Source organism: Parapedobacter sp. 2B3, assembly GCF_041925275.1.
Classification (GTDB): domain Bacteria; phylum Bacteroidota; class Bacteroidia; order Sphingobacteriales; family Sphingobacteriaceae; genus Parapedobacter; species Parapedobacter pyrenivorans_A.
This window is the reverse complement of record NZ_JBHEUZ010000011.1, coordinates 1-57,671: the sequence shown is the minus strand read 5'-3', so window position 1 is coordinate 57,671 and position 57,671 is coordinate 1. Positions and strand designations below refer to the sequence as shown.

Sequence of the window (57,671 nt, the reverse complement as noted above, 5' to 3'; positions counted from 1 at the left end):
CGGATACGGAAGTCGGGGCGGGGACTTGTGCAATAGGAAACAAGTTGTGCTGTTCACTGTTAACTAAAACGTACGCATTCATCAACTATAAAAATTGTGCATCATGAAATGGATACCTTTATTTCTTGTAAGTGTGACACTGCTGGCAGCATGCAATAGCAGCCAAAACCAAGACGAAACGGAAGCGGCCGATATACCGATGGAACAGGTGGGTAAACAACCTGTTGGCCAAACGATCATTCCCGGTGCTGATTCGAGCGGCGCGGTGCTCGAAGTGACAGATGACGCTTACGATTTCGGTATAGTGAAAGAGGGTGAGAAAGTGGAACACGAATTTCGGTTTACCAATACCGGTAGCTCGCCGTTGATCGTCTCGAATGTGCAGGCTTCATGCGGGTGTACAACCCCCGAATATTCGAAAAACCCGATTGCTCCCGGAGAGGAAGGTCTTGTAAAGGTAGTGTTCAACAGCACCGGGCAACTGGGCAAGCAACATAAAGTAATAACCGTTACATCCAACGCAGCTACTACCCATACCTCGTTGCATCTGAGGGGCGAGGTGGAGAAGTGAACGGTTGGTAGTGGATAACTGACAGTTGATAATTGATGGATAATCGATAGTGGGCTGTAAGCAAAGAGCAAAAAGCAAATAACAAAGAGCAAATAACAAACAAATGATTACATCAACAATTTTATTGCAAGCTGGCGGTGCCGGCGGAGCGGGCGGGATCATGGGGTTCTTGCCGATGATCCTTATCATCGTGGTTTTTTATTTCTTTATGATCAGGCCACAGATGAAAAAAGCAAAAGACCACAAGAAGTATATCGAAGAACTGAAGGAAAATGACCGCGTGGTCACATCGGCAGGTATCCACGGCCGCATCGTTGAGATATCCGAAACTTCCTTCCTGCTGGATGTGGGTGGCGGTGTGAAGATCCGTTTCGACAAGTCGGCCATTGCCCTGGATGCTTCCAAGGCTCAGAATGCCGCACCTAAGGCTTAAACAAAACAACAAAACGAGGGGTGTCTTAAAAGGTCGTTTTCCGTCCCATACGAAGACACCCCTGCCTATTTGAAATCTGCCCCGACCTGTTCCGTTTATTCCTACGTGCTCGTGCTGCACCCGTATGCCGATGCCGGCTTGCCCGCAATTTTTCGGCTTGGGTATAGGCGTTCTCGAAAAACTGTATAACTTTACTGCCTACGGGAGTATAAACCTATTGGTATTGTTATGAAGTTATATAAACTTTTACGGGGTGTATTATTAGATGTAGATGAAACTTATTACCTGCTGGCCGATGATTGGGACAGCGTAATCAACCGCGATGACCTTTACAGGCATCTCCGCGAAGCGGTACCCGCCATGCAGCGGATTAGCGAATCCGAGGCACAATCTTGGATAACGCAAGAATTGCTCCCACCCATTGGTAGCCAAGAGGTGTGGGCTGCCGGCGTGACGTATTTCAGGAGTATGGAGGCACGCATGGAGGAGTCAAGTAGCTCCGGCGGCGCCGACCTATACGACCGCGTTTACCGTGCCGAACGGCCTGAATTATTCTTCAAGGCGCTACCCCACCGGGTATCGGGTCATGGGCAACCGGTGAGTATCCGGAAAGACTCAGCATGGGATGTCCCTGAACCCGAATTGACGCTCTTTATCAATACGTATGGCAGCATCCAGGGCTATACCGTGGGTAACGACATGAGCTCCCGTAGCATTGAGGGGGAAAATGCGCTGTACCTGCCCCAAGCAAAGGTATATGATCGCAGTGCCGCATTGGGCCCGTGCTTGTATGTTCCGCAGTTTCCTCTCGACGCAGAAACACGGATTGAGATGGATATTGTGCGTGACGGACAGGTGGTGTTCCACGATGCTGTGAAAATCAACCGTATCAAACGCCCTTTGGAAGAGTTGGCAGGTTATTTATACCGGGAATGTAGCTTTGCAAACGGTTGTTTCTTGATGACAGGCACCTGTCTAGTGCCTCCGAGCGCGTTTACCTTGCAACCGGAAGATCGCGTAGACATCCGCATCGATCCCATCGGCACGCTGAGCAATACCGTAGGGTATAACTGAATTAAACCATGTAGTGTCTTATCGACAACTATTTGAGGATAAAAAACAGGTAGGATAAGATAGCAGATGCGTAGTTTCCGCTGGTTTTAGGGGGTACATTTGCTCTAGTTGGTTTTATTATATCCTAACGTATACCAAAGATGAACTATATATATGCTTCCAAGGCACTTACGGTCGCGTTGCTTTGTCTTTCGATGGCATGTGCACAGCCGGGCGAAAAGGACGGTCAGCTCCATCAGCCTGTGGTGCTGTTCGATGGGGAAACATTAACCGGGTGGCAAGCCGTCGATCCGGCGGATGCTCATTACTGGTCGGTTATCGATAGCTTACTGACGGGTGGCGACGGAATGAGCAATGTGCCCAAAAACACGTATTTGCAGACCATCAAGGAATACGGCGATTTTGAGTTCAGGTGCCTGTTCCGCCTGTCGGGCGACCAAACAACAGGCTTTATCAACAGTGGTATCCAGTACCGATCGCACGTCGTAAACGATGACATGGTAGGCTATCAAGCCGATATCGGCGACGGACATTGGGGCGATATTTACGATGAGCACCGCCGGGCGCTGTTGGTGGCCGGCGATCTGCGTACCCTGCAGCATTTTATCAATAAAGGTGGCTGGAATAGCTACATCGTGCGGGTTCGGGGCAACCACCATGAGCTTTACATCAATGGGGTGAAAACCTGCGATTATATCGAAACCGACCCCGATATCCCGTCGAAAGGCGTGATTGCGATACAGCTCCATAGCGGTGGCGCGGCAAAGATTCAACTCCGTGATGTGACGATTACCGAGTTTTGATGAAGAACAAATTATACAACAATATAACGATTTAACCATGCGATTTCGCTTATCTATTCCTCTTTTCTGCTCCTGTTTGATAGGGGCTTTTATTGTCCTTTCATGTGCGGGAGATTCCGATTCGGATACCGGTCAGATTGACCGTGAATACGTGTTGAACGCCAAGATGATTGGCTATACAGGTGTTGGCGGCGACATCGATGGCCAAAGGAACCCGGTGCTCCGTGCGAAGAAAGGCGAGCGTGTGAAAATCTCGTTGGTCAACGGTGAGCTGATGGCACACGACATCTTTTTGGAAGCGTACGATGTAAAAAGCGAGACCATGCTCGAAGAGGGTGACACAACCAGTGTGGTGTTCATTGCCGAGGGTGATGATGAGTATTATTGTACACTCCCGGGCCACGAGCAGGTGATGCGCGGACACTTTAAAATCGTTGAAAATTTTGAAGCGCCGGTTAGCGACAACTGGGGCGTATCTCCCCGTAAAGATGGTCGTCCGCTCAATTTCGGCTTCGAGCGCGGTAACCTGGCCGATTGGAAAGCCAGTGGCAATGCGTTCGGTCCGCGGGCGGTAACGTTCGATCCGGCGCCGTGGTATCCGGATAGTGTGGTGCTGAAGCAATCGGGCGACTATTACGTCAGCAGCGGCGGTACATTGAATTACCAGGCTACGGGCACCCTGACTTCTGCCACGTTCGAAGTTACCCATCCGTGGGCCTCGTTTAAAGTAACGGGTGGTGCTTTGGCCGGCCTCCGCGTAGAGCTGGTGGATGCCGCTACCGATTCGGTGTTTTTCAAGATATCGGGCCATATCAACGAAGATAACGCAAGCGATCCCGCCCACGTGGCATTCCGACCCGTCGTGGTCGACCTCGGCAGCCAGCAGGGCAAGGACATCTTCATCCGGTTGGTGGATGAGGAAAGTGGAACGGTACCGGAAATAGCTTATATCGGCGATAACCATTGGGCGCATATCTCTTTCGATGATTTCCGCTTCCATGAGGAACGGCCCACCTACACCAATGAATTACGGCCGGATGATGTCGTTATCCTTCCACCGCGCGATTTCGTGCCCAACGCGGGCCTATCGGGCGAAGAGGCTGCTAAGGTGATGGAGGCTCCCGAAGGGTTTACCGTGACACTGGCGGCCGCCGAACCCGATATCGTCCGTCCGATTGCCTTTACCCAGGACGACCGCGGACGGTTGTGGGTGGTGGAAGCACATACCTATCCCGTGCGCGCCCCCGAAGGGGAAGGAAAAGACCGTATCCTGATTTTTGAAGATACCGACGGTAATGGTACGCTCGACAGCCGGAAGGTGTTTATCGAAGGGCTCAATATGGTGAGTGGTATCGAAATCGGATTTGGGGGCTTATGGGTCGGCGCGGCACCATACCTGTTGTTTATCCCGATAGACGCAGCAACGGATAAACCGGCAGGCGAACCCAAGATTTTGCTCGACGGGTGGGGCTATGAAGACACGCACGAAACGCTCAACACGTTTAAATGGGGTCCGGATGGCTGGCTTTATGGTAACCATGGAGTGTTTACGCACTCCAATGTAGGGAAGCCCGGCGCTTCAGAAAATGAACGTACGCCCATCAATGCGGGGGTATGGCGCTATCACCCCACGCGCCATGAGTTTGAAGTCTTTGCCCATGGAACGAGTAACCCTTGGGGCGTCGATTTCAACGACTATGGGCATGCCTTTTCCACGGTATGCGTCATCCCGCACCTGTTCCACATGATTCAGGGTGCGCGCTACCACCGCCAAGGCGGCCAACATTTCAACCCCTACACGTACGATGATATAAAGACAATCGCCGACCACGTACATTGGCTGGGCGACCAGGGCCCGCATGCCGGTAACTTCCGGTCAGCGGCCGCGGGTGGCGGACATGCCCATGCCGGCGCGATGTTCTATCTGGGCAATAAACATTGGGGCATCGACCGGAACGCGATTTTCATGAACAACATCAACGGTTTCCGCGTCAATATGGATATCACCAAACGCGCTGGATCGGGATACACGGCGAGCCACGGTAAGGATTTCATCAATACCAATGATTTCTGGTCGCAGTGGATTAATTTCAGGATTACGCCGAGTGGGTCGGTATTTGTGCACGACTGGTACGATAAGAACCAGTGCCATAGCCCAAACCCCGATGTGCACGACAAAACCCTGGGCCGTATATTCAAGATTACGCATGAAAAAGACAAATGGGTAACGGTCGATCTGTCGAAGCAGACGGATATGGAGCTGGTGGCCAACCAGCTGAACGAAAATGAGTTTTATGTGGTGCACAGCCGCCGCTTATTGCAAGAAAGGGGCGGCAACAGCGAAGTGCATGCCGGCTTGTGGAAAATCTTTAACGAGAACCCCGACGTGACCCGTAAGTTGCGTGCCCTGTGGGCGCTGCACGTCACCGATGGGATTTCGGATCAACAAGCGCTGGATTTACTGAATCACGACGATGAGTATGTGCGTAGCTGGGCAATCCAGCTGATTGCGGAAGGCAAGAATGTATCGGACGATGCGCGCGGCCGCTTTGAAGCGCTCGCCAAGCGCGATACCTCGGCGCTTGTGCGGCTGTATCTCGCTTCTGCGGTACAACGTATGGCACCGGAACAGCGGTGGGATATCGTAAAGAATCTCAGTGTGCATGAAGAAGATGCGGCCGACCAAAACATCCCGCTGATGGTGTGGTACGCACTGGAGCCGCTGGTAGGCATCGATGCGAACCGGGCGACCGAATTGGCAAAGAATGCTAAATTACCGGGACTGGTAGACTTCGTTTCCAGACGTATAGCAGATGACAAAAAATAATTGGATGATGATGAACCGTATTGGATTTTCGTTTTTGGCGGTTGGTTTTTCGGTAATGAGTGCCACGGCCTGTACCGGAGAAGCAGGTAAAAAAGAACAGGGGACACCCATCGACTTTAAGAAGCATACGCTAACCACCGAATTCATCTCGGAAGGGGTGGCGGTGGCCGATGTGAACAAAGATGGCCATATCGACATCATTGCAGGGGCGAAATGGTTTGAAGGGCCCGAGTGGGAAACCGTACACGACATCTACCCAGAAGACCAGGTGTTTGATGGTACCACGGGGTATAGCAATTCGATGTTGAATTTTACGATCGACGTCGATCAGGATGGATGGGTGGATTACATCCGCGTGGATTTTCCCGGCACGGAGGTGTGGTGGTACCGGAATCCCGGTACGCAGGGGGGGTATTGGGAGCAACAGCTGATCGTTAAAACGGCAAGCAACGAATCTCCGGCGTTCGTAGATATCGATGGCGACGGCCGTGAGGATATCTTGTGTGGTGATCCGACAACCGGCGAAATGGTGTGGTTCCGTTGCCCCACGGAAAAAGGCAACACCACATGGACGCGGTATGCCATCAGTGGCAGGAATATGCCGGGGACGGCCCAATTTTCGCACGGACTTGGTTTCGGCGATATCAACGGTGATGGCCGTGGTGACGTGGTCATCAAGCAGGGTTGGTGGGAAGCACCGGCAGATCCCACCCAGCCCGACTGGGTGTTCCACCCGGCTGAACTTGGATTGGATTGCGCACAGATGTATGTGATGGATGTGAACGGTGATGGTTATGCCGACGTCATCAGTTCGTCGGCCCACAAGTATGGCATGTGGTGGTTTGAACAGGGGCGCGACCCCGCAGGGAGGACCACCTGGAAACTCCGTGAAATCAACAGCGATTATTCACAAACCCATGCATTGTCGATGGTCGACTTCGATGGCGATGGTGACCTTGATTTAGTGAGTGGCATGCGTTACTTCGCCCATCAAGGCCACGATCCGGGCGAGTCTTTTCCGCCGACGCTTTTCTGGCTGGAGTTTATCGCCGGCGAATCGGGTGAGCGGCCCGAGTGGGTGATGCACATTATCGATGAAGATTCTGGTGTTGGTTTAAATAACGTGGTTGACGATGTGAATGGTGATGGCCTTTTAGATGTTGTCATAGCCAATAAGAAAGGCGTATTCTACTTTGAACGGGTACCTGCTGCGAATTAGTAACCTGCTTTGCTTCTTATGCCTGGGACATTTGCTGGCTTTCGGTGCCGGTCGGCCGGTGGGAGCTCATCCAAGCGATACGACCCACTTGCCTGGGCCGCAATCGCCGTTTGCCTCCATGCAACTCGCACAGGTTCCAGCGGGATTCAGGCTGGAACTGTTCGCGCAAGAGCCGGATATCGGTAAACCCATTGCGATGAACTGGGATGAGCAGGGGCGGCTCTGGATCATTGAGACGGTGGCCTATCCCAACTCCATACGCGGCCAAGCGGATGGTGGCGATGATCGGATACTCATCTGTGCGGATACCGACGGCGATGGAAAAGCGGATGAATTCACCGTCTTTGCTGATGGCTTGACGATTCCTACATCGTTTACGTTTACACACGGCGGCGTGCTCGTTGCGCAGGCACCCCATTTTTTATTCCTGAAAGATCTTGACGGCGATGACGTGGCGGACACCAGGGAGGTGGTGATGACGGGGTGGGGCGTGTTTGATACGCATGCGGGCCCTTCAAACCTCCAGTATGGTATCGATAATAAACTATGGGGAACGGTCGGGTACTCCGGTTTTGAAGGTGATATCGAGGGAGAGGCGGTTTCTTTTGGGCAGGGCATTTTCCGTTTCGATACCGATGTCGCCGAGGGGGTACGTGATTTCGAGTATCTCGCGCCGATGTCGAACAATACGTGGGGACTGGGCTTTTCAGAAGAGTTCGATGTTTTCGCATCCTGTACGAATAACGAACATAGCGTATTTTTAGGTATTCCCGACCGATACTTCCGTGCGGCGGGCTTGCCCGGCCGCGGTACGGAGAACATCGCCGCACATTATCAGATCCACCCCATCGTTGACGACCTCCACCAGCTGGACGTGAAGGGCGGATTCACTGCGGCCACGGGGCATCATTTATATACCGCGCGGTCATTCCCTTCGGAATATTGGAACACGACGGCATTTATCTGTGAGCCGACCGGCCGGTTGATCCACCGGCATATCCTGCAGCAGGACGGCTCGGGGTTTGTTGAGTTGGGCGATGGGAAAAACATATTGGCCAGCAGCGATAACTGGTTTACCCCTGTAGAAGCCAAGGTGGGCCCCGATGGGGCACTTTGGGTGTTGGATTGGTATAACCTGTTGGTTCAGCACACGCCGGAAGGACAGGATGCAACCCAGTCCGCTGGGCGCGATTTGTTCAGGGGTAGGATCTATCGTTTGGTCCACGAGCAAGGTAAAGCAACTGCGATGCTTGACGTCAGTGCCGATGATACGGCATCGCTCCTGCAGGCTCTGCAGAGCGACAATATGTTTTGGCGCCTCACGGCACAGCGCCTGATTGTACAGCATCAGCTCGATGGGTTAGCTGATGAGTTGGTTAACCTTATACAGCAAGATACGGTGGATGCCATCAACACGAATGGTCCGGCGCTTCATGCCATTTGGACCCTGGCTGGTCTGGGATTGTTGGACGGAAATTACCCGCAATACCTCGATGCCGTAACCGGGGCGCTGAACCACAAGGCCGCCGGGGTGCGTAAAGCCGCCATTCAGGCATTGCCCGTATCGAAACCAGCTGTTGCGGAAGCGTTATTGGCTTCCGGAGTGTTAGAAGACCCGGATAAACGGGTGCGATTGGCCGCCTGCCTGGCTTTGATGGAGGCTGAAGGCACGGTGGAAATAGGGGCAGCTATTTTTCGTGCGGCAGATCAAAGCGAAAATGCAAACGACAAGTGGATGGCGAAGGCCCTTGCATTAGCGACTCGGGTTCATCATCGCGTGTTTTCCGCAGCATACGCTTCCCATTTCGATTCGGTGGCCGGCCCGGCATCCGACGAAAAAGAAGTCGGCACCGTCGATCAGGTCATCCAGGTACGTGCGCAATTGGGCAAGTTGTTGTATGATAAGCCGTCCTTCGTGGTGAAAGCGGGTTCGACGGTGACGATCGTTTTCAGCAATCCAAACTATATGCAGCATAACCTGGTTATCGTAAAACCAGGCACATTGGATCGGGTCAGGGATGCTGCCGAGCGGTTGGCGCGCGAACGGCAGGCTCCCGAACACCAGTATATCCCCGATACGGAAGATGTGTTATTCGCGACCGCATTGGTAGACCCTAACCGTCGTGCCGAACTGACATTCGTTGTGCCGTCGTCGCCGGGCAGCTATCCGTTTTTATGCACGTTCCCAGGACAGGGTGAAACGATGTACGGAACGATGGAAGTGGTTGCGGAATAGGAGAGAAGCCCGTTTTATCGCTGTGGCCGGCTTGGCGTTACCCGGATTTTCCGTTGGCGCAAGGTAAGGGTCAATTTCCGGTAATTGATGATGCCGCCGTAGCTGGTTAAGATATCGCCCCCGATAACACCGATGACCGGGTCTATAGCCAGTTGTTCGTAAGCGAAGTTGATCGTGGAGAGATCCAACACGGCCACTTCATGGTTCTTAAGGTGGAAGCCGCCGATTTGCAGGTCGGGCACACCGAGGATAAAACTCTGCATGGACGTCGTCCCCAATCCGGTTGATACCATGTCCGTGTGCCTTAATACCACGTCTTCAGGGAGGTGGCCTTCAACGGTCGTTTTATCGAATACCGTTTTCGATGCCCCGGTGTCTAGGACGGCCTTGAACGGTCGCCCAAAAACAATGACTTCCAACAAAAGGTGGAAGCCATCGTCCTGCAGATTCAATAAAGTTAGTGGAACGGTTACCATGTGGCTAAAGCGCCCCGATTTCTTTCAATACATTATTCATGGTACGTACCGCGTCGGCACTTTTCGCGAATGCTGCCTTTTCCGCCACGCTGAGCGGGAGGTCGAGGATACGCTCCCAACCGCCCTTGCCAAGCACGACCGGTACGCCGAGGTTGATGTCTTCCTGGCCGTACTCGCCTTCGAGGAAAACAGAGGCGGTAAAGAGTTTCTTTTGGTCGCGTACGATGCTCTCCACTACCGCCGCCGTGGCGGCACCGGGCGCATACCAGGCAGACGTACCGATGAGCTTGGTCAATGTGGCACCACCCACCATGGTGTCCGCAACAATCTGGTCCTGCTCTTCTTCCGATAAAAATTGGGTGACGGGTAAGCTGTTCCAGGTCGCGTGGTTGATCAACGGGATCATCGTGGTATCGCCGTGGCCACCAACAACAATCGCGTTGAGGTCGGCCGGTGAAGCGCCCAGCCGTAAACTCAACTGGTAACGGAATCGCGACGAGTCAAGCGTACCGCCCATGCCGATGATGCGGTTTTTGGGTAGTCCTGTGGCTTTGAGTGCCAGGTAGGTCATCGTATCCATGGGGTTGGAAACCACCACCAAGATGATGTCCGGCGAGTATTTCAGCAGGTTTTCTGCCACATCCCGGACGATGTTCGCATTGGTACCGATCAGTTCTTCGCGTGTCATTCCCGGTTTCCGGGGAATGCCCGAGGTGATGACGGCAACGGTCGATCCCGCGGTCTTGCTGTAATCGTTGGTCACGCCGGTAATCTTCGTGTCGAATCCCAACAGCGCGGCGGTCTGAGCCATATCCTGCGTCTTCCCTTCGGCCAGTCCTTCTTTGATATCCAATAATACCACTTCTTCTGCGAGTTCCCTGCGGACAATATTGTCTGCGGTGGTGGCACCTACTGCTCCGGCACCTACAACGGTTATCTTCATAAAACTTTATGTTACTTGGTTTCTACTTGTTTCCATCGAATGGTAGCGAATATAGCGAATATTTTATTAATCAGCTGGCGGGGTGCTCAAGACGCGCCTGAATATTTTCAACAAACATAGGTTTTCAATAAAGGATGTAAAACTCTTTTATTACATTTGCGTTACCATATTAAGGTGACCCCCGATTGCTTGCTTTGCCAGTTATGACAGCTATTTCCATATGGGGGTCTCCGATCTTGTCGCCCAACTCGCCAAGTGGATTTGACCATTTCCCCGTTTCGCGTCTAGACGATGGCAATTATTTAAAACACATTTAGGTATTATGGAGACACACGTTCATGCCGGATCGCAGTCTTTTATTGCGAAGTACATTTTCAGCCAAGACCATAAGGTTATCGCGAAGCAATTCCTTATCACCGCCATTTTCATGGCCTTCTTCGCCTTGTTGTTGTCTATTCTGTTTCGACTGCAGTTGGGGTGGCCAGATAAGTCGTTCCCGATTCTGGAGGTTTTTTTTGGTAAATGGGCTGAGGGCGGGCGGAGAAACCCCGAGTTTTACCTGGCATTGGTCACCATCCACGGCACCATCATGGTGTTTTTTGTGCTGACGGCCGGGCTGAGTGGCACGTTCAGCAACCTGCTGATACCGTTGCAGATCGGTGCGCGCGACATGGCATCGCCTTTTCTGAATATGCTGTCGTATTGGTTTTTCTTCTGTTCGTGCATCGTGTTGATGGCCTCGTTTTTCGTGGAGAGTGGCCCGGCAAGTGCGGGCTGGACCGTATATCCACCGCTATCGGCTGTGCCGAAAGCCATCTCCGGCTCGGGAATGGGGATGAACCTCTGGCTACTTAGCGTCATCTTATTTGTTATGTCGTCGCTCATGGGGTCACTCAATTACATCAGTACGGTGCTCAATCTGCGGACAAAGGGCATGGACCTGTGGCGGATGCCCCTCACGGTTTGGGGATTGTTCCTTACGGCGGTGGTAGGGCTCCTATCGTTCCCGGTGCTGGTTGCCGGATTGGTCTTGCTGATTTTCGATCGCAGCTTCGGTACGAGCTTCTACCTCGGCGATTTGGTTATCCAAGGGCAAATCTTGCCCAATGAGGGTGGGAGTGTGATTCTTTGGGAACACCTGTTTTGGTTTTTGGGGCATCCCGAAGTGTATATTGCCATATTGCCGGCGTTTGGTATCGTATCGGAGGTGATTTCGACCAATGCCCGCAAGCCGATTTTCGGATACCATGCGATGGTTTATTCGTTGATCGGTATCCTCACGCTCTCCTTTTTGGTTTGGGGCCACCACATGTTCGTATCGGGTATGAATCCATTCCTCGGTAGTGTTTTCATGATGACCACGTTAATTATTGCCGTGCCTTCTGCTATTAAGGTGTTTAACTATACGGCCACGCTTTGGCGGGGTAATCTCCATTTTACGCCTGCGATGCTATTTGCCATCGGGTTTGTTTCGTTTTTGATATCGGGGGGCCTCACGGGGCTTTATGTCGGTAATGCACCGATCGACATCCACCTGCACGACACCTATTTCGTGGTGGCCCATTTCCATTTGGTGATGGGGTGTGCGGCTATTTTCGGCATGTTGGCCGGGACCTATCACTGGTTCCCGAAACTTTTCGGCCGGATGATGGATGAAAAATCAGGCTATCTCCATTTCTGGGTAACCTTTGTCTGTGCGTATTTTGTATTCTTCCCGATGCACTTCATGGGAATCGATGGGGTACCGCGGCGGTACTATGCGTTTACGGAATTTGAATTCATGGAACATTGGTTGCCGGTCAATATTTTCATCACGTGGTCCGCTATTGTGGCGGGAGTGGCCCAGATTGCCTTCCTCTGGAATTTCGTACATTCGATGTTTTACGGAAAGAAAAGCGTGCAGAATCCGTGGCGCGCGAATACATTGGAGTGGACTGCGCCTGTGGAACACCTCCATGGCAATTGGCCCGGTGAATTGCCTACCGTGTACCGGTGGCCTTATGATTACAGCAAACCGGGGCATGAAGAAGATTTCATTCTGCAAACGACACCATTTTCGGAAACCATGACGTCGAACATCCCGCGGGACTTCGCGGATGACCCCAAGGCAGCGCATATCCAAGAGGAATGGTTGCGTGAACAAGCAACGTAAGCCGATTTAGGTAGCTAGCAGGTTGAGGTACTTGAGGATATAATCCGCTTTCTCGCGCGATTTGTATTGCTGGATAAACCGGGGATGTTCGAGTACGACCAATTCACCGAATAGGTGTTCCTCGGCATTGATTTTAGCGAGGAAAGCCGCATTCTTTTTCCCCAGCACATATACCTTGGAAGCATCGATGGGTAAAGTGAGGTGGTTTTTTAACGTGGTTACCATAAAAGGTTTTAATGCTTCGAACAGCGCTTTGTCATCGTAATAATTCGCGTTTATCCAGCTGTTTCGCTCGTTGTGGCGGGTAATGGCCAATGGAAACGGCGAGTTGATGTAGAAATCGTTGTAAAAGGCACGTGCACCCCCGTACTGGTCGATGACGTCATACAGATACACGGACGACGGCTCATGCGAGTACGCCGTTTTCATTTCGATACCGCATACGCTTTTGAGCCGCTTGGTATCGGTGAAGGGAACGCCGGTTATCCCCGCGCCATGGCGGCTCGGATTGATGCCGATGATGAATTTCCGCTTTTTATGATCATTGTAGAATTTATGGTAAAAACGTTCCATGGTGGGGATCGTTTCGGCATTTTCGATAAACGGGTTGATGACAGCGAAGCCGTCGGGGAGGTTGCCCGTATATTCGAGCTGTTTGTTGAAAGCGACGACCTGGTGTCCAAAAGAAAGGGTGTTGTTCATGTTACTAAAACGGATATCCGATAGCCAGATTAAACACGAGGTTCCGCCGCCGCCAGTCGGGGCTCCGGAAATTGATTTCATCCATCACCCAGCGCTCGCCTTTGGGGCGGTACGGGATTCGCAACGGCATGGCCAGGTCGGTACGGAGAATGAGGAATGTAAAGTCGAACCGCAACCCCAATCCGGCGCCCACGGCCATCTCATTAACGAAGTTCTTCCCGAATGCCGCACCGGGCTTTTCGGGGTCGGTATGCTGGAGCCAGATGTTCCCCGCATCAATGAATGCTGCCCAGTGTACGACGCTGGCCAGCTTGGCGCGGTACTCGGTATTGAGTTCGATTTTTATGTCGCCCGTTTGGTCGGCGAAAAAGTTGTCTTCCCCATAAAATTCGGGGGTATAGGAACCGGGACCCACGGTACGCGCCCGGAAGGCCCGCAAGCCGTTGGGACCGCCCGAAAAAAATTGTTTTACATAAGGCAGCATGCGGGAGTTCCCGTAGGAGTACCCGAAGCCCGCCATGGCTCGCGAAGCGAGCTTGGCATTGGCTCCTAATCTCAGGTAGTGCCTTACATCGGCTTCTATTTTGATGTATTGCGAGAAGTTGGCATTGAAAATCTGGTACTGCCGACCCTCATTCACATTGGCCCCCCTGATGAGACCGTATAAATTGGCCGAAAGGTCTAGCCCCCCCCGGAAATACATGCCATGTTTCGGGTCGGTTTTCATGGAATTGGTATACGTAAAGTAATAAACCGGACCGAAAGTAAACTGCGGCTCGATAGCGTGCCGCAGTGGCGGGACGGTATCCAACATGGCCTGGTACGACTCGGTGATATTTCGGGGCTGTACGTAACCCACTTCAAGTACCTTCAAATCGTGTTCTTTTTCTATGTTCTCCTTCCACAGATACCCGAAAGAAAAGCGCATGGAGTTCAGGCTGTACGCCGTCCGTCTATTCAGGTATTCATACCCCGTACGGAAGACCGTGTGCGGCACATAACGCCGGGTCGGCTGCCAGTTGAAGGGGGCAATCATCCGCGGGAACGACAGACTGGCTTCGATACCGTATCGGTAGAAACTCGAATTGAGGTTGACATTGCCCCCGGTTTGGGTCTCGAATCCGCCATACACGGTAAACGTGAGCAGCTCTGCGCTTCTGAATGCATTGCGGTGCTGCCAGTTGACGTTGATTTCCGAACCGTCATATACGGCTGCGGTTTTGCCGAGTAATTCCAGCCGGAGCCCTTTTTTGGGCATCGGGGTGAGGTAATAATAAACGTCGAGCTGGTTCGGCTCGTCCTCCACATCCACAAATTCGTTTCGCACAAACCGAAATGCTCCCATTCCTACGAGTTGGCTGATGGTACTGTTATGGTCACGACGCGTATACCGGTCGCCGGGTTTGAAAAACATGGCCCTTGCTATCGAAAACTTACGGAACGTGGCTTCTGGATCGATGAAGTAGTAACTGTTTTTATAATGTTCCGCATTGCGTTGGTCTGCACGTCGGTATCCACGCTCGGTGAGCGTATAGTTCGGGTAGATGTAGATGTCATTGATGTAGTATGGGCGCTTGGCCTTTTCGGGCGTTTCGTCCTTGAGCATCACGTACAGGTCAACATGATGATCGCCGCCCATACTATCCACTTCGATAACCAGGTAGTCTGGATTGAAGTAATAGTATCCTTTGTTTTTCAGCTCGTTGTCTATCCGCTCCCGCTCTGCAATGATATTGTCTAGGTTATAGGGCCGGCCCACCTGCAACAGGGATGCAGGCTGGGTAGCTTTGATGGCTTTCCCCAACTCGCTGCTATCCACGTCGAAGGTCACCGAATCAATCCGGTAGATGATATGTGGAGTAGCGGTATAAGTAACCGTGGCCTTCCTGTTTTTTATCGTAGTGTCTGAGGCGACCTCAGCTTGGAAAAAACCGAGGTTTTCCAACCGGTTGCGCAGCAGGTTTTCGTTGTATTCCCTGTTTACATCACTCAGTAACACGGGCGGTTGTCCGACTTTGTTTTTTAACCAGTTGCGGAATCCGCGGTCGGTTTTCGGTTCGCCTGCGATATTGTACAGGTACAATTGCGGGCGCATGCCCAAGATTGTTGTGTTGGGCTTAGGCCGGAGCAGTTCCTCGAGGTTATCGCTCAATGGCTCGATATACCGTTGGGGTATGGTGTCGGTCTCGATGGCTACTTCACCTTTTACGTAGAGCTGTTCACCTTCTGGAAGGTATTTGAGGTTACTGCAGCTGGAGATGCATCCAGCGAGGGCAACCAGGCCGCCTAGCCGTATCAGTTTATTGGCCATCCGCCCCCCTTTCGTCCCTTGCAAGGTATTCTTCCTGTTCATTCGTCCGTATCGCCGTTTGCTTTGGCGTTGTTTCTGATTCGTTGGACGGCGTATTTCCCCGTTCCCGTTGCTGTCGCCGTTCGCGCATCCGCTCCATAAATTCGGGGTCATGGCGTTGCAGGCTGTCAATGATTACTTTCCTTACACTATCGCGGTATGCGGTGTCCGTTTCCATGCGCTCTACATCCCACCGCCTGCGGAACTGGCGGCTTTCCGTATTGAATTCATTTGCCTCACGGTTTTGCCGGTTGAAGATTTCCTTGAATTCATTATAATCTATATTGACAATGAAGCCGATTCCGGTCTCAACAAATTGACCCTGGAGCGTTATCTGATACTGGTTTTTACGGTACGCTCTAACCAAGTAGCGGCCATCTTCGGTAAGTTGGTAGTCTACTGCAATGTCGCCGGCAATGTTGGTGGTTTGCTCGCCAGGTCGCGCATTACCTTCCAGCTCGAAATTGGAGCCGACGGTTACCTTCATCCGGTCATTGAAGAGCATTTTCGAAACACCCACGTTCAGGTCGGTGCGGTTTTGCCCTGTGCCCATGCTGTAATCCTGCTGGGATTGCAAGTCGAAATCAAATTCCAGTCCTTGGATGAGGCTGCCAGCCAGTCGGTTAAGCTGACCGCTTAAGAATGAGCTGACGGTATTGCGGGCAATGGCCTCGGCGCCACCGCCGCCGGAGAGGCTTTCAAACGGATTTGAGGCCATGAAGCGGCCCAACACAATCAGTGAGAAGACCTGCTTGTTCATCTCCGATTCGTTTTCCCGTAGTTGGGCAAGCCCGGTGTTGACTTTGCCGGCTACATCCTGCGAAACCATGGCGTTGTCTTCGTCGAGGTCGATATCGAAGCTTAGTTGCGGCTGGAAGAGCTGTTCGGTGATATGCAGGTTCACATTGAAGGGTACTCGTTGTTTGTAGAGATTGGGTTGTTCGGAGCCGATTTGCGCCTGTACCAATTCCAATGTGGGTGCTTTGATGTTGTAAACGGCGGTGATGTTCATGCGCGCATCCAACGGGTCGCCTGCCCAAGTGATTGTGCTGCCTTGTTGGAATTGGAACAAACGCTTGACGGGGCCGAACGAGAAGGAGTAGTTACCCGTCTCTACGGTATAGTTGCCATTGAGTGTGATTTCGCCGCTGGGGTCGATACCGGCGTTCAGTTCCGCTTCGCCCTGGATAGCTAGCGCATCCTGGCTACCCGGGTCAATGACGATGGTGAACTTGGCGTCTTTATCCGTAACGATGTTTACCGATAAATTCAATCCACTCAATTCTGTTTGGGTGAGTGAATCTACCCTGGCAAATACGTTGACACTTGAAGTATCGCTCCGATCTACGAAACGAACAATGCCCTGGCGATCGACCATTCCTGGGTCATCGTTGGGAAGGACGAAAGTGACATCCGTATCGTCGTTTACCTGCAACGTGCCGTTGACGGTCGGATTGTCCATGTCGCCTTGGATGCGAAGGTTGCTCGATACGTAGAGCTGCCCGTAGTACATGTCATTATCCTGTTGTGTTGAATTCAGTACTTGAAAATCATCAGCCGTGAGCGTCAGGCCAAACGCATAGTCCATATAGGTCTTCGTATTCACCGTGCCGTTTAGCATTGCGGTGTTGCCCTTGCTATCTTTCAGTTGGAAGCGGTTGAATCGTAGACCGTTGTCATTGAAACTGATCCGCTGGCCATCGATGTTGAAGGTGGCATTGAGCATGGCTACGTTGAGGCTGGCCTTGTCGAAGTTGAGCGCCCCATTTATCCGGGGTTGGTCGGGCGTTCCGGTAATACGGAGATCACCGTTGATATTGCCGGACGTGTTCCGGAGGTATCCGAGGCTGAACGCTTCGAGGGTATGCATGGTCAGTGGGGTAACGTTCAGCTGGAAGTCGAGCTGGGCTGTTTGTCCCGGTGGACTGATAAAATCGCCTGTAAGTTTAACGTTATTGCCATTCCCCGTGATGCTGACATCGGCGGCAAAGATGTTTTCACGCTCATTGTTTACCTTGACATTAATGTCGCCAACGGTGTCATTTCCGAAATAAAAACGATCAATGGTGATGTCCGAGACGAATACGGGTGATGATTCCAGCCGCGAAACAGTAGCGGTGCCGTTAATGCCTCCACCCATGTCAAACAACTCGCTTTCGAGCATCTCGCTAAAGGTCTCTATCCTGAAATTTTTGAAAACCAAATCAATAGGGGCATTCAGAGCAGAGTCTTGCGATGTGATAGCCATCTCCTGCCCCTCATGGCTCAATACAAACTGGTGGGTACGCAATCCGTCTTTACCGAATGAAATGGCGTTTTCGGGGTTTACTTCCCATTGGTCGTAATTGAGCATCAATCCATCGTCCAGCAGGCTAAAGAGGAAATTGCCTGCATCCACCTGCAGGCCCATACCTAGGTGGTAACGCTCCTTGTCTTCCTGGTCTTTAATCCATAATCCGAAATCCAATTTGTTTTGCTGTACGGTGCCACTGAGGAGCGTATTGACCAATTCGATGTTCCCAACGCCGATGCGATTGATGAGCGCGGAGTAGTACATCGTGCTGTCGAACGTATTGAGATCAAAGCTGACATTGTCGACCGTAGTTCCGGCATAGACGATGCGGGGCGCAACGGCTTTCACAAGCAGCATCTTGTCGTCACTGTTGAACGAACCATCGAGCGTGACGTCTTTCATTTCGGTAAGATCCGGAACCAGTCCCCGGATAAAGCGGGATCTCGTGAACTGCGCACTGAAGTCAAATCGTTGTGGCGAATAGTCGAATACCGGGGGTACGGAGTCCGGTTGGTAGTACATTGCTACGATATCCTGTACAGACGCACTAAGCTCGCTGAGCTTGTAATTGCCTACCATGTGTGCGTTCAGGAACTCGGATTGCAGTTGCATCATGGTGGAACTATCTTGAGATACCGCACGTAACCTCACAGTATCAAGCATGTAGCGATCTTCGTTGTACGCAATGGAGGAGCTGACAATGTCGACCGTGCCGTTCAGGTGGTCGATGTCTGCCGTTTCCAGATCGGCCACCAACCGCCCATGATAGCGGAACTCGTCGGCGAGTAGCCCGAGGTTCTTCAGGTTTACGCTGTCTACCATCAGGCTGAGATTGATTTTGGGATATTGGCCCCGCATATCGGCATGTGCATCGAGGTCAAAGTCGATGTTGGGGTCTTTACTGGCCGCTACCGCCGTAATGTCCCCGCTTTTCGCCGCAACATCAATGCTGATGTCCGTGTATTCATAATCCATGGCCTCCAACCTGATCAACTTGCCTTGGATGTCGGCCACGGCGGTAGCGGGATTGAGGCCGGTCCCTTTTGCATGTACCGCAAATGATATTTTGCCCAAGACGGAGTCCATTTTCAGCAATTGCCCGATATCGATGTCGCTGATGCCTACATGGGCATCGTATACGGTATCACGGTCGTTTACTTGGTAGTCGGCCTCCACCGCCGCACTCCCCATGCTTGTTTGCAATCGCATATCGGTCAGGAATCCGTTAAGGCCACCATGGAAGGTCCCTTCCAGTCTGATATCGGCGGGGAAGTTGATGCTGTCGGGCAGGAGACTCGCGGCGATCAGTCGATCGAGGTCAGCTTTTCCAGTAACCAGCTCGCGCAGATTGAGGTCGACATCCAGTTTGTCCACGTCGGGCAGCCCGCGGATGTGGGCATCTGCTACAACACGGGTTTTATCCAACGCTTGCAATTCCAGGCTTGGGATTTGTAGATCATCTAAGCGGCCACTGATTTCGGTATTGATGAAAAACGTGTGGGCCCAAAGGGGTTGCATCACCTCCATCGTATCCAGGTCGGGCACGAAGTATAGCACATCTTCCATTCCGAGATGGCTTTCTTTGATGTCAGCCGCTAATTGGATGGTGCCCAATTGCTCCATGGCTATTTCGAGCGAAGGGTAAGAGACCTTGATGAAGTCGCGTATGAGCGTATGCGGTGTTTCGGCATACAGGTCGCTCAATTCAGCCCCCTGGTCGGTGTAGTTGAACGCCGCCTGCAAGCGATTCAGGGTAAAGCCACTATGGTCATTTGCCGCCAAATCATCCAATCGGCCGCGGATGGTATCTGCGGAGTAGTAGAGACCGGTCAATTCACCTTTCAGTCCGGTTATCCCGATGTTGCCGTAATCGAACCCTTTTTCCATACGTGGTTGATTGGCATCGCGGAAAGCGAAATCCGTATTGGCGATGCGTACGGATGCTGCCCGTACCCGCCAATTGACCGGTTCGCCTGCCGCGGTGTCTGCTGGGGTATTCGCGGGCGCTTCGGTTTGTCCGAAAAAGACGTGGGAATCCGATCCATCTAGGTCTATTTCTCGGATGTCGACCCATTCCTTGTTGAGATCCAAGGTGTTCAGTCGGGCCAATAGCTTATCTACCTTAAACCGGGTATCCATCGCACCCGCCTCATCGGTGTAGGCAAAGTCGACAGCGGTGAGGTTGATAGTTCCAAATTCCAAGTCGGGCAATAGCGAGGTTTCAGCCGTGTCCGTGATACCGAAATCCCCAGCATCGGGGGTCTCGTGTGCTTCTGCAACGGCCCACTGCCGTACCGTACCCTGTAAGCCATCGATCGTGACTTGAGGGATGCCGAAGCGCATATTTCCTTCGAGATCAAACGTTTCGATGCGCGTGTTGAGCTTTCCCAAGTTGATTTCAGCAGCCATGCCGATAACGTCGTCGCGGTACTGGAATCGGATGCGGTCCAGGTTTACCTTGTCGATGTCGAATTTCATCGGCGCACTGCTGTCGGGTGGGGCCGTTTCCTGCTGTTCGCCCACGAATGCCTGTAGAATGTAGTCGAAATTAAATGTGCTGTCGGGTAACGTTCGATTTATTTTGGCGGTGATTCCCTGCAGGTCGATCCGGCCGATTTCCACGGTGTTGTTTAGCAATTTCAGCATGCTGATATCTACCCGCAGTTTCTCGCCCGCTAGGAGCGTATCGCGCGATTGGTCTTCGAAATAGACTCCTTCAAGCACTAGCATTTTCGGTAAGTCGAGGCTTACACGGGCTATGCGAACGGGAGTTTTGATTTTATTTTCAATATAGGACGTGACTTTCTGGACCACATATTGTTGAACAGCTGGGATGCGTATCAGTACGAACACAAGTAAAACCAATCCGATAATGCTCCCGATTATCCAAAGGAGTGTCTTAACTGCTATTCTGCCAAATCGATTCAATGTCAATACGTAATTTTAGCTGTTCCTTGTACGATAAACATACTCACCTGCCAAAGGTTTAGCGAAGATGCTTAAAACTTTTCAGAAAGAGAACAAGCAAAAACCAAACCATGAATACAATATTTTCAACGTTTCACCTCCTATCAATATCTTTTGCATATCAAAGCAACTTTATCTAAGTTTGGGCATGATTCGAGCAATGGGTTTACGCATGTGGTCGTTGGTCATGACCCTTATTTTTCCTCTATCCCTCCAGATCGGACTGGCGCAGGACTTGAATGCACGTGTGCAAATTTTATCGCCCCAGGTGCAGAATACCAATAAGCGCGCATTGGAGGTGTTGGAAAAAGCGGTTTCCGATTTTCTCAACAACCGGACGTGGAGTGCCAATCAAGTGCAGCCGCAGGAGCGCATCGACTGCAGCTTTGTCATCACCATCAATTCGTGGGATGGTTCTTCAAATTTCACCGCACAGGCGCAGATTATCTCCACGCGGCCGGTTTTCAATACATCCTACAACAGTCCAGTACTCAGTATTTCCGATGCCAACTTTAACTTCAGTTATACCGAAGGGCAATTGATGGATTATTCCGACCAACAGTATATGAATAACCTGACGTCGTTGCTGGCCTATTATGCCTATATCATCGTGGGGTTGGATGCCGACACGTTCGAACAAAATGGCGGAACACCTTTTTATACCGTTGCCCAGAACATCGTGAACAATGCCCAGAACACAGGTTTTAATGGTTGGCGCTCGATGGAAGGGATGAATAACCGTTTTTGGCTGGTTAATAATTTGGTGGACCGCCGGTATCAGCCGTTGCGTGATTTCCTCTATCGTTTTTACCTTAGTGGGCTGGATACGATGTCTGACAATGCGCAACAAGCCCGCAAAACGGTGTTGGACCTCCTTCCGTTGTTGCAAAAGGTAGATCGACTGGCTCAAGGGGCGGTATTCAACCAGGTTTTTTTTACGGCAAAGTCAGACGAACTGGTGGGTATATTCAGCGGGATGGGCCCACAGGAACGGGTGCAGGCATATAATATCTTGGCCGAAGTGGATCCTGCCAATGTTAATAAATATGAAAATTTACGTAATAGCCGTTAGCGAGGTTGTATGCTGAATCGCCTATCCATCCGAAACTATGCGTTGATTGATTCGCTCGATATCCATTTCGACAAAGGTTTGAATATTTTGACTGGCGAAACCGGTGCCGGTAAGTCCATTATCATGGGCGGGCTTTCACTTATACTCGGCCAGCGCGTGGAAAGCCGGTACTTTTTTAATCAGCAAAAAAAGTGTATCATCGAAGGCTATTTTGATATTGCAGGCTATCAATTGAGCGGTTTTTTTGCCGAGCACGACCTGGATTATGACCTGGAAACCATTATACGCCGCGAAGTCAGCGTAGATGGTAAGTCGCGTGCATTCGTCAATGACACACCGGTAACCTTACAGGTATTGAGGGCGTTGACAGAAAAGCTGATCGATATTCATTCCCAGCACGCTACACTGCAGCTCAACACGGAGGCATTCCAAGTGTTAACCCTTGATAGCGTGGCGCAGAACCAGCCACTGCGCGAACGGTATACTTCGGTGTACCGTGCATATAAATCGGCATTTGCCAAACTCAACGGTTTGAAAAACGAAGTGAACCAAGCAAATGCGGAGGCTGACTACCACCAGTTTCTGTATGATGAATTGGTTGCCGCCAAATTGGAAATCGGCGAACAGATACAATTGGAGGCCGAGCAACAGCAGCTTGAACATGCAGAAGAGATCAAGAGGAACCTGCTTGGCTCGGTAGATGCCTTGCAGGAAGGGGAGGCCAATGCGGTTGCCCTCGTTAAAGCTGCCCTACAACAACTACAGCAAGCGGAGAGGCACATGCCGGGGCTCCTGCTCCAGACGGAACGTTTGCAAAGCAGCTTCATAGAGCTGAAAGACCTGGCGGACGAGTTGGGCCGTATCGAGCAAGATATCTCGTTGGACGGAGAACGATTGGTGGAAGTCAACGAGCGGCTTAGCCTGCTATATGCGTTGCAACAAAAACATCGCGCGGAAGATGTGGATGCACTGATAACCCTACGTGACGGCTTGATGGAGAAACTAGCAAGCCTGTCCGCCGACGAAGCGGCGATAGAGCAACTGGAGGCAGAAGTGAGGCAGTTGCAAATGGGCCTGGTGGAATTGGCCGCGACCCTTAGCGAAAGCCGGCAATCCGTTGTTCCGTTGGTCGAGGATGAAATAGGCCGCATTTTGAATAGTGTGGGTATGCCCCATAGTCGGTTGCATATCGCCATCTCCCAAGTAAGCGAAGATATCAGAGATTCGGGATGGGACCATGTGGAATTCCGGTTTACGGCAAATCGCGGACAGGAGCCGCAGCCTGTTAGTAAAGTCGCTTCGGGGGGTGAACTATCCCGGTTAATGCTAGCTATCAAATCGCTCATTGCCAAAACATCGTCATTGCCAACCATTATCTTTGATGAAATCGATACCGGTATATCGGGTGAGGTGGCGTTGAAAGTGGCTGATATCATGGAGCGTTTGGCTAAACGGATGCAGGTTATCGCCATTACGCACTTGCCACAGATCGCTGCGAAAGGGACCACGCATTTCAGGGTATATAAGGTGGAATCTGGCGAGAAAACCGCCACCCATATTACGCAGTTGCAATACGGGGATCGCATATTGGAATTGGCACAGATGCTTAGCGGTGCAAATCCCGGCGACGCGGCTATGCAGCATGCGGCGGAGCTGTTAGGGGGTAAGGCCTAAGCCATCGGTCGTAAGTCTTGTAAGTCGTAAGTCATCGATGGCGGTTTAAAGCGTATGGCGTACCACAGCAAAAAGACAAAAAAAAGCATTACTTTTACCCGCTGTATTTAATTGACTAAAAATAACGAACTATGTCTCATAACCTATTGAAAGGAAAGAAAGGAATTATTTTTGGTGCCTTGGATGACAAGTCTATCGCGTGGAAAACGGCGCAACGGTGTGTAGCTGAAGGGGCCGATATCGTGCTTACCAACGCACCTGTGGCCTTGCGGATGGGTACCATCAAACAATTGGCCGAGGAGTGTAATAACGCACCGGTCATCCCGGCAGACGTCACCAGCAACGAGGATATCGAAAACCTATTCGATCAAACATTGGCGCACTTCGGCGGTGGCGTTGATTTTATCCTGCATTCGGTAGGTATGAGCATCAATGTGCGTAAAGGAATCCCTTATACGGAAAACAACTATGAATTTATGCATAAGGCATTTGATATTTCTGCAATTAGCCTGCACCGTGTACTGGCTACTGCCATGAAAAAAGATGCCATCAACGATTGGGGGTCTGTGGTGGCGCTCACGTATATTGCCGCCCAGCGGGTATTTCCGGACTACAACGACATGGCCGATGCTAAGGCGCTGTTGGAAAGCATCACCCGCAATTTCGGTTATCAATACGGTGTGAAGAAGCACGTCCGTGTAAATACGATCAGCCAATCGCCTACGCAAACCACCGCAGGTTCGGGTGTGAAAGGTTTCGGCGATTTCATTTCGTATGCCGATAAAATGTCGCCACTCGGCAATGCTACGGCCGATCAATGTGCAGACTATACCGTTACATTATTCTCTGACTTGACCAAGATGGTCACCATGCAAAATCTGTTTCACGATGGCGGGTTTTCGTTTACGGGCGTGAGCCAAGCAGTGATTGAGGGAATGGGTGCGGAGTAATGGAATGAACTGGATTTCCCATAAAAAAAGCGGCCTCATTGAGCCGCTTTTTTTATGGGCTTAACTCATCGTTTAAAACTCCCTTATAAAGTCAGATTCAGAGAGTATAACTTTTACAACCGCCGCATCCGGCAACGGGATTTCTATGCCCGGGTCCGCTAAGGGGTCTTCGGCAAAGATCGTGATAGCACCTACCGTATAGTTGACAGAATAAGCGACACCATTAAATGTCGTAGGAAGAACGTCGTACGAGTTTTCATTGTCAAAACTGATGGCGACACTCACACCGCCCTCCAGCAAGTAGTAATCCGTCAGCTCGGGTAGCGTTTTGGTATGGTACACTTGGTGGCTCACGTTGTTTTCCCACGTCCACCCGTTTTGGTTGATCCGGTAAACAAATGTTTGGCTAGGCACTACATCGTAATATTCTTTTGTACAAGACGACATGCCAACGACTATTAACAATCCGACGACTAAGGTTACATGCTTTTTCATATTCATTAGTTTTTTTTGGTGGAGTACGCTGTTTACTGTTCCGTTTTGATGTAAGACGCTAAAAGATGCCTAAAAGTTTAATGCAATAATTGCTCCAAGAAAAAAAAGTCAATGGGATACGGGTTGAAAAATACCTACTAGTGAGTATTTTTTTGGGTTGGGCCTTTGATTAGGTTTGCAGGAACTTTGGGCAATTTATAGTTTCTGCGAAAGGAAAATGAACATCATATAGCCGGTGCAAATAAAGAAAGCATCTACCGATCTACACCACACCCCAGCTACTGAATCAAATAACGTTTAAACCATATCAATTAATCATGAAAAAGCAATTACTAGTTTTGACCGTATTATTGGCTGCCGGCACTTGGTCCTATGGTCAGATTACACGGGATGAATCCAGCCTTAGTAGGGGCTATCTGCGGCTTGGGTTCAGTAACTTTGGACAGGAACTGAAGGACGATCTATCCAATTTTTCCGTTGACGGGGGCGGGCTAGCTAGCGATGCCACGATGTTGGGGAACCTTATGGACGGGCGTTATGGCGCACAGCGTGGCTATGTGTTTGAGTTTGGCCGTAATTATTATTTTAACCGAAACAGTCTGCTGCCACTATTCGACACCAAAATAGGATTGGATTGGACGATGCTATCGCTTACCTATAATGAACTGGATTGGAGCAGCATTATCGAGCGGGATAGGGCCGCGGGTTATGAAGTAGACGAATTTGGTTACTTCGCCGCTTCGATATCCTCTAAAATCGGCCCGGTGATTTCCTTCAATCTCATCGACAGATTAGTGCTTGACGTCCGGGCGCAGCTTGCCGCAACTTATTTCGTGAATGGGCTGGACTATTATGCCTACAGTGAAGACGATGAACGTTACTTTACATTCATGCCCGAAGAAGAGGACAACGAGGACATCAGCGGCTTCGCCGCATTCGGGAAACTTGGAAAATTCGGGATCAAGCAAAATTATGGCGCCACGGTGCGATACGGTGTTATCGGGTTGTCGTTAGACTATTTCCCCGGGTCATTCAAATACGAATATGAAACAAGCGAAGGGGACGGCGAAGTGCAATCCGGAAAAGAGAAATTCAAGAATAACATGTTTCAAATCAAGCTGAGTTTAACATTCTAGTGGCGGTTTGTTAGTTGATTATCGACCTACACGACGGCCGGGGCGCGATGAAATCCGCCCCGGTTTTTTGTTACAAAATGATGGGCAGCTGCATCGATAATATGTTTAGCTTTGCACGAAATTCATTTTGCGTATATGGACAACGAGGAATCCACCGTCAATAAGCACGTATCCGCCACCATCTATCCCGTACTGTTCGCATTGAGTTTCTCGCACCTGCTCAACGACACGATACAGTCCCTTATACCGGCAATTTACCCGATTGTGAAAGATTCTTTCCAGTTGAGCTTTTCGCAGATCGGTGTGATTACCCTGGTATTCCAGCTGTCATCTTCACTTTTGCAACCGCTGGTCGGTGTCATTACGGATACCAAACCCTATCCGTACGCCTTGCCGGTGGGCATGGGCTTTAGCCTTACCGGATTGGTGATGATGGCACTTGCCCCCAGTTATCAATGGATATTGGTTGCTGTGGCTTTTGTGGGGGCGGGGTCGTCGGTATTCCATCCCGAAGCGTCCCGGATGGCGTATGCTGCATCAGGCGGTAGGAGGGGCTTTGCCCAGTCTCTCTTCCAAGTGGGGGGAAATGCAGGGAGCGCCATCGGTCCGCTGTTGGCGGCTATGCTCATCGCGCCCTTCGGGCAGTTTCATGTTATCTGGTTTTCCGTGGCCGCACTTACTGCGATCATCATCCTTTATCGAATCGGTAAATGGTATAAGCCGAAATCCATCCGCAATTATATTCTCCGTAAAAACAAAGTCAAGGAAGAGACGCAGCTTACGCTGCCGCGTAAAACCGTTATCAGTTCCATTGCAGTACTGTTGGTCCTGATTTTTTCCAAGTATTTTTATTTTGCCAGCCTCACGAGTTATTATACTTTTTACCTAATGCACAAATTTGATGTATCTGTGCAGCAATCGCAGATTTATCTGTTTATATTCCTTTTTGCTGTTGCCGCCGGTACCATGATTGGTGGGCCTGTGGGCGACCGCATCGGCCGTAAATACGTCATTTGGTTGTCTATCTTGGGCGCATCGCCTTTCACATTTGCGCTACCATACGCAAACCTGTTCTGGACGATTGTCCTGTCTTTCATTATCGGTGTAATCATAGCCTCGGCATTTGCTGCGATCCTGGTTTATGCCCAGGAATTGCTGCCGGGTAATGTTGGTTTGGTGTCTGGATTATTTTTCGGGTTCGCATTCGGCATGGGGGGTATTGGTTCCGCTGTGCTCGGTAAGCTGGCAGATAGCGAGGGAATTGATTACGTGTACCACATTTGCTCCTTTTTGCCGCTCATAGGTATTGTTGCTGCTCTTTTGCCGAACCTGAAAAAGGTTCAAACCCGCCTGAGCAAAGTGTGAAGTAGCGGAAACGGCACTTGCATATATGTGCGAGTTTATCTAAGTTTGGTGCGCTATTCTAATTGTAATTAGCGATTTCCAATATGAAGTTTTTAAGTTTAGGCACCATAGGGGTGCTATTGATGACTGCCGGCGTGGTAAATGCACAGCAGGGGGGGAATGGGGGGGTGCCGGTGCTGGCAAACCGGGCCGATTCCGTAGCGTATGCTTTTGGTGCTTCTGTGGCACGCGACCTGAAGCGAACGGGTCTTGAAACCATCAATACGGAGGTGCTCGCCCGGGCCATTGCAGATATATTCGCCGGAAAAGAAAGTCCTTTGGAAGAAGGGCAGGAGCGTCAATTGATTATGGAGGCGATTACGGCGGCCCGCGAGAAAATGGACGGCCAGCGGCAAGACGAAGCCCATGCGTTTATGGAAGCCAACAAAGTACGCTCGGGCGTCACTGTCACTGCTTCGGGACTTCAATATGAGGTCCTTCGCGCAGGAACAGGTGAGCGGCCCACCGTTTCCGATACGGTGACCGTACATTACAAAGGGCAGTTGACCAACGGCCACGTGTTCGATAGTTCTTATGACCGTGGCCAACCGGCTACCTTTCCCTTGGGGCGGGTAATCGCAGGATGGCAAGAGGGTTTGCAGCTTATGCCCGCGGGGGCACATTATCGGATTTACGTACCCTATGAACTCGGCTATGGTGAACGGGGTGCTGGACAGGACATTCCGCCTTATAGTAATCTGATCTTTGAAGTAGAACTGGTATCGGTGCAGCGTGCTGCCGGCACGCCTGCGGCGGTAGTGGCAGACCAAGCAAAATGAAGCGGCTGGGCAAATCGGACCTTTGGGTAAGCCCTGTGAGCTTCGGCTGTATGTCATTGGGTGAGAACGTGGCGGTTTATGCTGACCTGCTGCGTAAAGCGGCGGATGCCGGCATCAACTATTTCGACACGGCAGACCTGTACCATAAGGGGCTTAATGAACTATACGTCGGCGAGGCGCTCAAACCTATCCGGAAGGACGTCATCATTGCCACAAAAGTGGGCAACCAATGGCGCCCCGATGGGAGCGGTTGGGATTGGAATCCCAGCAAGGCATATATTCTAAAGCACATTGACCAAAGCCTCAAACGGCTAAAAACAGACTATATAGATCTGTATCAACTCCATGGCGGAACCATCGATGACCCAATAGACGAAACCATCGAAGCGTTTGAGCGGATTAAAGAACAGGGTAAAATCCGTTGGTATGGAATTTCATCCATCCGACCGAATGTAATCCGCGAGTATATCAAGCGCTCCAATATCGTCAGTGTGATGACACAGTATAGCCTGCTGGACCACCGGCCGGAAGAATCCACATTAGACCTGCTTCATGAGCACGGCATCGGTGTGATTTGCCGCGGGGCCGTGGCCCAGGGATTGCTGATCGGCAAAGCGGCCGATGGCTACCTGCAATATACGGATGGGGAAGTGGCCAGGGCGGCGAAAGCCGTGGCCAAGGTGGCTGGTGAACTGGAGGAGACCCTGCTAACAGCGGCGCTTGCTTATGTGTGGGGGCACCCGGCAGTTGCTACGGTGGCGTTGGGCATTCGTACCACCGCACAGTTGGATGAGGCTATCGAAACCCTGCAGCGTGCCTTCCCGTTGCCGGATCACCACCGCGGGTTGCTCCGGCAATCGGTCCGCTCGTTCCGATATGAGGCACATCGGTAATGCCTCGGTGCTACTTCCGGCAGTTGAGATTTGTGATTTTTGACCATTAAATAACTTTAATTAGACAACATGAGAAAGCAGTTAAGAAGAGTAGCGCTATTGGCTTTGGTAGGCTTGGGCCTGGGTACAACGTTAGTAAGCGCGCAACAGCAACCGGAACGGAAATTAGGATGGACCTTATCTGCCCAAACCTACACCTTTAACCGGTTTACATTTTTTGAAGCGGTGGATAAGACGCTTAGCGCCGGCCTGCATTCGGTAGAGGCTTATCCCGGACAGCAGCTCGGGGGTGATATGGAGGGAGTGATGGACTACAACATGGATGCAGCCAAGCGTAAGGCGATTCTGAAGGCCCTTAAGAAAAAGGGTGTTAAACTCTGCGCATTTGGTGTGGTCAACGGAAATAACGAGGAAGAATGGACACAAATTTTCGAGTTTGCCAAAGCGATGGGTATCAAGGTGATCAATACGGAACCCAACGCCGAATTGATGCCACTTATCGGACGGCTGGCAAACCGGTATAAAATCAAAGTAGGTATCCATAACCACCCCCAGCCATCGCACTACTGGAGCCCCCAAGTGGTGCTCGAGGCGATAGCCGCGGCTAATAGTGAATACGTAGGTGCCTGTGCCGATATTGGCCACTGGGTACGGTCCGGACTGGATCCGTTAGAAAGCCTTAAGCAATACGAGGGGCATCTGGTGAGTTTGCACTTCAAGGATTTGGCAGAAAAGTCGCGCAACACGCACGATGTGCACTGGGGTACGGGTGTGTGCAATGTGGAAGGGATAATAGCCGAGTTGAAACGTCAAGGATTCAAGGGTAACATCTCTGCCGAATATGAGCATAATTGGGAAGACAACGCCGGAGACGTGAAACAGAGCGCTATCAATTTCAGGAATATCTTAACGGGCCGTTAGTGGCTTAGGCGTTCATACAGGTAAGCTGCGTGCCGGCGGCATTGGCCCCGGCCGCACTTTTCTTCGTCAAAACAACCCGAATAACTCCGTTTGGACCTTTTGGAGCACAAATCCGAGGTCCTCGGGGTTATTGGCGAAATCGAGTTTATCTTTATCGAGGATAAGCAATTTCCCCTCCTTGTAGTTCTTGATCCACTTCTCGTATTTCGTATTGAGCTTCGATAGATAATCCAACCGGATATTGGCCTCGTATTCCCGGCCCCTCGTTTGGATATTTTCGACCAATGTGGGCACAGAAGCCCTGAGATAGATAAGTAAATCGGGGGGCTTGATATAGGAGACGATGCTTTCAAAGATATTGCTGTAGTTTTCAAAATCGCGCGCGCTCATCAGTCCCATGTCATATAGGTTTTCGGCAAATATATAGGCATCTTCGTAAATGGTACGGTCCTGTATGATGTTCGTTTCCTGTTGCTGTAGCTTCACGATGTGACGGAAGCGGCTATTGAGGAAAAAAATCTGTAGGTTAAATGCCCAGCGTTTCATATCGCTGTAAAAGTCCTCTAGATAGGGGTTGTCGTCCACAGCCTCAAATTGAGGTGCCCAATTGAGGTGGTTGGCAAGCAGCTTGGTGAGCGTTGTCTTACCTGCGCCGATATTTCCTACAATGGCTATGTGCATTTTTCCTAAAACTTCTTCAAACCAATAATTTCTCGTACATCCGCCAAGGTTTTCCGTGCACTTTCGCGTGCTTTTTCGTTCCCTTGGCGAATTGCCTTGCTAATATAGTCGTTATCATTTGAAATTTCATTAATGCGCGACCGAACAGGGGCCGTGGCAGCGATCATATCTTCGGCCAATTGCTTTTTGAGGTCGCCGTAACGTATCTGGCAGGTATTGTACAACTCGTCGAAATGTTTCACGGTATCGGGCGTGGAGACGGCTTCGAGCAGGGCGAAGAGGTTTTGGATTTCGTCGGGTTTCTGTTGGTTGGGTTCGGAGGGGCCACTATCGGTTACCGCACGCATCACTTTCTTGCGGATCACTTCCGGCGTATCCGAAAGGTAAACAGCGTTTGCCTCGCCCTCGGATTTACCCATTTTCCCTTTACCGTCCAATCCGGGTATTTTCACGAGCTGCTTGCTGAAGGAAAACGCATGTGGCTCGGTGAAATAATCGGTCTTATATAGCCGGTTAAAACGGTTCGCGAAGGTGCGTGTCATTTCCAGGTGCTGCTCCTGGTCTTTCCCCACCGGTACTTTTGTGGCCCGGTGCAACAGGATGTCGGCAGCCATCAACACCGGGTAGGTGAGGAGGCCTGCATTCACATTGTCTGGGTTTGCCCGTACTTTGTCTTTGAACGATGTAGCGCGCTCCAGCTCGCCGAGGTAACTATTCATGTTGAGGTAGAGGTACAGCTCCGTTACTTCGGGCACGTCCGATTGGACGTAGATGGTTGCCACATCGGGGTCGATGCCAGCGGCAAGGTATTCCACTGCCACTTGGCGCACGTTTGAATGTAGGTCGGCCGGAGTGGGGTGGGTGGTCAGCGAGTGGAGGTCTGCGATGAAAAAATAGCAGTTATGTTCGTGCTGCATCTGCACGAAATTGGTCACTGCCCCATAATAGTTCCCCAAGTGTAATTTTCCGGTACTGCGGATGCCGCTCACTACTGTTTCCATATTGCGTGCGAAAGTACGGATTTATTGGCAAATTTGGATGTGGGACTAGCGGCTATCGGTCATTGCAATGTCAATGTGGGGAATCATTCCCGCCATGATGATGCGGGTTTCAGGCTATTATCGCTACCTTTGTAGGGTCCGACTACTAATTTAAGTTACGCATGGAAACATTGGTGAAACCAACATATAAAAAACCTGGGCCCGATGATTTCTTTAAAAAGCTGCAAAAAGAGGTACAGGAAAAAGTACTTGGCGACAAGCGTATCCAACGACGGAATGTCTTGAAGACTTATTTCCTTCTTTTCCTGTACATAACGCTCTATGCCTGTATACTGGTATTTGGCAATTCCACGCCGTTGTTGTTCTTATGCTATATCTTCCTGGGCTTCTCGATGATTATGCTATTCATCAATGCGTTCCACGATGCGGCGCACGGATCGGTATTTAAGAAACGGAAGCATAACCAGCGGTTTATGTATGTACTGGAGCTTTTTGGCAGCAACAGCTGGCTGTGGGCCAAGCGGCACAATGCACTGCACCATCCTTATCCGAATGTCCAACATTGGGATACGGACATCAAGCAGAGTGACTTGGTTAGGATATTCCCCGATAGCGAATACTTGAACCAGCACCGCTACCAGCATATTTATATGTTTTTGCTATACCCTTTGTACACGCTCAATTGGTTGTTCATCCGTGATTTCAAGGATTTTTTCGGGACGAAGGACAACTACGTGAAGCGTATCCTGAAAATCCCCCGGGTAGAGTACTATCGGTTGTTCGCAGCCAAGGCATTCAATCTCTTTTACCTCATAGGTATCCCCCTGATGGTACTCAGCCAGCCGTGGTACATGGTGGTACTCGGGTGGTTGTGCATGCATATCTTCGGGAGTTTGCTGGGTGTTATCGCGTTGATATCGACACACGTGGATGAGACGGCTATCTTTCCGCTGCCACCTGCCGATGGGAAAATGGATGTGACGTGGGCAGAGCACCAGATGATGGTAACCAAGGATTTCAGCGCCGATAACCCGGTGGCCAATTTTCTGTTTGGCGGTTTTACCCATCATGTGGCGCACCATTTGTTTCCCCATGTGGCTCACACATATTATCCCTACATCACGCCCATTATCAAACGGTATGCTAAGGAATATAACCTGCCCTACACCTGTTATCCGGCCATCAAGGCCGTCCGGTCACACTTTGTTCTGCTGAAAAAACAAGGTTCAGGCGAGAATATATTCCAGCACGGCGAGTTATAACCGCTTGGCTTCTTCCCAGAAGATGTCCATTTCGGCGAGCGTCATTTCTTTCAGTTGCTTGCCACATTCCTTTGCCCGTGCCTCCAGGTGATTGAACCGCTTGATGAACTTCTTATTGGTCCGCTCGAGCGCATTTTCGGGATTGATGCCGATGAAACGGGCATAGTTGACCAGCGAGAAAAGGAGGTCGCCGAATTCGGCTTCGGCTTTTTCGGTGTCGAGGGTCTCGTTGGCCGTTACGTCAAATTCCTGCTTGAATTCTTCCAGTTCTTCCTCCACTTTCTGCCATACTTGGTGTTTTTCTTCCCAGTCAAACCCTACCCCCCGCACTTTATCCTGTATGCGGTAGGCTTTAACCAGGGCGGGTAGCGAATGCGGCACGCCTGCGAGTACCGATTTGTTGCCTTCTTTAAGTTTGAGCTGCTCCCAATTCCGTTTCACGTCTTCTTCGTTATCTACGTCTACATCACCATAGATATGTGGGTGGCGCGAAATCAATTTTTCACATACGCCGTTGAGTACATCCACCACGTCAAAAGCACCCTGTTCCTCCGCGATCCGCGCATAGAATACCAGATGCATCATCAGATCACCCAATTCTTTCTTCACCTCGTCGAGGTCGTTGTCCAATATCGCGTCGCCCAGCTCGTACATTTCCTCAATGCTGAGGTGGCGCAGCGTTTCCATGGTCTGTTTTCGGTCCCACGGACATTCCGCACGCAATGTGTGTAGTACCGTTAGTAATCGTTCGAAAGCTTTCGGGGGCGTTGGTTGGGATGGTGGTGGCGTATGGGGCATCGTTTTTTTGGCAAACTTAGATAAACTAGCTTTTATATGCAAGTTTACAAAACCGGCATATAAAACAAGTTTATTCGCTGCAATCTGCTTTCATCGGTGCTCGTGATTGCTTCGCAGTTATCGATTTCTCATCTGCTGCCAAAGAACAAGTTAGATGAAACTTAGATAAAAAAGGCGTTCGCGCAACCGAAGCGACAGCGCCTGGTTTATGTGGCGGCTGCTGGAGTAGGTGCATGCATCTGCAATTGCTGCGCGAAGATTTCCAAGGTTTCAATCGCTCTTTCCAATGCTGCTTTGTTCGGCATTTCGCCGCTCCTTGCATCAATTTCCATTTTCCGGAGCTGGAAAGCGATCCCATCACCGCCAATTTGGGCGGTACGCCCGGCGAGGCGGTGAAGCAGCAGTTCCACCGCTGCCAAATCGCCAGCGGCATGATGCGTTCTCAGGGCGGTAATGTCCGAAGCCGTATCCCTGAGGTAATGGTCAATGATGTTGCGGACCTGCTCATCGTCATCCAGCGCCATGTGTCGGATAGCCGACAACTTCGCCTGGCTTTCCTCATTGGGAAGGGAGCGTGACGAGATACCCACCAAACGAAGTAAATCCGCCTCTTTGAAAGGCTTTAGCAATAATCCGTCAAACCCTTGGGCAAGGATTTGCTCCTGCTCTTCGGGAAGTACCTGCGCGGTACAAGCATAGACGGTCACGCCTGCCGAGTCAATCTTCTTGCGTAGCTCCCTGTTCAATTGCGTGCCATCCATCTCCGGCATACGGATGTCCATCAGTATGGTTTTCACGGAAGGATCCCATGGGGCATCCAAAACGGCCTGGGGCGAATCGAAGCACCGGTAGGGAACCGCGTATTTGCCTAGTATATGCCGGCATAATGCCAGAATAAGCCTGTCGTCGTCTATAATCCAAACACCACCCCGGATAGGCGCAGGCACGTTTTCCGACTGCTGACCGTTGATGTCTGGAATCGGTTTTTCGTGCGTCTTAAGCGGCAGGTTCACCTTGAATACCGAACCGACGCCTTTTTTACTCTCAACGCGTATTTGGCCACCCATACTTTCGCAGATGGTTTTCACGATGCTCAACCCCAATCCACTACCGAAATGGGTGCCCGAATTGGCACTTTCAGATTGTTCGAAATCATTGAAGATACGCTCCAGATCACCCTTGGGTATGCCTTTGCCGGTGTCTTTGACAACGATATTCAGTTCGGTTTTTTCTGCGTACACCACTGTGCTGACATCCAGGTTCACCTTTCCTTGATCGGTAAACTTGATGGCATTGCTCAACAAGTTAAAAAGGATCTGTTTGATGCGGAACGCGTCACCAAGTACATGTCCCGATCCCAGCACGCGCGTATTGAGCACCAGTCCGATCCCTTTGGTTTGGGCTTGCGTGGTCATGGCGGCGACGACACTACTTACCAGCCCTTCCACGGCAAACGGCTTTTCATTCAGCGTAATCTTGCCCGATGTGATCCGGCTATAGTCCAGTATTTCATTGACGATTTGGAGTAGGTGTTCGGACGATTGGTAGATGGCGTCGACCTTCGCATCGCCGGCAGGTTGCCCTTGCTTGAGCTGTTCCGAATAACCGATGATGGACTGCAGGGGCGTGCGCAATTCATGGCTCATATTGGCCAGGAAACGCTGTTTGGCCGCGGCGTGGTATTCCGCTTCCTCCTTGGCGGCCTCCAATGCGATGTGGTAGGCGTTGCTTCGGCGGATGTCGGCCAGTATCAAATAGACCATGATGGCCGTGATGAAGAAGAACACGAGGATGATGCCCCCGATGCGCCATACGCTTTCGCTCACAACCGCCTTGGCTTGCAGGTTGTCTATTTCCATCTGTTGCATAGCCTCGTTTTCTACCGAGTGCAGGATGCTAAGCATGTTGCTGATGAGGGCATTGCTGGCTACGGTCAGCTCCATTTCGCGGTCCACGAACTGTTCCCGCTGCTGCTGTTGGAGCCGTTGGAAGCGCTGTACGGCACTGTCGATACGCGCCAATATGCTGTCGGGCTGGCTGGCCCTGATGGTGTCGATAATGGTCTCCATCTCCTCTTCCACCATACGTCGCTCTTCGACTACTTGTTGCGGTTGGTCGGTACGCTTCCTGCCGAAAACGCGTGAAAGAAAGCTACGGTCATCCTGCGCCACAGGCAACGCCACGGCACTGGTATCGCCCGCTATCGTGGTTGTCCGGCGTTTCCGCTCGGTAGTGACGACTTTGCTCTCCGTATTGGGTTCATAGATGATGTCGCTCAGTGATTGTAGCTGTTCCGAAAACTCTTCGCTATCCACCACTTTCTCCCGAACCTTTACATAGGCGTTGAAGAGTCTGTCGCGCTGCCGGAGCAATGTTTTTATGGAGTCGATGCGCGATTGCTGCATGTCACTGCCTTCATACAGCCCTTTCAGCGAGTCGAGGGAGTTAACGATCGCCGCCGATTCTTTGGAAAAGCTCTTGTAGGCAGTGTTGCCACCGAATGCTTGCGCGCGTTGCAGCTGATCGAGCCGCATGATGTCTCGTGAGATACCACTCACGATTTCCAATTTTGGCTCAGGGGTAGTGATGCTTTCCACGGTATCCATGATTTCGGTGAAAGCGACCCGGCTGATTACCCACGCCAGTACCAGCGAAACTGCGCATGATAGGAACACGAAGATGACCTTGCGCCGTACACTCCGCGTCGATTTTATGTTTCGGGTAGGCATGGACATTCCCTTACTTTTCAGTAAAGTTACCAAAAATTGTGCTAGATATGGTCACTAGTCGTCAGTCATTAGTCGTTAACCTCACGTTTCTGTGCCGCGATGTGGAAGCTAAAATCTCATGTTACCCGTTCAAAAACACAAACTTGTTGTCGAACATATCGAGTTTTACCTTTGCATCTTTGTCTATTTTCCCTGCTAGAATCTCTTTCGACAGCTCGTTGAGGATGTGCTTCTGGATGACGCGCTTCAGTGGCCGCGCACCGTATTGGGGGTCATAGCCCAATTGTGCGAGCCAATCGAGTGCTTCGTCGCTGGCCGTAAGCCGGATGCCTATATCGGCCAATTGATGTTGCAGGTTGGCGAACTGCAGGTGTACGATTTTGCCGATCTCCTGCCGGTTCAGCGGCGTGAACATGATGATCTCATCGATACGGTTCAGAAATTCAGGGCGCATGGATTTCTGGAGCAGTTCAAACACCTCGTTTTGCGTTTTCGCCATTACCTCCGCGTGGTTTTCATCCGTTAGGTTGCTGAAATTCTCCTGGATGAGGTGTGAGCCTATATTGGACGTCATGATGATGATGGTGTTCTTGAAATTCACCATGCGCCCTTTATTGTCCGTAAGGTGCCCGTCGTCCAGTACCTGTAGCAAGATGTTGAACACATCCGGGTGTGCCTTCTCGATCTCGTCGAGCAGGACCACCGCGTAGGGCCTGCGCCGTACGGCTTCGGTAAGCTGACCGCCCTCATCATAACCCACATACCCCGGAGGCGCCCCGATGAGGCGGGATACGGCATGTCGCTCTTGGTACTCGCTCATGTCGATGCGCACCATGGAGTGCTCATCATTGAAGAGAAATTCGGCCAACGCTTTGGCCAGTTCGGTTTTGCCCACACCGGTGGTGCCGAGGAAGATGAACGAACCGATGGGGCGCCGTTCGTCGCTCAAGCCTGCGCGCGACCGCCGGATGGCATCGGAAATCGCCTCGATGGCTTCTTCTTGCCCCGCTACACGTTTGTGCAGTTCTTCTTCAAGATGTAGCAATTTGTCACGCTCGCTCTGCACCATTTTGGCAACCGGCACCCCGGTCCAACGCGACACCACCCCCGCGATATCCTCTGCCGTTACCTCTTCTTTGAGCATGCGGCTGTCGCCCTGTTTTTCACCGAGCTCCTTCTTGAGTGCTTCCACCTTGTCTTGCGATTCTTTAATGCGCCCGTAGCGTATTTCGGCTACGCGTCCGTAGTCGCCCGCCCGCTCCGCTTGGTCAGCCTCCAGTTTGTAGTTTTCGATCTGTTCGATCTCCTGGTTGATGCTGTCAACCACTGTTTTCTCGCTTTGCCATGCCGCGCGCAGTGAATCACGCTCCGTACTGAGGTTTGCGATTTCTTTGCTCAATTCGTCGACCTTTTTGGTGTCTTTCTCGCGCTTGATGGCTTCACGTTCAATTTCCAGCTGCATGATGCGGCGTTCGATTTCATCCACGGCTTCCGGAACGGAATCCATTTCCAACCGTAGTTTCGACGCGGCCTCATCCATCAGGTCGATGGCTTTGTCGGGCAGGAAACGGTCGGCAATATACCGTTGCGACAGTTCGACCGCTGCGATGATGGCTTCGTCGAGTATGCGTACCTTGTGGTGTGTCTCGTAGCGCTCCTTCAATCCGCGTAGAATGGATATGGCATCCTGTGTGTCTGGTTCTTCCACCATCACCTTCTGGAACCGCCGCTCCAGCGCCTTGTCCTTCTCGAAGTACTTCTGGTATTCGTTGAGGGTGGTGGCACCGATCGCACGCAATTCACCGCGTGCAAGTGCCGGCTTGAGGATGTTCGCGGCATCCATCGCCCCTTCGCCACCTCCGGCGCCGATGAGGGTGTGTATTTCGTCGATAAACAGGATGATCTCACCGTCGCTCTGCGTCACTTCCTTTACCACTGCTTTGAGCCGCTCTTCAAATTCGCCCTTGTATTTTGCCCCAGCAATCAAGGCGCCCATGTCTAGTGAGAAGACGGTTTTCGTTTTCAGGTTCTCGGGCACATCCCCTTTAATGATGCGGTGTGCAATGCCTTCGGCAATGGCTGTTTTGCCGACCCCGGGCTCACCAACCAATATGGGGTTGTTTTTCGTCCGGCGCGAGAGGATTTGGATAACCCTCCGGATTTCGTCATCGCGCCCGATGACAGGGTCCAGCTTGCCGGATTCGGCATACTCATTCAGGTTACGTGCATACTTGTTAAGGGCGTTGTACGTGGCCTCCGCATTCTGATCGGTTACCCGCGCATTACCGCGTAGGTCACTGATGGCCTTTTTCAGATCTTTCTCCGTAATGCCTTGGTCTTTCAATAACGACGCGGTTTTGTCGCCTGCGTGGAGGATGCCTAACAAGATATGTTCGATGGATACGAACTCGTCCTTGAACTCTTTGAGGTACGACTGCGCTTTCTGCAAAGCCGCGTTGGCGCCTGACGATAGGTAGATATTGCTGCCGCTCACCTTGGGGAACGTGGCAATCTGCTTGTCGAGCTCGTCTTCCACATGTTTCACGTTTACATTCAGTTTTTTAAGCAGGTGGCTCACTACGTTTTCATCCACCACGAGGAGTGCCTTCAGTATGTGGGCTGTTTCGATGGGTTGCTGTTGGTTACCCGAGGCAATTTCGGAAGCTTTTTGGATGGCTTCCTGTGCTTTGATGGTATAGTTGTTGAAATTCATTGTCGTATTTATTTCAGAGTTATACGCAAAACAAATACCATGGGCGATTTGATTGGGTAATCGGAAATTTTGTCGTGTTAAATTTCGGAAATATGACTAAATGTCTGTATGTTAATAGGTTGTGCTGAAATATTTGCAGTTGTTTCACGCAAAGGTCGCGAAGTTTTTTTCGCGCGGAGTCCACGAAGGATTATAGGTTGTTGACGATACGGTGGATGTCGTTTTTTTTAGCGTTGTGTTGAAATTGATCAATAAGCCTAATTTCAAGCTTGATAACTTTAGGTAGGTTAGTGTTTGAGCATAATGCACGGGAGCTAATTTTTCTATTGATTTGATTTCGATAATGACCTTATTTTCTACTAAGATATCGAGACGATACCCGATATCTTGTTGGATACCCTTATATAAAAATGGCATATCAACCTGTTGCTTTACTTGAAAACCAGCTTGTCGTAAATCGTAAGCCAGTGCATTCTCATACACAGATTACAACAGTCCCGGACCTATCGCCCGGTGCAATGCGATTGCTTTACCGGTAATTTGGTAAGATAGTTCGTTTTCCATAGGGGGGTATTCTTTATACTTTGCGCTCTTTGCGAGATCCTTATGCGGCCTTTGCGTGAAAAGCGCTAAAAATTCGGTTTGAGCAAATACTTGTCGTAAAACCGGAAGATGTGTTCTGCGGCTTCCTCGGCCGTATCCACCAGCCGGTAGAGGTTAAGATCTTCTGGACTGATATTACCTGCATCGAGCATGGTTTTTTTAACCCAGTCAATCAACCCGCCCCAGTAATCTTTGCCCACGAGGACGATGGGGAAACGGGCAATCTTCCCCGTTTGAATGAGTGTGATGGCTTCGAACAGCTCGTCCATGGTGCCGAAGCCGCCGGGGAGTACGATGAATCCCTGTGAATATTTCATGAACATCACCTTACGGACGAAGAAGTAGTTGAACTGTAGTAGCTTATCGCGGTCGATGTATGGATTATTGAATTGCTCAAATGGAAGTTCAATATTGATACCCACGGATTTCCCGCCGGCCTCATAGGCCCCCTTGTTGGCAGCTTCCATGATGCCAGGCCCTCCACCGGATACGACGCCGTATCCCCGTTCCGTCAGTAACCGGGCAATATCTTCCGCTAGTTTATAATAGCGGTGGTCTTGTGGGGTCCTTGCCGAGCCGAACATGGATACACAAGGACCTATTTTGGCGAGCTTCTCGAATCCATCCACAAACTCGGCCATGATCTTGAAAATTTGCCACGAATCTTTGACTTTGATTTCCTGCCATGTCTTGTTTTCAAAGGCACGCATGATTTTATCTTCCCGTGTTCTAGCCATAGATGATTTTTTTGATTTTCGCTAATGTAGTATTTTTCATGCAGAAGCAGTCGTGACTTGGGACTTACCACTAGAAGACTTACAACTAAAAAAGTATCTTTGCGTTATGAACTTTTCCTCCAAATTATTGGAACAAGCCGTGGCCGAGTTTGGCCGCTTACCGGGCGTAGGCCAGAAAACGGCGTTGCGTCTTGTACTCCATCTACTGAAGCAGCCCGAAGGCGAGGTATCGCGGTTTACGGAAGCGCTTGATCGGTTGAAACGCGAAATCCGGTACTGTACCACCTGCCACAATGTTTCGGACACCCTAATTTGCGAAATCTGCGCTTCGCACAAAAGGGATGGCGGATTGATCTGCGTGGTGGAAGATACGCGCGACGTGATGGCCATCGAGAATACCGATCAATACCAAGGTGTATATCATGTGTTGGGAGGGCTTATATCGCCCATGGACGGTATCGGGCCATCGGATCTGCAGATCGACAGTTTGGTGGCACGTGTGGCGGCGGGGGGTGTGCACGAAGTGATCGTAGCCCTGAGCGCTACCATGGAAGGAGATACCACTATCTTTTACCTTTATAAGAAACTCAAAGACTTCGGGGTGCAGATCAGTACCATCGCAAGGGGGATTGCTTTCGGGGGCGAATTGGAATATGTGGATGAAGTGACGTTAGGTCGCTCCATTGCTACACGGGTGCCTTATGAGCGGAGCATTGCGTAATAAAACCATCATCGTCACGGGGGCATCGTCTGGCATCGGTTTGGCATGTGCGGAGGCATTTGCCCAACAAGGCGCCAACCTGGTTCTAGGAGCACGGCGTTATGTCGATTTATGCACCCTTGCACAATCGTTGGAAAAAGCCCACAGTGTCCGCGCCGTGGCGGTACGGTGTGATGTGGCCAACGAGGCGGATTGCAAAAGCCTCGTACAGCAGGCGTTGACCACCTTCGGAAGTATTGATGTGTTGGTCAACAATGCGGGCATCAGCATGCGGGCGCTGTTCACCGATTTAGATTTGGCCGTGCTGCACCGCCTGATGGATGTGAATTTTTGGGGTACGGTCCATTGCACCAAGTATGCCCTGCCCGAATTGCTGCGCCGCAACGGGTCGGTTGTGGCCGTATCGTCCATCGCAGGTTACCGGGGGCTGCCCGGCCGTACCGGGTATTCGGCCTCCAAGTTTGCCATCCATGGTTTTATGGAGTCGTTGCGGGTAGAAAATTTGAAGACGGGTTTGCATGTGATGGTTGCCTGCCCCGGTTTTACGGCATCCGGTATCCGGGCGGCGGCGTTGGATGCTGCAGGCGAGACCCATGGCGAAACCAGCATGGATGAAGGTAAGATGATGACAGCAGCGGAAGTGGCCGGCCGGATTGTGCAGGGGGTTGTCAAACGTAAACGCACCCTGGTGATGACGCAGCAGGGCAATTTTGCCGTGCTGATGAACAAGCTGTTGCCCGCATGGGTAGATAAGAAAGTGTACCAATTGTTTGCCAAGGAAAAGAACCCACTGGTAAAATGAAATGCTATCCCTGCATTTTTCTCACCACCAAATAAAGCCCGGCTGCCACGCCCACAAGCACGATGGCCGTGCCCGACCAGAGCACATTGAAACCAAATTCGTCGGCTATGCGGGTGCCTAGAAACGGAGAGAACACATGCGCGGCAGAAAAGGCAAGAGCATTGAGCCCCATGTATGCCCCTTGGTTTTGCCGGGAGGCACGTTTCACGGCAACGGAAGCCATAAAGGGCATCGCCCATATTTCTGAAATGCTCAATAAGAAAATCGACGCATAGAGTATCCAATAATCGGCAGGTATCGGTAGCATGGCGAAGGATATGGCGCAAAGTACGGTGCCCAAGCCGATGCTGGTCGCATAGGTCAGCCGCCGCTCAGCCATGTGGACCAGCAGCATTTCAAAAACAACCACCACCAGCCCGCTGAATCCAAGTATCAGACCTACTTGCTGCTCGTTGAGGGCATGGGTCTTTTGGTAAAACAGTGGTAGCGTACTCAGTAACTGGAAAAAACAAATCGCATAGGCACAGCATAGCAGGCTGAAGAGGAGGAAGGTCCAATCGCGATAGGGCGATCGGACCATGGACGCGCGGGCGGTATGCTCGGCCGCTTTCGCACGTTTAGCCCCTTTACGCCGGTAGAAGAACAGCACGAAAATCACGGCCGCCGCGAATGCACCGATCGCATTGCCGTAGAAAATCCAGTGGTAGGAGATGGACGCCAGAAATCCACCCAACGCCGGACCCACCGAAAAACCCAAGTTGATGGCCATCCGGTTCAACGAGAACGCCCGGGTGATGTTTTCGGGGCGCGCGTAGCGGGCCACGGACACCGAGTTGGCAGGGCGGAACGATTCGGTGACCACGCTCAGGATGTAAATAGCCGCCGCCAGTGCATGTACGGACGTGAACAAGGGTAAGATGGCGAACAAGGGAACGGCAACAAACAAGCTCAACGCCTGTACCCAAAAATTCCCGAAGCGGTCCGTCAGCCACCCGCCGAGCCATGATCCGGTGATGGCCCCCAATCCGAAGCAAGCCAGTACTACACCCACTTCGCGGATCGAGAAACCCAGTGCCTGTGTCATGTATAGTCCGAGGAAAGGGAGTACCATGGCACCCGTACGGTTTACGAGCATCACGAGAGCCAGTAACCAAGCGGGACGGGATAAGCCCCGGTACGAATCGATATATAGGCGTAAAAACGTTTTCATGGAAAATGGCCTGTTTAGCCCGTATCATCCATGTTCGATGGGGGCGTGCCCGTGGGGCGAAATCTCATACGTGCCAGCCATCACCAGCTTTTTCCTTCCCGACTTCCGCTCGAATTGATAATCCAAGCGCCCGAGGTTAATGCCCGCGAATCCGACCTGGTTGATGAGGGTCACGCCACCACCGAGGTTCCGCATGGATTCCGGTTGGGGCATGAACGTGTGGGTGTGCCCGCCGATAATGAGGTCGATGTCACGCGTGTTTGCCGCCAGCACCCGGTCACACACGCGGTTATCGTCATAGCGGTACCCGAGATGCGAAAGGCAAACGACCAAGTTGCATTTGTAATCGTTCCTGAGCCGGGCCGCTATTCCGTTGGCTACAGGAATGGGGTCTAGGTAGTGTACACCGTGGCAAAGCGTAGGGTCTACCAGCCCCGCCAATTGGATGCCGAGTCCGAATACGCCGACCCGAAGCCCTCCTTTCCTGAAAATGGCATAATCGCGCGTTTTTCCGTTGAGGATCGTATCGCTGAAGTCGTAATTGGCCGTCAGGAAAGGGAAATTAGCATAAGGCACCATGTCGGCGAGGCCAACCAGTCCGTTGTCAAACTCATGGTTGCCGAATGTGCCCGCATCGTATCCCATTTTGCTCATGAGCTCCAATTCGACCTTACCGCCGAAGAGGTTGAAATAGGGAGTGCCCTGCACCATATCGCCCGCATCGAGCAACAGCACGTTGCGCTGCTCCCTGCGGATTTGTTCCACCAACGTCGCACGGCGTGCCACGCCACCCAGCCCTTGGTTGCGCGAGCCGTCCATCGGGAAGGGTTCGATGCGGCTATGCACATCGTTGGTGTGCAGGATGGTGAGGGCGGTATGTTCATCATTGGCAAGGGCCAACGCGGGCACGCTCACGGCAGAAAATGCCGCCAATGTACCTGCCTGTTTCAGGAAATTGCGTCTATTGGTTGCGTGTGATTCTTCCATCGAGTTGTACGTTGATGTCATTGCCTGCCAGTGCTTCGCTGCTCACGTAGTCGATCAGTGCTTCGCGCACTTTCATGCCCAGATCCGTTCGGCTTACCGGGTCGTTGAGGCCCCGCGAATTATCACCCCCGTTGGCTAAGTAGTCATACGTAGCCAATTTATAAGTACGGGCGTTGTCCAAAGGTTTCCCGCCTATCCGGATGTCGGTTGCCTTGCCGCCATCGATTTCCATCCGGATACCCGATACGGGTTGCCCGTCCGTGGTGGCAATGAATTGTGCCAATTCACGTACCCTTTCGCCGGTGAGCTCCAATATAACGATTTCGTTTTCAAACGGCATCAGTTCGAAGAGATGGCCGATGGTAATAGGGCCTTGATGGAGCTCGATGCGGAGCCCCCCTTTTGTGCCAAAGGAAAAATCGGCCTCGGGATCCTGTTTCCGTGCCTCGGCCAATAGGACGTCGGCAAAGAAATTCCCCAAGAGCGTCTCGGGGGCATCGCGGGGTTTGGTGAGGCTGACGGCTGCGTGGCCGACCACCCGGTTCATCTCGGCTTCCAGCTGTTTTTTGTAAGGCGCGTAGAATCGCACATAGTCGGGATCGTCGGCAACGGTGGTGTCTACCTGCAGTTCGGTGTAAGCGGCTTTTCCGCTCGGTACAAAATACCTGCTGCAAGACGCACCTCCTAGCCAAATAGCTACGGCCAGTAGCGGAAAGTACCGTCGGATGGTAAGATATTTCATGCGTGTCGATACCTCATGGGTATTGCATCCATGGGTGAGGTAAAGGTAGGTATTCTGATGTTAAAATAACATAACTAAATCCGATCCGTTGCCTTGCCCCGGGATAGTCCATCGGATGGCGCCGGAATCGAGGCCCGTATGGTCGCCCGCGTGCGTGCGCGTTCACGGAGCTGGGCAAACCTCCGCCTGCGCGTGGTGAATAGCGAAGAGAGGTTATAGGCATCCCAATTGATCAATAAAACGCTTCCCAGGATAACGGCCAGTGAAATGATTTGCGAGTCGGTTACCGTCTCGTGGGCAAACCAGGCACCCAGCAATACGGCAACGATGGGGTTTACGTACGTGTGGGTGCTCACTTCCGTGGCCGGGCGTACCTGAAGGAGCCAGATATACGAGCTATAGGCTACAATGGAGCCCATAGAAATGAGGTAGCTGATTGCCCACCAAGCGGAAGCCGGTACGTTCGATGGCTGGAAGTTGGTCACCTCACCACGTGCCGTGGCTGTAATGGCGAACGCTACGCCTGCGATCAGCATCTGCCATGCGGTGCCAACCATGCTATTGTTCCTTCCGCCAGCCTTGGTTTTCCCGTAATATTTGGAGTATAGCGAACCGATGGTCCACGCCAAAGCGCCGAGCAATAATAGGGTCATGCCCGTGATGTTGGCCTGTCGCTCGGAGGCGTCAAAGGCCCGTGCTATGCGGTCGCCGAACAACATAACCACGCCGAAAAAGCCCATGAATAGGCCGATGACGATGGGGAGATTGCGGAAATTGGTTTTCCAATTGGGCTTATCGAGTACGATGAACCAAATAGCGACAGAAGCAGACATAATCGCCACCAGCCCGCTTGGCATGAATTGCTCCACCCAAATGATGATGCCGTTGTCGACAAAGAGCAACAGCAACCCCATCAGGCCTGCGTGTATGATGGTAGACTTATCGAATATCCGGTACCCCTTGAAAGCACACCAGCCCAACAAGAGCAGCCCTGCCGTACTGAACCGAATGGCCCCCAGTAGGAACGGTTCGAAGCCGGCCAACGCCTTGTGGATGAAAAAGAACGTCGATCCCCACACGACGTATATCATGGCAAATGCCACAATAACCTTTGCTTGGAAATGTTTGTCTTTTGTAAAATCCGGTGTCATTATTTTTGCTCTTTGCTTTATGCTTTTTTGCTCTTTCCTACTTCCTCCGCAACCATCAATTACTGTCGGGGATTACCAGTTGTTGCTCTTCCTTCACGGTTTCCAGCACGATGGTGGTACGGGTGGAAATGATGCTCGGTATTTTGGCGAACGACTCGCGCATAAGCGTCACAAGACCGGCCGAATCGGCCGTACGCACCTTTACGAGGTAACCATCGTCACCGGCGATGTCATGTACTTCCTGCACTTCGGGGATGGCGGCCAGTGCCTGGCCGGTGGTTGCACACCCGATCCCATCTGCCGCCCGGATGAAAATGAACGAAAGCAAGGTCTGGTCCAATGCGGCCGGATTGATTTTTGTCCGGTATTGTAAGATCACTTCTTTCTGCTCCAATTTTTTTATTCGTTCCAGGATAGCTGACGGTGCCATGCCGACTTCACGCGCAATATCCGCGTTGCTGATGCGGGCGTTTTCCTGCATCAACCGCAGGATAGCGTAGTCGGTTTGATCCAAATTGTATTCTGAGTTGTTCATTATTCTGCAAAGATACGAAATATTCGAATTATGTTCAAATTAATAATATATTAACAGAATAATATTCTTTATAGGCTAATATATTCCGTCTATTCGTTACTCAAAGTGTTCATGCAAAGGCTCACTTCGTCGTTTTATCATACATGTAAGCAAAACTATTTCACTTTTTCCGTGTGAATCTTTCACGCAAAGAGCACCAAGGAAGGCCACGCAAAGAGCGCCGGGGAAGTTTTCTTTGCGTCAAAGCGAAGCGCCCGTGTGGACTTTGCGTGAAAAATCTTCAAAAAAGCAAAAATAATTTTGATTACTTAACACTGTTAATTAGTTTTGCGTCGTTAAGTCATAGGTATGGGTATCAAAGAAAGGAAAGAACGGCACCGGGAAGACCTCAAAGCAAGGATCCTTGAAGCAGCAAAGAAGTTGTTTGTAACCGACGGTTACGAGGCGACTTCCATCCGGAAAATCGCCGCGGAGATCGAGTTTAGCCCAACCACGATCTATTTGTATTACAAGGATAAGACCGATATAGCCTATGCGTTGCATCAAGAAGGTTTTGGCTTGCTCCGCGAACGGTTTTCGGCGCTGGTGTACGTGGACGATCCATTCGAACGGCTAAAGGCGATGGGGAAGGGGTACATCCAATTCGCGGTAGACCACCCCGATTTCTATGAGTTGATGTTCATCATGAAAGAGCCCATGCAGTATTTGCAGGCCCACCACCCGGAAGAGGAATGGCCGGAAGGCGAGCGGGTATTCAACGGACTCATGCAAACGGTAGAGGGATGCAGGGCCAAAGGCTACTTCGCCGGTATGAATACGGAAGAGATGGCCATGCTTTCATGGAGCGTGGTGCATGGTTTGTGCTCCCTGCATATTACCAGCCATTTCAAACACATTGCCGAGAAATGCAGCGAGGTGGCCATCGTTAAGCAGGATACCTTTTTGGAAGGCGTTTTCCAAGCGTACCTGCAACTGCTGGAACGGATGAAATAATTTTTTTGCCTATTAAGTTAACACTGTTAATAATGAGAACAGTATCAATTTTTGTCTTGTTAGCGATCTCAATGAACGCTTGGACACAGGAATCCCTGACCGCGTACATCGATACCGGATTGCGGAATAATCTGCTGCTACAGCAGCGGCACGTATCGTTCGAAAAGGCCATTACCGCATTGAAGGCGGCGCGGAGTTTGTATCTGCCGTCGGTGGACCTCCAAGCGGGTTACCAAACCGCGGATGGTGGCCGTAACATCCCGCTGCCGATCGGCGATCTGCTCAATCCGGTATACACCACGTTGAACCAACTGACCCAATCGAGCCAGTTCCCTACGATCGAGAATGAAACCATCAACTTCCTGCCACGTAACTACTACGATGCCCACATCCGGACGACGCTGCCGCTCATCAATACCGACATCGGCCATAACAGGCGTATCCACGAGCACCAAGTACGGTTGAGCGAATTGGATATCGACACGTATAAGCGCGAATTGGTCAAGGAAATCAAGGCGGCGTATTTCGGTTACCTCAGTGCGGTACAGTCGGTCGGCGTCTATCGGTCTGCAAAGGAACTGGCCGAAGAAGGCAAACGTGCCAATGAGCGGCTGGTCGAAAACGGCAAAGGGCTGCCGGCCTATGTGCTGCGGTCGGAAAGCGAGGTAGCCGCTACACAAGCAGCGCTCACGAGTGCACAACAGCAGGCAAACAATGCAAAATACTACTTCAACAGCTTGCTGAACCGGGATGCGGAAGCCAGTATCGATACGGTTTTCAACCCCGGAAATGCCCTGTTGGAAGCCGTCCGGTTGCTGGGAGACAAGGCGCAACCCGCCACGACAAGGGAGGAACTCCAGGCGTTGGCCACGGCGGTAAGCATCCGAGAGACAGCCTTGAAAATGGACAAGCAGTACGCGGTGCCCACTTTGAACGCGTTCCTCGATCTGGGCTCTCAATCCGAGGGGTTCCGGTTCAACGACCAGACGCGCTATTATATGGCCGGCCTGCAATTGGCATTCCCGATATTCAACGGCAACCGCAACAAATACAAAGTCCAACAATCGCAGCTCGACCTGAGGGAGGCGCGGTTGCGGCTGGCGGAGGCCGATCGGCAATTGCTGCTTTCCCGTTCCGTGGCCCTCAGTGGCCTGCGGTCTGCCTGGCAGCACTACGAGGCCGCGAAGCGCCAATTGGCTGCCGCCGAGGCGTACCAGCGCCTCATCGGCAAAGGTTACCAGGCCGGGGCCAACAGTTATATCGAAACCGTCGATGCCCGCAACCAATATACATCCGCCCGCTTGGCGCTATCGGTCGGCACCTTCCAGGTGCTTTCGGCGGCAGCGGCGGTTGAACGTGAACAAGCCAGTTATCCACTCACCACCACAATTCATTAACATTTATGAACACATTCAGCTATTATTCCCTCGGTATTGCCCTGGTGATGGCCCTGGGGGCCTGTAGTTCCGGCAGCCGCGATACAGGTGCCGGGTTGCCTGGCGGGAACGACGTCATCCCCGTGCGGGTACAGCCCCTGGCGGCAAAAGGCAGCGCCGGTACGGTAGCGGCTACCGGCACATTCACTACCGACGACGAGACCGCGCTCGCCTTCCGCAGTGGCGGTATCATCGAGCAGCTACTGGTGCGCGAAGGCGACCCTTTCCGGAAAGGCCAGCTGCTTGCAGCGGTGGAGTCGACCGAAATCAATACTGCCCTGCAGCAAGTCCGCCTGGGCCTGGAAAAGGCGGAGCGCGACTACCGCCGCGCGCGGCAACTATATGCCGATAGCGTGGCCACGCTGGAACAGATGGAAAATGCCAAAACAGCACTCGATGCCGCCAAACAAGACGTGGAACGGGCATCCTATCAGGTAAATCACACGGCTATCACCGCACCGTTTGACGGGTATGTGTTGCAACGACCTGTCAATGTAGGGCAGGTTGTTGGCCCCGGTACGCCGGTGCTGCTGGTGGCGAGCAAAGCAAAAGGGGGGTGGTTGCTCAAAGTAGGCGTAAGCGACCGGCAATGGTCGGCTATCCGTGTGGGTGATGCCGCTACGGTAACCACCGATGCCGTTCCCGGAAAAGAGCTCCGTGCGGAGGTAACCCGTAAATCCGAAGGGGTAGACCCCCAGTCGGGTGTGTTCAACGTATACCTCAAACTGGCCGAAGCGCCCGCATCGTCGCTCGCCTCGGGCCTATTCGGCAGGGCTACCATCCAACTGGAACAGACTTCCGATGTGTGGTTCATTCCCTACGAGGCACTGATGGATGGCGACGCGGGGAAAGCGTATGTCTTCGTGACGAATGATGGCCAAACGGCGCGGCGCGTGGCAGTGAACGTGTCGGCTATCCAGCAAGACCATGCCGTGGTAACGGCCGGATTGGAAGCGGGCGGCTCGCTCATCGTATCCGGTAGTCCGTACCTGCGCGACGGTTCCCATATCACCATAAAATAAACAGCCATGGGTCTGATCAACTATCCGATTAAGAACTACCAGTTTACCTTTATCGTTATCCTGATGGTCGTAGCCATCGGCATAAGTAGTATCTTCACGATGCCCCGGGCCGAAGATCCCGAGATGCAACCCCCCAACTTTCCCGTTGTGGTCATCTATCCCGGTACCAACCCCAAAGACATGGAGCAGCTGGTGGTGAAACCCATCGAGAGCAAGCTCTACGACCTCGACAACATCAAACGCATCCGCACCACGGTCATCAATGGCTTGGCCGTGCTGTTCGTGGAGTACGAACATGGTGTCGACTATGACAGCAAGTACCAAGAGCTCATCCGTGAGGTGAGTGCGTTGCGGCCCCAACTGCCGGAACAGCTGTATAGCATCGACGTACAGCAAATAGACCCCACCGGCGTGAACGTGCTGCAGGTGGCGTTGATATCTGAGAATGCCTCCCGTAGGCAGATGAAGGAAGTATCTGACGACTTGAAAGACGAATTGGAGAAGGTCAAGGCACTAAAGAACGTGGAAATCAGCGGACTCACCGACCAATTGGTACGGGTGGATGTGGAGCCCGCGAAGCTCGCCCAATTGGGCATACCGCTCAACCAGGTGATGCAGGCCATCCAAAGCGAGGGCGCCAACATACCCGGCGGTAGCGTATTGGCTGGCGGGAAGGTATTCAGCATCAAGACAAGCGGCAACTACCAAAGTATCGATCATATCAAGCAGACCATCGTTTCCAGTGCGCAGGGTAAGAACATCCTGTTGGGCGATATTGCCGATATATATGCTGATTTCGCTCCCGAGACGCATATCACCCGCCTCAATGGTTACCGTGCGGTGTTCGTCAACGCGGCACAGAAGGCAGGCGAAAACATCAGCCGTACACAGGAGGACTACCTCGATGTGCTGGGACGGTTTGAGCAGCAGCTGCCGGAAAATATCGATATGGTACTCCATTTCGACCAGGGAGAAAATGTCAATAAGCGGCTTAGCGGCTTGGGCGTCGATTTCCTCATTGCGGTTACGCTGGTGCTTATCACGTTGCTGCCATTGGGTACGCGGGCCTCATTGGTGGTGATGATTGCCGTGCCGCTTTCGCTCGCTATGGGCGTTATTGTGCTGAATATGGTGGGCTATTCGTTGAATCAGTTGAGCATCGTCGGGTTTGTGGTAGCACTGGGTCTTGTGGTAGACGACAGCATTGTGGTGGTCGAGAACATTGAACGGTGGATGCGGGAGGGTGTATCCCGCATCGATGCCGCCATCAAAGGCACCCATCAGATCGCGCTGGCCGTGGTAGGATGTACCGCTACGCTGGCCATCGCCTTTATGCCGCTCATGTTTATGCCCGAAACGGCGGGCGATTTCATCCGCAGCCTGCCCATGGCGGTTATCGGATCGGTCATTGCCTCCATGCTGGTGGCCCTGCTGGTGGTTCCGCTCCTCGCCAGCAGGCTGCTGAAACCTCATGAAAACCCGGAGGGCAATGCCGTGCTGCGGTGGTTGCAGCGCGCCATCCACGGCACCTATGCCGTGCTGCTCGATAAGGCATTGAAGCGACCTTGGCAAACGGTGGTCATCGCAGTGGTGATCTTTGCCGGCGCGCTCGCGTTGATTCCGGTAGTTGGATTCAGCCTGTTCCCCGCTTCCGAAAAGCCACAGTTCCTTATCCGCATCAACGCCCCGTTGCAGTCGCACATTTACGTAACGGATAGCATCACCCGGCAGGTAGAAAAGGAGCTGGCCGAATTGCCGCAGGTGCAATATTTCGCTTCCAATGTAGGCAAGGGCAATCCGCGGATATACTATAACGTGGAGCAAGCCAATGAGCGGGCTGATTTTGCTGAGATATTCGTGCAGTTGAAACCCGATACATCACCGAAGGAGAAGGAAGCCCTCATCGGGCAGCTCCGGGAGCGGTGGACGCCCTATTTAGGGGCCAAGGTGGAGGTGAAGAATTTCGAACAGGGTGTTCCGGTGATTTCGCCGGTGGAGGTGCGGCTCTTTGGCGACAACCTCGATACGTTGAAGCGATTGGCCGGCCGGGTGGAAACCTTATTGGAAGGTACTTCCGGCGCACTGTACGTAAACAACCCCGTCCGTAACGATAAGACCGATATCCAAGTGAGCATACACCGCGATAAGGCGTTGGCGCTCGGTGTGCCCAGTGCCAATATCGACCGTACGGTGCGCGTGGTATTGGCGGGGGCCGACGCAACCAGCTACACCGACCCGCAGTCGGACGATGACGATTACCTCGTTCGCCTCAGTGTGCCACGGAGTGCCTATCCGGACCTGTCTGTGTTTGACGGAGTCTATGTAGACAATGTGCAGGGGCAGGGTATACCCTTCAGCCAACTGGCTACGCTTGAGTTGGTACCGTCGCCCCCGGCCATCTACCACATCAACCGGCAGCGTACCGTGTCGGTAAACAGCTTCGTTTCTGCCGGGTATACCAACGATGAGGTAATCAGGGATGTGATCCGCCAGATGGACGAGCTGCAACTGCCACTTGGGTACCACTACGAGATGGGCGGCGAGGTAGAAAGCCGGGAGCAATCGTTCGGCGGGTTCGGCACCGTGATCCTCATCACCGTTTTCATGTTCATCGCCGTATTGGTCTTGGAATTTAAAACGCTGAAAAGCACCCTCATCGTTTTGTCGGTCATCCCGTTGGGTATCGTAGGGGCGGTATTGGCACTGCTGATTACGGGCAATACGCTGTCTTTCGTGGCTACTGTTGGATTGGTCGCCCTGGCTGGCATTGAGGTGAAAAATACCATCCTGCTGGTCGATTTTACCAACCAGTTACGTAGGGAAGGGGTGCCGCTCAACGATGCGATCGAAAAAGCCGGGGAGATGCGCTTCCTGCCCATCATCCTTACGTCGCTTACGGCCATTGGCGGCCTGCTACCCATCGCATGGTCAAGCAACCCGTTGATTTCGCCCTTGGCGATTGTGATGATCGGTGGGCTCATCAGCTCTACACTCTTATCGCGCGTGGTTACCCCCGTGGTGTATAAGCTGATGCCACCGGCTATCGAGGGCAAAGACTAGTTTTCGTTGCCCTGCCCATTGTCGGATTTGGTTTTGCCGGTGCGCACACCACCGGCATTGGGTAGCCCTTGGTGGCGCTTCATCGTGCGCGTGTCCTTGAATGCTTTATCGGATGTGGGGTTGCCCATTTGGCTGTTGCGATGCTGATCGGGCAGTTCACTGAGCGTTTTTTTCTTCATGATGCCTCCTTTTGCTAAAGGACTAACAAGCTACTCCGGCCATTGTTCTGTTTAATGCAATTTTACTAGCCCTTGACTAATTGTATTGTTTATACGCCGATTGGTAGCTGTCCGTCAATATTTTTGCTAGCGACGGGGGAGCGATCGCTTTCACATCCCTGCCAAAAGACAGCAATTCCATAATAAAGTCATGCGTTATATAGATACGTAACGTTATGACAAGTTCCTTTTCATTGTCTTCGACAATTTCTTGGCTTTCATGTAGTGGCAGCGATTTGACATACTTTCCTTGAAAAGAACTAAACGATAATGTCACTTCTTCAACTTTCTGTCCGACTTCCGGAAGGATGATGCCAAAGGAAGAATGGAATATGTTTTCAATATCCAACTCATTCGGTTTGGTGAATTTTTTCTTGGTAAATTCCAGCCCTGACATGCGATCGATTCCGAATAGCCGCAATGCTTGTTTACCTACGTCATGGCACAACAAGTACCAGCGGTTTCTGGCTTCTTTAAGTGCATAAGGTTCTACTTTTCGTGTTTCGCTTCGGGCTTCATAAAACTTATGATACTGGAAGGTAATCTGCACCCGATTCCGTATGGCATGGAGCAAGCCATATAAATGTTCGGTACCTTGGGGACGGCGTTTTTCAAAACTTACATCTGTGGTACGGTTGCCACCCATTTTGAGCAGGCTGAATACATCAAAGGCTTCAAGGTATCGATGATCCTGTTCGTCATGGCTTCTAATCTGATACCTTTTTGTCGATTGGTCGTTTTCGATTTCAATACCATACAAGGCAAAGATATCATCGATGTCCCGCTGAAACGTACGTTGACTTACACTTAATTTATATTCCTGTATTTCGGATTCTTGCATAAGGAAATTATCGATTTCCTTCCATGTATGTGGCCTAAGTCGTAGTTTGTTGATGACAAGCCTGTGCCGGATCATCGTTTCTCGTAGTGACATAATTCCTATTGTTTTGCTTGCAAATATAAAGTGTGCGGCGACATAATATGTCGCTATTACGGAGATTAATATGCCTCATTAGAATTTAAGGAATCTAGTTATCTGTTGAGCATCATATCCAGCCGGTTGTGTAGCCGAAAGGTATTCAACGGATGTTGCTGGTACTAATACGATTTTGATATCAAAAGGAAGGAGATCGCTTAGCCATTGTTTTCCTTCTTCCGTATTGAGGTCAGGATATGAGTGACTCGAAGGCGAAATATTCCATGCTGATAGCATGCCGGATAATGTGATGCCTGTTTCTCTGATTTTCTGCTCTCGAATTAAAAGCTCGAACCCTTCGTTTTCGCCAAACAAGGGATTTTCCCACCACCAATTCCAGCTACCAGAAGAATCCCCATAATCAGTCCAGTGGGTTTCCCCGCTTTTTATATAAACGAATACTAAGCCTTTGTCTATATAGTCGGCTAGTCCATCCGGCTTTAACGTGATCTCGGAATTAAATTGCTGTACAAGTATAACGTTGCCTTCAAAGTCGATGAAGTCAGGTTCTTTGACTAGATTTTCGAATTTAACATTGTACTTCAATAGTACCTTTACCCCATTTTGTTCCGGTGTTTTCAAGCTAACAGGAGTTCCCCAACCGCTTTCAGTTTTCGGACCGAATATAGCAAGGGCAGTTTTGTCAAAGTAATAATCCCCTTGTTTGCCGATACTTTCGGTCGGAGCGCTTTCTCCACCGATGAACGACGTGCCATTATTGCCCGGAGCGCCCTGTTCACCTTTCAGGTTAATTGGTTTGCCCCAGCCTTCTTCCGCTTTAGGTCCGTAAAATGTACCCGATGATAAGTCAAGATAGAAATCTCCGACTTTTCCCGTGCCAGCGGAAGGAGAGGTCGTACCGCTCAGAATGGTTGAACCATTTTTTCCGGTCATTCCTTCCGGCCCTTGGGGGCCCTCCGGCCCCTCGGGTCCGGGAATTTGCTTGCTACATCCTGCGCTAAAAAGTACAGTCAATAATAAAATAAGATAAGTGATTTTCATTGTTCCATCATTTTTTGTGTCCGATATTGATTGTTTATCCATATGCGGGCAAAGATGATGGTTGATGGCGACAAGGTAGGTCGTTGAAAAATTATTTTTTATGCTTAATTTGCTTGTACGTACGAGCGGAGATTGAGTGTCATTCAATTAATATTAATACACATCATCGTGTGTCCCGATGTCTTGCAGCAGGATGATCTCGGCAGTCGGGTCGTCATTATCTTTCTCAATCAAAAACACGATGCGACAGTCATAACCACAGGAGCATGCGAGATAAGCAGCGAGGTTGCCGCTTAATTTATGGGTTTTCAACGCAGGATCGTATGCATCCTTCTCTAATCGGATCAATGCTTTTGCGATGGCTGATTTAAGCTGATGGTTCTTGGAAGCGAATTTCTTGTACGCTTTTTCAAAGGCTTTGGTCGCTACCAGTCTCCTTTCGGTTGTCATGTAGCTAGAGCTGTTCCAAGCGCTGGATCAAAGCCGATGCCGATTCACTTTTTAACTTGCCGGCGTGATAATCACGTTGTCCCGCCTTCGCGTTACGCGCTATCGCACGGCGTCTTGCTTCGGCCTGCCGTTTCTGCATAATATCCAACAGCATTTCCCGGGTATTGAAATCCAATTGCATGAATTCTTGTAGTGCTGAATCAATCGTTGCCATGGCCAATATTTGTTTTGATTCCATTACAAAGGTAGGCGATCTATGCCATATTTCAAATCGTTAACATCAATAGTTCGGGTTTGGTTTCGGATAATCTGTGTCTATTTCGGAGATATGGGGCCAAAAGAAGAGGCCACCCCGTCAAGATAAGACGTTTGGAACGAGAAAAATCGACTTTAATAATCGTATGCCTTACGAAAAGAAGTGAATAAGCCCTTAATATTCGCTGCTCCAACGGGATTCTGCGAGTGGCAAAGGATGCGAGGAAGGGGCACTTGATGGTCCATGACGTAATCAATTAACCATTTGGCACAGTCGTAGCCGGAAAGTTTTGTTTCTCCACTTTCATCCACGCCCAAATCATGGTCGAATGAAATCAAATCGGGTAGACCGTTTTTTGTGATATCGTCAACGAATTGGTGAAAATCCCTAACCACCCGCCATCCGTCGCTGTCGTATACGCTGTTTTCGGAGGAAGTGGTGTACAGTAACACGTCTTTCGGATGGCGGATGTCGTCGAGGAAGAGGTAGGTCATTATATGGAGTTTATCATCGGATGACATTTCGCGTTATACTACCATAAAAAGGTATTGTCAGACGGAATGCTTAATCATGCTCGTAATATTGACTATACCATTCTTCGTAAATATTGCACATTCTATGAATAACAGCGTTAATAAAAACATTCGTTTTTTCAGTTTCTTCTTGCTTTATTTTACTCGAACCATCATCTAACTTAGTCCAATGCTCAAGATCACTGGCTTGAATAAAACTATCAAGCTGTTTGTTGTCCTGTGTAAGCCGTTGTTTCGGAGAGATACGATTGTTTTCACTCCTGTTATCATCGTATGACAAAGCTCTATAATTTCCTATTGTATTTACCCAGTTTCTAACTAATTCATTAATATGATGATTGCGATAAACCCAACTTAATGGATAAATATGGTCATAATCCCAAGGTCGGTTTGTGTCTTCAATAGTTTCAATTTGATTAAATTCTGGAAACTTTTCATATAGGTATTGTCGCTGTGCAAAAAGCAACATAGTTCTATTTCCTCGAATATGTGAGACAATGTTGTGCCAATAATCAAAAACTCTCTCATCTGAAAAATCTTCTTTTATTTTCAAAACACTTATTATTTCATCATCAAGATTTTGAATACCAAAATCTTTACTGTTATCCTAAAAGTCGCAGCCTTACTTTACCGGCGAGAAATTCCATACAACCCTTGGCTTGGCAATCCTTTATTGGTCAAAA

General features: G+C 51.1%; 49 protein-coding genes (1 of these 49 running past the window's edge). 24 read left to right on the top strand and 25 right to left on the bottom strand.

Annotated features, from left to right (window positions below):
• The 8 genes from nusB to ACEVG1_RS13340 form a co-directional block, all read left to right on the top strand.
• Positions 1–36 carry the final stretch of a transcription antitermination factor NusB gene (nusB, locus tag ACEVG1_RS13375; RefSeq protein ID WP_374744234.1) on the top strand. It extends 912 nt beyond the left edge of the window, so the window shows 36 of its 948 coding nt (coding positions 913–948); the start codon falls outside the window, past its left edge; its stop codon occupies positions 34–36.
• A gap of 67 nt (positions 37–103) precedes the next feature.
• Positions 104–571 carry a DUF1573 domain-containing protein gene (locus ACEVG1_RS13370; protein ID WP_374744233.1) on the top strand — a complete coding sequence of 156 codons (468 nt, stop codon included), beginning with the start codon at positions 104–106 and terminating at the stop codon, positions 569–571.
• Positions 572–677: 106 nt separating this feature from the next.
• Positions 678–1,004, top strand: coding sequence for a preprotein translocase subunit YajC (gene yajC / locus ACEVG1_RS13365; protein ID WP_374744347.1), 327 nt, complete (start codon positions 678–680; stop codon positions 1,002–1,004).
• Positions 1,005–1,232: 228 nt separating this feature from the next.
• The gene (locus tag ACEVG1_RS13360; RefSeq protein WP_374744232.1) at positions 1,233–2,078 is read left to right on the top strand and encodes a fumarylacetoacetate hydrolase family protein; all 846 of its coding nucleotides are present in this window, start codon (positions 1,233–1,235) and stop codon (positions 2,076–2,078) included.
• Between the two features lie 140 nt (positions 2,079–2,218).
• Complete coding sequence (locus tag ACEVG1_RS13355) at positions 2,219–2,881, top strand: DUF1080 domain-containing protein (protein ID WP_374744231.1); 663 nt, start codon at positions 2,219–2,221, stop codon at positions 2,879–2,881.
• 37 nt (positions 2,882–2,918) lie between these two features.
• Positions 2,919–5,708, top strand: coding sequence for a PVC-type heme-binding CxxCH protein (locus tag ACEVG1_RS13350; RefSeq protein WP_374744230.1), 2,790 nt, complete (start codon positions 2,919–2,921; stop codon positions 5,706–5,708).
• A complete protein-coding gene (locus ACEVG1_RS13345) occupies positions 5,695–6,927 on the top strand; it encodes an FG-GAP repeat domain-containing protein (RefSeq protein WP_374744229.1) in 1,233 nt (410 codons plus the stop codon). Before ACEVG1_RS13350 ends, ACEVG1_RS13345 begins: the two co-directional genes overlap by 14 nt.
• Positions 6,928–7,045: 118 nt before the next feature.
• Positions 7,046–9,163, top strand: a complete 2,118-nt coding sequence (locus tag ACEVG1_RS13340) for a PVC-type heme-binding CxxCH protein (protein WP_374744227.1) — start codon at positions 7,046–7,048, stop codon at positions 9,161–9,163.
• A gap of 14 nt (positions 9,164–9,177) precedes the next feature.
• On the opposite strand, the gene ACEVG1_RS13335 is transcribed toward ACEVG1_RS13340, so the two are convergent.
• Positions 9,178–9,639, bottom strand: coding sequence for an aspartyl protease family protein (locus ACEVG1_RS13335; protein WP_374744225.1), 462 nt, complete (start codon positions 9,637–9,639; stop codon positions 9,178–9,180).
• A gap of 4 nt (positions 9,640–9,643) precedes the next feature.
• Positions 9,644–10,582: a malate dehydrogenase gene (locus ACEVG1_RS13330; protein WP_374744224.1), complete on the bottom strand. Its 939-nt coding sequence runs from the start codon at positions 10,580–10,582 to the stop codon at positions 9,644–9,646.
• A 322-nt stretch (positions 10,583–10,904) separates the two neighbouring features.
• On the opposite strand from ACEVG1_RS13330, the gene ACEVG1_RS13325 reads away from it, so the two are divergent.
• Positions 10,905–12,734 (top strand): cbb3-type cytochrome c oxidase subunit I, encoded by a 1,830-nt coding sequence (locus ACEVG1_RS13325; RefSeq protein WP_374744222.1) that lies wholly within the window; start codon positions 10,905–10,907, stop codon positions 12,732–12,734.
• Between the two features lie 6 nt (positions 12,735–12,740).
• On the opposite strand, the gene ACEVG1_RS13320 is transcribed toward ACEVG1_RS13325, so the two are convergent.
• The 3 genes from ACEVG1_RS13320 to ACEVG1_RS13310 are packed head-to-tail and all read right to left on the bottom strand — an operon-like array spanning position 12,741 to position 20,809.
• Positions 12,741–13,436: an SMUG2 DNA glycosylase family protein gene (locus tag ACEVG1_RS13320; RefSeq protein ID WP_374744220.1), complete on the bottom strand. Its 696-nt coding sequence runs from the start codon at positions 13,434–13,436 to the stop codon at positions 12,741–12,743.
• Positions 13,437–13,440: 4 nt separating this feature from the next.
• The gene (locus tag ACEVG1_RS13315) at positions 13,441–15,789 is read right to left on the bottom strand and encodes a BamA/TamA family outer membrane protein (RefSeq protein ID WP_374744219.1); all 2,349 of its coding nucleotides are present in this window, start codon (positions 15,787–15,789) and stop codon (positions 13,441–13,443) included.
• Complete coding sequence (locus tag ACEVG1_RS13310) at positions 15,737–20,809, bottom strand: translocation/assembly module TamB domain-containing protein (protein WP_374744218.1); 5,073 nt, start codon at positions 20,807–20,809, stop codon at positions 15,737–15,739. Before ACEVG1_RS13310 ends, ACEVG1_RS13315 begins: the two co-directional genes overlap by 53 nt.
• A 385-nt stretch (positions 20,810–21,194) precedes the next feature.
• Between ACEVG1_RS13310 and ACEVG1_RS13305 the strand changes: the two genes are divergently transcribed.
• The 3 genes from ACEVG1_RS13305 to ACEVG1_RS13295 all read left to right on the top strand — a co-directional run bounded on the left by ACEVG1_RS13305 (position 21,195) and on the right by ACEVG1_RS13295 (position 24,742).
• Positions 21,195–22,118: a DUF4835 family protein gene (locus ACEVG1_RS13305; protein WP_374744217.1), complete on the top strand. Its 924-nt coding sequence runs from the start codon at positions 21,195–21,197 to the stop codon at positions 22,116–22,118.
• A gap of 9 nt (positions 22,119–22,127) precedes the next feature.
• A complete protein-coding gene (gene recN, locus ACEVG1_RS13300) occupies positions 22,128–23,792 on the top strand; it encodes a DNA repair protein RecN (protein WP_374744215.1) in 1,665 nt (554 codons plus the stop codon).
• Between the two features lie 131 nt (positions 23,793–23,923).
• Positions 23,924–24,742, top strand: coding sequence for an enoyl-ACP reductase (locus ACEVG1_RS13295; protein WP_374744213.1), 819 nt, complete (start codon positions 23,924–23,926; stop codon positions 24,740–24,742).
• 72 nt (positions 24,743–24,814) lie between these two features.
• Here ACEVG1_RS13295 and ACEVG1_RS13290 read toward each other — a convergent pair whose 3' ends face one another.
• Positions 24,815–25,237, bottom strand: a complete 423-nt coding sequence (locus tag ACEVG1_RS13290; RefSeq protein WP_374744212.1) for a hypothetical protein — start codon at positions 25,235–25,237, stop codon at positions 24,815–24,817.
• A gap of 317 nt (positions 25,238–25,554) precedes the next feature.
• Between ACEVG1_RS13290 and ACEVG1_RS13285 the strand changes: the two genes are divergently transcribed.
• The 5 genes from ACEVG1_RS13285 (at position 25,555) to ACEVG1_RS13265 (ending at position 30,370) form a co-directional block, all read left to right on the top strand.
• Positions 25,555–26,373: a hypothetical protein gene (locus ACEVG1_RS13285; protein WP_374744211.1), complete on the top strand. Its 819-nt coding sequence runs from the start codon at positions 25,555–25,557 to the stop codon at positions 26,371–26,373.
• A 135-nt stretch (positions 26,374–26,508) separates the two neighbouring features.
• Positions 26,509–27,738: an MFS transporter gene (locus tag ACEVG1_RS13280; protein ID WP_374744210.1), complete on the top strand. Its 1,230-nt coding sequence runs from the start codon at positions 26,509–26,511 to the stop codon at positions 27,736–27,738.
• A gap of 83 nt (positions 27,739–27,821) precedes the next feature.
• The gene (locus ACEVG1_RS13275) at positions 27,822–28,556 is read left to right on the top strand and encodes an FKBP-type peptidyl-prolyl cis-trans isomerase (protein ID WP_374744209.1); all 735 of its coding nucleotides are present in this window, start codon (positions 27,822–27,824) and stop codon (positions 28,554–28,556) included.
• Positions 28,553–29,449 carry an aldo/keto reductase gene (locus ACEVG1_RS13270; RefSeq protein WP_374744208.1) on the top strand — a complete coding sequence of 299 codons (897 nt, stop codon included), beginning with the start codon at positions 28,553–28,555 and terminating at the stop codon, positions 29,447–29,449. Before ACEVG1_RS13275 ends, ACEVG1_RS13270 begins: the two co-directional genes overlap by 4 nt.
• Positions 29,450–29,518: 69 nt before the next feature.
• Complete coding sequence (locus ACEVG1_RS13265) at positions 29,519–30,370, top strand: sugar phosphate isomerase/epimerase family protein (protein ID WP_374744206.1); 852 nt, start codon at positions 29,519–29,521, stop codon at positions 30,368–30,370.
• 66 nt (positions 30,371–30,436) lie between these two features.
• Here ACEVG1_RS13265 and ACEVG1_RS13260 read toward each other — a convergent pair whose 3' ends face one another.
• Positions 30,437–31,051, bottom strand: coding sequence for a deoxynucleoside kinase (locus ACEVG1_RS13260; protein WP_374744205.1), 615 nt, complete (start codon positions 31,049–31,051; stop codon positions 30,437–30,439).
• A 5-nt stretch (positions 31,052–31,056) separates the two neighbouring features.
• On the bottom strand, positions 31,057–32,052 hold the full coding sequence (gene trpS / locus ACEVG1_RS13255; protein ID WP_374744203.1) for a tryptophan--tRNA ligase: 996 nt from the start codon (positions 32,050–32,052) through the stop codon (positions 31,057–31,059).
• Between the two features lie 161 nt (positions 32,053–32,213).
• Between trpS and ACEVG1_RS13250 the strand changes: the two genes are divergently transcribed.
• Positions 32,214–33,314, top strand: coding sequence for a fatty acid desaturase (locus ACEVG1_RS13250; protein ID WP_374744202.1), 1,101 nt, complete (start codon positions 32,214–32,216; stop codon positions 33,312–33,314).
• Here ACEVG1_RS13250 and mazG read toward each other — a convergent pair.
• From mazG to ACEVG1_RS13225, 5 genes are all read right to left on the bottom strand, one after another.
• Positions 33,309–34,112 (bottom strand): nucleoside triphosphate pyrophosphohydrolase, encoded by an 804-nt coding sequence (gene mazG / locus ACEVG1_RS13245; protein WP_374744201.1) that lies wholly within the window; start codon positions 34,110–34,112, stop codon positions 33,309–33,311. The genes ACEVG1_RS13250 and mazG overlap by 6 nt on opposite strands.
• Before the next feature lie 206 nt (positions 34,113–34,318).
• Complete coding sequence (locus tag ACEVG1_RS13240; protein ID WP_374744199.1) at positions 34,319–36,841, bottom strand: ATP-binding protein; 2,523 nt, start codon at positions 36,839–36,841, stop codon at positions 34,319–34,321.
• Positions 36,842–36,962: 121 nt separating this feature from the next.
• Positions 36,963–39,554: an ATP-dependent chaperone ClpB gene (gene clpB, locus ACEVG1_RS13235; RefSeq protein ID WP_374744198.1), complete on the bottom strand. Its 2,592-nt coding sequence runs from the start codon at positions 39,552–39,554 to the stop codon at positions 36,963–36,965.
• A gap of 144 nt (positions 39,555–39,698) precedes the next feature.
• On the bottom strand, positions 39,699–40,037 hold the full coding sequence (locus tag ACEVG1_RS13230) for a GxxExxY protein (RefSeq protein WP_374744196.1): 339 nt from the start codon (positions 40,035–40,037) through the stop codon (positions 39,699–39,701).
• 146 nt (positions 40,038–40,183) lie between these two features.
• The gene (locus tag ACEVG1_RS13225) at positions 40,184–40,894 is read right to left on the bottom strand and encodes a TIGR00730 family Rossman fold protein (protein WP_374744194.1); all 711 of its coding nucleotides are present in this window, start codon (positions 40,892–40,894) and stop codon (positions 40,184–40,186) included.
• 106 nt (positions 40,895–41,000) lie between these two features.
• Between ACEVG1_RS13225 and recR the strand changes: the two genes are divergently transcribed.
• On the top strand, positions 41,001–41,615 hold the full coding sequence (gene recR, locus ACEVG1_RS13220) for a recombination mediator RecR (protein ID WP_374744192.1): 615 nt from the start codon (positions 41,001–41,003) through the stop codon (positions 41,613–41,615).
• Complete coding sequence (locus ACEVG1_RS13215; RefSeq protein WP_374744191.1) at positions 41,596–42,417, top strand: SDR family oxidoreductase; 822 nt, start codon at positions 41,596–41,598, stop codon at positions 42,415–42,417. The genes recR and ACEVG1_RS13215 overlap by 20 nt, the downstream gene beginning before the upstream one ends.
• A 4-nt stretch (positions 42,418–42,421) precedes the next feature.
• Here ACEVG1_RS13215 and ACEVG1_RS13210 read toward each other — a convergent pair whose 3' ends face one another.
• From ACEVG1_RS13210 to ACEVG1_RS13190, 5 genes are all read right to left on the bottom strand, one after another.
• Entirely contained in the window at positions 42,422–43,627 is a 1,206-nt protein-coding gene (locus ACEVG1_RS13210) for an MFS transporter (protein ID WP_374744189.1), read from the bottom strand.
• Between the two features lie 24 nt (positions 43,628–43,651).
• Positions 43,652–44,614 (bottom strand): bifunctional UDP-sugar hydrolase/5'-nucleotidase, encoded by a 963-nt coding sequence (locus tag ACEVG1_RS13205; RefSeq protein WP_374744188.1) that lies wholly within the window; start codon positions 44,612–44,614, stop codon positions 43,652–43,654.
• Positions 44,589–45,356 (bottom strand): 5'-nucleotidase C-terminal domain-containing protein, encoded by a 768-nt coding sequence (locus tag ACEVG1_RS13200; RefSeq protein ID WP_374744187.1) that lies wholly within the window; start codon positions 45,354–45,356, stop codon positions 44,589–44,591. Before ACEVG1_RS13200 ends, ACEVG1_RS13205 begins: the two co-directional genes overlap by 26 nt.
• 74 nt (positions 45,357–45,430) lie before the next feature.
• Positions 45,431–46,507 carry an EamA family transporter gene (locus ACEVG1_RS13195; protein WP_374744186.1) on the bottom strand — a complete coding sequence of 359 codons (1,077 nt, stop codon included), beginning with the start codon at positions 46,505–46,507 and terminating at the stop codon, positions 45,431–45,433.
• 55 nt (positions 46,508–46,562) lie between these two features.
• Positions 46,563–47,042, bottom strand: coding sequence for an Lrp/AsnC family transcriptional regulator (locus ACEVG1_RS13190; RefSeq protein WP_374744185.1), 480 nt, complete (start codon positions 47,040–47,042; stop codon positions 46,563–46,565).
• 348 nt (positions 47,043–47,390) lie between these two features.
• On the opposite strand from ACEVG1_RS13190, the gene ACEVG1_RS13185 reads away from it, so the two are divergent.
• Genes ACEVG1_RS13185 through ACEVG1_RS13170 form a run of 4 tightly spaced genes read left to right on the top strand, consistent with a single transcriptional unit; the run spans position 47,391 to position 53,553 of the window.
• The gene (locus ACEVG1_RS13185; RefSeq protein ID WP_374744183.1) at positions 47,391–48,035 is read left to right on the top strand and encodes a TetR/AcrR family transcriptional regulator; all 645 of its coding nucleotides are present in this window, start codon (positions 47,391–47,393) and stop codon (positions 48,033–48,035) included.
• Between the two features lie 32 nt (positions 48,036–48,067).
• Positions 48,068–49,432: a TolC family protein gene (locus tag ACEVG1_RS13180; protein WP_374744182.1), complete on the top strand. Its 1,365-nt coding sequence runs from the start codon at positions 48,068–48,070 to the stop codon at positions 49,430–49,432.
• A 5-nt stretch (positions 49,433–49,437) separates the two neighbouring features.
• A complete protein-coding gene (locus tag ACEVG1_RS13175; protein ID WP_374744180.1) occupies positions 49,438–50,493 on the top strand; it encodes an efflux RND transporter periplasmic adaptor subunit in 1,056 nt (351 codons plus the stop codon).
• 6 nt (positions 50,494–50,499) lie between these two features.
• The gene (locus tag ACEVG1_RS13170; protein ID WP_374744179.1) at positions 50,500–53,553 is read left to right on the top strand and encodes an efflux RND transporter permease subunit; all 3,054 of its coding nucleotides are present in this window, start codon (positions 50,500–50,502) and stop codon (positions 53,551–53,553) included.
• On the opposite strand, the gene ACEVG1_RS13165 is transcribed toward ACEVG1_RS13170, so the two are convergent.
• From ACEVG1_RS13165 to ACEVG1_RS13135, 7 genes are all read right to left on the bottom strand, one after another.
• Entirely contained in the window at positions 53,550–53,732 is a 183-nt protein-coding gene (locus ACEVG1_RS13165; protein WP_374744178.1) for a hypothetical protein, read from the bottom strand. The genes ACEVG1_RS13170 and ACEVG1_RS13165 overlap by 4 nt on opposite strands.
• A gap of 76 nt (positions 53,733–53,808) precedes the next feature.
• Positions 53,809–54,705, bottom strand: coding sequence for a helix-turn-helix transcriptional regulator (locus ACEVG1_RS13160; protein ID WP_374744177.1), 897 nt, complete (start codon positions 54,703–54,705; stop codon positions 53,809–53,811).
• A gap of 78 nt (positions 54,706–54,783) precedes the next feature.
• Positions 54,784–55,896, bottom strand: a complete 1,113-nt coding sequence (locus tag ACEVG1_RS13155; RefSeq protein WP_374744175.1) for a hypothetical protein — start codon at positions 55,894–55,896, stop codon at positions 54,784–54,786.
• A 6-nt stretch (positions 55,897–55,902) separates the two neighbouring features.
• Positions 55,903–56,199 carry a type II toxin-antitoxin system YafQ family toxin gene (locus ACEVG1_RS13150; RefSeq protein ID WP_374744173.1) on the bottom strand — a complete coding sequence of 99 codons (297 nt, stop codon included), beginning with the start codon at positions 56,197–56,199 and terminating at the stop codon, positions 55,903–55,905.
• Between the two features lie 4 nt (positions 56,200–56,203).
• Positions 56,204–56,413: a hypothetical protein gene (locus tag ACEVG1_RS13145; protein ID WP_374744172.1), complete on the bottom strand. Its 210-nt coding sequence runs from the start codon at positions 56,411–56,413 to the stop codon at positions 56,204–56,206.
• A gap of 176 nt (positions 56,414–56,589) precedes the next feature.
• The gene (locus ACEVG1_RS13140) at positions 56,590–56,949 is read right to left on the bottom strand and encodes a cyclic-phosphate processing receiver domain-containing protein (protein ID WP_374744170.1); all 360 of its coding nucleotides are present in this window, start codon (positions 56,947–56,949) and stop codon (positions 56,590–56,592) included.
• A gap of 70 nt (positions 56,950–57,019) precedes the next feature.
• Positions 57,020–57,541, bottom strand: coding sequence for a DUF1524 domain-containing protein (locus ACEVG1_RS13135; protein ID WP_374744169.1), 522 nt, complete (start codon positions 57,539–57,541; stop codon positions 57,020–57,022).
• Between the last annotated feature and the right edge of the window lie 130 nt (positions 57,542–57,671).

Bases quoted from the DNA above. Each gene is read 5' to 3' on its own strand.
- ACEVG1_RS13370 (WP_374744233.1), top strand. From the start codon at position 104: ATGAAATGGATACCTTTATTTCTTGTAAGTGTGACACTGCTGGCAGCA.
- ACEVG1_RS13360 (WP_374744232.1), top strand. From the start codon at position 1,233: ATGAAGTTATATAAACTTTTACGGGGTGTATTATTAGATGTAGATGAA.
- ACEVG1_RS13355 (WP_374744231.1), top strand. From the start codon at position 2,219: ATGAACTATATATATGCTTCCAAGGCACTTACGGTCGCGTTGCTTTGT.
- ACEVG1_RS13350 (WP_374744230.1), top strand. From the start codon at position 2,919: ATGCGATTTCGCTTATCTATTCCTCTTTTCTGCTCCTGTTTGATAGGG.
- ACEVG1_RS13345 (WP_374744229.1), top strand. From the start codon at position 5,695: ATGACAAAAAATAATTGGATGATGATGAACCGTATTGGATTTTCGTTT.
- ACEVG1_RS13340 (WP_374744227.1), top strand. From the start codon at position 7,046: ATGCAACTCGCACAGGTTCCAGCGGGATTCAGGCTGGAACTGTTCGCG.
- ACEVG1_RS13335 (WP_374744225.1), bottom strand. From the start codon at position 9,639: ATGGTAACCGTTCCACTAACTTTATTGAATCTGCAGGACGATGGCTTC.
- ACEVG1_RS13330 (WP_374744224.1), bottom strand. From the start codon at position 10,582: ATGAAGATAACCGTTGTAGGTGCCGGAGCAGTAGGTGCCACCACCGCA.
- ACEVG1_RS13325 (WP_374744222.1), top strand. From the start codon at position 10,905: ATGGAGACACACGTTCATGCCGGATCGCAGTCTTTTATTGCGAAGTAC.
- ACEVG1_RS13320 (WP_374744220.1), bottom strand. From the start codon at position 13,436: ATGAACAACACCCTTTCTTTTGGACACCAGGTCGTCGCTTTCAACAAA.
- ACEVG1_RS13315 (WP_374744219.1), bottom strand. From the start codon at position 15,789: ATGAACAGGAAGAATACCTTGCAAGGGACGAAAGGGGGGCGGATGGCC.
- ACEVG1_RS13310 (WP_374744218.1), bottom strand. From the start codon at position 20,809: ATGCTAGTGCTTGAAGGAGTCTATTTCGAAGACCAATCGCGCGATACG.
- ACEVG1_RS13305 (WP_374744217.1), top strand. From the start codon at position 21,195: ATGATTCGAGCAATGGGTTTACGCATGTGGTCGTTGGTCATGACCCTT.
- recN (WP_374744215.1), top strand. From the start codon at position 22,128: ATGCTGAATCGCCTATCCATCCGAAACTATGCGTTGATTGATTCGCTC.
- ACEVG1_RS13295 (WP_374744213.1), top strand. From the start codon at position 23,924: ATGTCTCATAACCTATTGAAAGGAAAGAAAGGAATTATTTTTGGTGCC.
- ACEVG1_RS13290 (WP_374744212.1), bottom strand. From the start codon at position 25,237: ATGAAAAAGCATGTAACCTTAGTCGTCGGATTGTTAATAGTCGTTGGC.
- ACEVG1_RS13285 (WP_374744211.1), top strand. From the start codon at position 25,555: ATGAAAAAGCAATTACTAGTTTTGACCGTATTATTGGCTGCCGGCACT.
- ACEVG1_RS13280 (WP_374744210.1), top strand. From the start codon at position 26,509: ATGGACAACGAGGAATCCACCGTCAATAAGCACGTATCCGCCACCATC.
- ACEVG1_RS13275 (WP_374744209.1), top strand. From the start codon at position 27,822: ATGAAGTTTTTAAGTTTAGGCACCATAGGGGTGCTATTGATGACTGCC.
- ACEVG1_RS13270 (WP_374744208.1), top strand. From the start codon at position 28,553: ATGAAGCGGCTGGGCAAATCGGACCTTTGGGTAAGCCCTGTGAGCTTC.
- ACEVG1_RS13265 (WP_374744206.1), top strand. From the start codon at position 29,519: ATGAGAAAGCAGTTAAGAAGAGTAGCGCTATTGGCTTTGGTAGGCTTG.
- ACEVG1_RS13260 (WP_374744205.1), bottom strand. From the start codon at position 31,051: ATGCACATAGCCATTGTAGGAAATATCGGCGCAGGTAAGACAACGCTC.
- trpS (WP_374744203.1), bottom strand. From the start codon at position 32,052: ATGGAAACAGTAGTGAGCGGCATCCGCAGTACCGGAAAATTACACTTG.
- ACEVG1_RS13250 (WP_374744202.1), top strand. From the start codon at position 32,214: ATGGAAACATTGGTGAAACCAACATATAAAAAACCTGGGCCCGATGAT.
- mazG (WP_374744201.1), bottom strand. From the start codon at position 34,112: ATGCCCCATACGCCACCACCATCCCAACCAACGCCCCCGAAAGCTTTC.
- ACEVG1_RS13240 (WP_374744199.1), bottom strand. From the start codon at position 36,841: ATGCCTACCCGAAACATAAAATCGACGCGGAGTGTACGGCGCAAGGTC.
- clpB (WP_374744198.1), bottom strand. From the start codon at position 39,554: ATGAATTTCAACAACTATACCATCAAAGCACAGGAAGCCATCCAAAAA.
- ACEVG1_RS13225 (WP_374744194.1), bottom strand. From the start codon at position 40,894: ATGGCTAGAACACGGGAAGATAAAATCATGCGTGCCTTTGAAAACAAG.
- recR (WP_374744192.1), top strand. From the start codon at position 41,001: ATGAACTTTTCCTCCAAATTATTGGAACAAGCCGTGGCCGAGTTTGGC.
- ACEVG1_RS13215 (WP_374744191.1), top strand. From the start codon at position 41,596: ATGAGCGGAGCATTGCGTAATAAAACCATCATCGTCACGGGGGCATCG.
- ACEVG1_RS13210 (WP_374744189.1), bottom strand. From the start codon at position 43,627: ATGAAAACGTTTTTACGCCTATATATCGATTCGTACCGGGGCTTATCC.
- ACEVG1_RS13205 (WP_374744188.1), bottom strand. From the start codon at position 44,614: ATGGAAGAATCACACGCAACCAATAGACGCAATTTCCTGAAACAGGCA.
- ACEVG1_RS13200 (WP_374744187.1), bottom strand. From the start codon at position 45,356: ATGAAATATCTTACCATCCGACGGTACTTTCCGCTACTGGCCGTAGCT.
- ACEVG1_RS13195 (WP_374744186.1), bottom strand. From the start codon at position 46,507: ATGACACCGGATTTTACAAAAGACAAACATTTCCAAGCAAAGGTTATT.
- ACEVG1_RS13190 (WP_374744185.1), bottom strand. From the start codon at position 47,042: ATGAACAACTCAGAATACAATTTGGATCAAACCGACTACGCTATCCTG.
- ACEVG1_RS13185 (WP_374744183.1), top strand. From the start codon at position 47,391: ATGGGTATCAAAGAAAGGAAAGAACGGCACCGGGAAGACCTCAAAGCA.
- ACEVG1_RS13180 (WP_374744182.1), top strand. From the start codon at position 48,068: ATGAGAACAGTATCAATTTTTGTCTTGTTAGCGATCTCAATGAACGCT.
- ACEVG1_RS13175 (WP_374744180.1), top strand. From the start codon at position 49,438: ATGAACACATTCAGCTATTATTCCCTCGGTATTGCCCTGGTGATGGCC.
- ACEVG1_RS13170 (WP_374744179.1), top strand. From the start codon at position 50,500: ATGGGTCTGATCAACTATCCGATTAAGAACTACCAGTTTACCTTTATC.
- ACEVG1_RS13165 (WP_374744178.1), bottom strand. From the start codon at position 53,732: ATGAAGAAAAAAACGCTCAGTGAACTGCCCGATCAGCATCGCAACAGC.
- ACEVG1_RS13160 (WP_374744177.1), bottom strand. From the start codon at position 54,705: ATGTCACTACGAGAAACGATGATCCGGCACAGGCTTGTCATCAACAAA.
- ACEVG1_RS13150 (WP_374744173.1), bottom strand. From the start codon at position 56,199: ATGACAACCGAAAGGAGACTGGTAGCGACCAAAGCCTTTGAAAAAGCG.
- ACEVG1_RS13145 (WP_374744172.1), bottom strand. From the start codon at position 56,413: ATGGCAACGATTGATTCAGCACTACAAGAATTCATGCAATTGGATTTC.
- ACEVG1_RS13140 (WP_374744170.1), bottom strand. From the start codon at position 56,949: ATGACCTACCTCTTCCTCGACGACATCCGCCATCCGAAAGACGTGTTA.